Consider the following 57671-nt stretch of genomic DNA (forward strand, 5'->3'; position numbering starts at 1 on the left):
CTGATACCAAATGGTATCTCTCACCCAGTTCGGTGTGTTCAAAACATCACGTGGATTGATGTATGGAAAACAGAAGAAGTTACTTAAATTACTTAGCTCAACTTCCGCCTTCTTAGGATCAGATAAGTCCGCACAACGCTTCTCACCAAACAAGATCTTCTCACCATCCTTGCCATAAAGAATGAATCCATATCGGCTACGACGTTTAGGTGGCTTAAAAGCAGCAAACCAATGGTCATGATGCTCAGTCTCACCTTCGTGAATCATAGGGACTTCGTTACCCCCAACCCAACCGTGAGCATCACTGCCACCAAGGTTACCGCCATCTAGACCGCCTTCAGCCCAGTGGTAAGGGTCACCTATCCATAGAGCAACTCGTTCAATTTCGCCTTTCGCGCTACGCAATCTCAGATGCAAAGTCTCATTATCGTAGGCGTAACTGTCCGCACTCTTTGCCGAGTGTGTAAGCGCACTTTTTGTAATCATTATGTATTCCTAGCTTTTATTCTTTTACTGCACCGCTGACGAGGCCGGTTGTAATGTGTTTTTGTGTTGCAACAAACAATAAGGTGATTGGCACGGCTACCAATAGAGAACCTGCTGCAAAGAGGGTGAAGTTTTCTGCCGAGTTAGAAGAGATCCAACTAAAGATTCCGATCGCCAGAGTCATCTTCTCTTCACTTCTTAGGATTAGAGTTGGCAATATAAAGTCCATCCAAGGACCTGTGAACGACACCAAGCCAACAAACACCAAGATAGGCTTAGCGAGCGGAAGGATTATCTCCAAGAAGATGGTCATATGCCCCGCACCATCAATCTTTGCCGCTTCATCAAGCGATGTTGGAATCGCATCGAAGTAGCCCTTAACAAGCCAGATCATGAAAGGTAGAGAGCCTGTAACATAGACAAACAACAACCCAGCATAGGTATCAATCAGCCCCATTTTGGAAAGCAGAATGTAGATCGCCGTCATCGAAAGGAAAGCTGGAAACATCTGCAGCACCAAGATACTCATCATGATGTTTCGCTTACCGTTGAAACGATATCGAGAGAAGATAAACGCCGATAGAGTCACCACAACCAACGAGATAATCATGTTGGCAGTCGCCAAGAAGAAGGTATTTTTGTACCACTCAAAATACGGCGTATCGTTGAACAGCGCTCGGTAGTGGTCCAAGGTAAATTCAATACCCGTAAACGAAGAGCTGAAAAGGTTGTTACCTACCTTGAACGATGCCAGCACAGTCCAAATAACCGGCCCCAGAACCAAAAGCGCATTTGCTGTTAAGAACAGATAAACAACGGCTGTACCAACCTTGCCAATAAACTTATCCATGTTACATACCTACATCGTCTTTAAATGAGTTCATACGACGGAATTGCCAAATCGCAATCACCGACAAGAACAAGAAGATCACAATCGAGATAACCGACGCGATTTGATACTGCTGGAAGTCGAGAGTGAGTTTGTAGATCCAAGTAATCAAGATATCGGTATGCCCTGCAAAGCGATATTCAGGGTTGATTGGTCCACCCTCGGTCAGTAGGAAAATCGCTCCGAAGTTGTTGAAGTTATGGGCAAACGTCATCACTAAAGATGGCGCAACTTGGTGAAGTACCATAGGTAAGGTGATCTCCCAGAACTGCTGGAATTTGCTCGCACCGTCCACTTCACTCGCTTCGTATAGATCTTCAGGGATATTGGTCAACGCGCCTGCAATCAACAGCATGAAGTAAGGAGCACCGACCCAAACGCTCACCGCAATTACGGTAATCTTGGCAATGAAGGGATCCGATAAGAAAGCGACCGAATCAAAACCCCAGCTGTTCAGTGCTGCATTAACTGGGCCAATGCCGTTAAGTAACAAACGGAACATCAATAGAGTGACAAAAGCTGGAATTGCGTAAGGAAGAATAAACACAAAGCGCCATGCCTTTTTCGCTTTGATCTTCTTATTCTGCAACGCCAACGCCAGCAAGAAGCCAAAACCACAGGTACAGACCGTTGCGAAGAATGCCCACATTACCGTCCACGACGCGACGCCGAAGAATGTGCTCGACCAGATTTTCAGTTCAAACAGAGCAAAGAAGTTCTTAAATCCAACCCAATCGACCAAGTTCTTCGGTGGGATATGGTGTGGTGCTGAATAGTTAGTAAACGACACCATAACCGTAATAATGATCGGCATGATGATAAACGCGATACTCGCAATAAACGCAGGCGACAACATAATGAACGCAAACTTGCGATCGTAGATGTCTTTCAGTTGTTCACTCAGAGACAGTTTTGACGTCTGAGTATGCTTCGCATCACGTACATTTGATACGTACAAACAGATAAACAGGAATGAGTAGAGCAGCGCAATCACACCCTCGACCAACATAAAGATCGAGTTATCACCCTGTGTGATGGTAAAGCCTTTACGCACTTGAGCGACATCACCTAGGGTCACAAGGCCTTTAAGCGACTCCATCAGCTCAGGGAAGAGCAGTAGTGTAACCAGTTGGATGGCTAGAAAAATCCCGCCTTTCAACCAGTGCCCCTTTAAAATCTGTGTGCTCCCCATAATCAGGAGAGCAGCAGGCAACCTAGGGGCTGCCTTAGTCTCAGATAACAACATAGGTCCTCTTCTACTCTTGTAGTTCAATCTGTTCAGTAATAATTGAACGAGCGCGGTCAAGAACGGCTTTTGGTGACTTGTCATTTACCCATAAGTCGGTAATCGCGCTAGCCATTGGCGACCAAATGAAGCCCATCTCTGGCAATGAAGGCATCGCATCAGAGTAGAAACCTTGAGTAATGATGGCGTAAGTCGCTTCATCCGCATTAACGATGATCTCTTCCATCACAGCTTGAACAGGTGGAATCGACTGAGTCATTTGGTAGCGCTTCTTAAGCATGGCTTCTGTCGATAGGTAATCAGCAAACAGTTGCGCCGCTCTAGGGTATTCGGTGTAAGAAGAGACCACCGCAAGTCGAACGGTTGAGAAAGTACGTGGCTGCTGACCTTCCAGCTTTGGCATTGGTACTACACCAAAATTTACGCCCGAATCTTTATAACCTTGAATCGCCCACGGGCCATCAATGATTGCACCCACTTTGCCTTCACCAAAGAGGCCTCGACGAACTTGCGGGTTACGCATATCAATTGGGTTTGAACTGTTGGCTACGCGTAGGCTCTTCATTGCCTCGAGCCCTTTTTGCGCTTCTTCTGAGTCAATACCTATATCTTTAGCGTCGGTGCCGTTGTTACCAAACTCATAAGCGCCGTATAAGGTCACAAACATACGAGACTCATAGTAGTTTTGGATATCCCAAAGCAACGCATACTTGTGTTCTTGCTTGTTATTAAATGATTTCGAAAATTCAATAATCTCCTCAAAACTCTCTGGAGCTTTCGGAAGCAAATCTTTGTTGTAGAAGAGAGCAGTGGTGGCAAAGCTGACCGGAAAACCATAGCTCACACCTTCAGACTTAGAAGCGCTGATGGCATTTTGCATAAAGGTACTATCGATTCGCTCGGCAGAAACAAGGTTCTCCATCGCACCACCAGCAACCACCAAACGCCCTAATAAGTCGTGCTCAATCTCTGCCACGTCAGCCACTCGAGCTGACCCGCCATCCTGAATTAGGCGAGAAGCGGAATCGATAGGTGCGAGTCCACGAAACGAAAAGTCGACATCGTAGCCGAACTCTTTATTGAAAGAGTCTGCTGCATACTCCATGTATTCAACGGTTGTTTTATCCGTCCAAATGAGCAGATCAGCACCTTTCTCTGGTGTTATCTCTTCAGCGCTAGCCAACCCAGACATCAATAGCGAGGCCAATAGCGTTGTTCTAAATAGCTTTTCTTTCATACTCACACCGCACAAGTTAAATTTAGTAGTCCATAAGATACTACTAGGTTATATCTCACCTTAAACAAGTCAATACGATTTGTTCAAAATAGAAACACCTTTGTGATTTAGATCACCATAAATACGTAATTGCTAACCATGCGCATGATTATATACAACACCAGTCCGTATCAGGCTTTACAGCAAGAAATAAGCTCATCCTGATAGCTATATCGATGAAAACAATACTATTCGTGATGATGATCAATAAAATTCACGCATGAGAGTGAGCGGGATCACATAACCAATTTCTATGGGAAGAAAATTTAAAATAAATAAAGAACAATAATTAGGCGTTCAACGTGAACTACTAAATTCATGGCCAGAATTATCGAAATAAATCCAATGCCGGAATAATAAGGAAATACTGTGAAACGAACATTATTGTCTGTAGTGATAGCCAACACTTTGCTTGTGAGTACCACTGCTTTTGCTAGCGATCGAGGCTTTGCTCCTGAAGACACCTTTTTTGATGACGCTTTGAAATTTGGTGGGCATGTTGGATCGTCAATTGAATACGAATACAAAACGACGACTGACTGGGCTAAATGGGGCGCAACTGAATCAACAGAGCAGACTCGTACGCATGAAGTGGTAAGCCTGTTCTACCGAAACTCTAAGTGGAACTTCTCGACCCTTTACGCTTTCAAGCTAGAAGATCGTAAAAAAGAGCAATCGGGATACAGCGAAACGGAAGATGGATACATTCACCTGCTGTCTATCGACAAAGGCTTCAACTTTGGTTCAGGTTGGGGAGTAGGTTCTGTTTATGACATCGAATACTCGCGCAGTCAGATCTACAGCACATCTGGTACAAACGGTTTACGACATACTACCGTTGAACACAGCTTTAGACCTTACCTTACCTACTGGAGTAATGACTTCGGTGCTGGTTTCTACTCTAACCTCGAGTATCTACTGAATGATGAAGATAAGAGCGAGTGGGGCAAAATCAAAGAAGAAGGTTACAGCCTACTGTTCAAACCATACAAGCGCTTAGGTAACTGGGAGTTGGGTGTTGAGTTCTTCTACCAAATTAAAGAGAACGAAAACAACGGCAAGAAAGTCAGTGACTTCACTGAGAAGTATGTAGAACCGATTGTTCAATACAGCTTTGATGATGCTGGCACCATGTATGTTCGAGCTCGTATCGGTGAAAATGAAACCAACGGTATCGGCAGCAACGACGACTACTTCAAAGACATTCGCAAAGCGACTATCGGCTACGAACAAGCCGTAGGTGAAGACTGGTTGATGAAAGCTGAATACGAATGGGCGAAAGATACTGAAACGTCGAATGCTGCGCAATACGCTGGTGACGAAAAAGTAGTTGAACAGAACACACTATTCTTACAAGCTCTATATCGCTTCTAACTAATTGATAGGTCGAATAATATGCTCAAAGTTTCAGAAATAGCTCAGGTCGTTGGTGGAGAAATCGTTGGTGATGACACGATAGAAATATCGCTGATTCGTCCGGTTTCAAGCGATGAAAAAGGTGGGCTTGCGATTGTATTCGCCAAATCAGATCTAAAAGGCATTTCTGAAACTTTAGCAGACGTCATTATTGGGCCGCGAGCGATTCTGCAATCTTCGGCAAAGACAAAAATCATTATTGATGAACTCGATGCCGATAAGCTTAACCAGCTGATGCGCTTTTATAAGGTGCATAAGTACCAACTGTTTGATCAAGGCAACACCTCTGATATCCCAGATGTTTACATTGGTAAGCACTGCCAAATCGGAGAGAACTGCCACTTTATGCCTGGTGTAAAGATTATGAACGGCGTCACTATTGGCGACAACGTGGCAATTCATGCCAATAACGTGATCAAAGAGGGCACCATCATTGGCAACAATGTCACGATTGATTCAAACAACTCAATTGGCAACTACAGCTTTGAATACATGACAGGTAAGCAGACTCGATACCAGCGTGTAGAGAGCATTGGCCGCGTTATTATCGAAGACGACGTTGAGATTGGATGCAACAACACCATCGACCGAGGCACGCTAGGCAATACCGTGATTGGTCGAGGCACTAAAATCGATAACCTAGTTCAAATTGGCCATGATTGTAAGATTGGCCAACACTGCCTACTTGTATCGCAAACAGGCTTCGCTGGGCACACCACCCTGGAAGACAACGTGATTGTTCATGGGCAAGCGGGCACCGCAGGCCATCTAACCATCGGCAAGAACTCAGTGATCAAAGCGAAATCTGGCGTGAGCCACTCTTTCCCAGCCAATAGCGATATCTTCGGATACCCGGCAAAGGATGCTCGTAGCTATTACAAAAACCTAGCAACACTCAATAAGCTGACCAACAAGAAATTAAACCAAGATAAAACGGAAACCCCAACAGAATCGAAAGGGTTTATCGCACGTTTGTTCAGCTTGTAACGCTAATGGGAATAGAGATGACGGACAGAGCAATGAATATGGTTGATGCCTACATAAGGTCAAACACCAAAGAGTTGTATATCGAGCTTGAACCCGGTGCCTCCTTGAACATACCGGTGCAACAACAAGCTTGTTTGTCCTCATACATCGATGAAAGAGTCTATTTTGGTATTCGCCCTGACTTTGTCTATTTAGCTAGCGATAACGAAGAGCTTAATACCATCAATGGTCAACTCATCGATTATAAAAAGACCAATAATAGCTTTGAAATTTTATTAAAGATTGGTCAAAAAGAAATACTGTTCAGAACTAAAAAATTAATTAGCCAAAGTGATATCGGGAAATCTTTTCGTATTAATTTCGATACCTATTTTGGTCATATTTTCGATTATGAAACCAATCGAAATTTAACAATATAACGCGAATAAGATTAAGGAATTTGACGATGAAACGTACTTTGCTGCTTACTGCCCTGCTCTCATCAGCACTGATGGGGTGTGCTAGCACATCTGACAGCACAGAAGGTGCACAAGCTGTTGCGACTGGCCCTTTTGCTGACTGTAACCTACCAAGTGTTGAAGAGCGTGGTCCGATTAAGCCATCACTCTATGTTGTTGGTACCTTCCCAGATGGCCAGTGGATGCACATGGAAAACCGTCAAATGTCCCACAAAGGCAACGGTATCTACCAAGTCGTGAGCGAAGAGAAAGCCGGTAATGTCAGCTTACAGTTTGCCACCATGAGCTGGAATCCACAGTTTACTGCTGCGGGCAAAGAGATGGTTGCAGGTTACGAGAAAGAGCTCAAACGAGGCGGCTTTGCAAAGAACACCACTGTCGCCATTCCTGAAGACGGCAAATATCTGTGGAGTATCGAAGTTGGTCAGGATAAAAAGCCAGTTCGAGCGCTACTAAAAGCTTGTAAGTAATCACAAATAGATGGGAGCGAATAACTAATGTTCGCTCTCTCATTCTGTTGATTGAGCAAGTCGCTGTCAGCCGAAAACGCCTTTCTGAATCAACATTTTTTAATTAATAACATCAGGTGAACCGTCAAATTAACTCACTTGATTATGTAATCCTATGCGGAGTATCAAATGGCAACAGTTAGCCTACGCAAAGTAGAAAAAGAGTACGACAATGGCTTCAAAGCTGTGCATGGCATTGACCTAGACATTCATGAAGGTGAGTTCATGGTATTTGTCGGTCCGTCGGGCTGCGCAAAGTCGACCACACTGCGCATGATCGCAGGTCTTGAGAGCATCTCTGGTGGTGATATTCGCATCGGCAGCAAAGTCGTCAACGATCTCCCACCAAAAGACCGTGGCATCGCGATGGTGTTCCAAAACTACGCCCTTTACCCGCACAAAACCGTATTCGACAACATGGCTTTTGGCCTCAAAATGCAAAAGCGACCAAAAGACGAGATCAAAAAGCGCGTTGAAGAAGCCGCTGATAAGCTTGAGATCACGGACTTGCTTTACCGCAAACCCAAAGAGATGTCAGGTGGTCAGCGTCAGCGTGTTGCAGTAGGTCGTGCCATTGTACGTAAGCCCGATGTCTTTCTATTCGATGAGCCGTTATCTAACTTAGACGCTAAGCTACGTGTTTCGATGCGCGTTAAGATTGCCCAGTTGCACCAATCTTTGAAAGAGGAAGGCAACCCAGCAACCATGATCTACGTAACGCACGATCAAACCGAGGCGTTAACGTTGGGCGATCGCATCTGCGTGCTTAACCAAGGCAACATAATGCAAGTAGATACACCAGCCAATCTATACAACTACCCTGAAAACAAATTTGTTGCTGGCTTTATTGGTTCTCCGGCGATGAACCTTATCAATACTAAGCTCTGCCAGCTAGGCGATGATGTTTACGTTGAGCTCGCTCCGGGGGCACGCATTATCATTCCAAAAGATAAGCAGCAGAAGCTTCTTAATCACATTGATAAACCGGTATGCCTAGGCATTCGCCCTGAACACATTAACCTTGCCAACGATGACGAAGCGATTAATGTGCACGACGGTGAGCTAACGGTTGTAGAAAACTTGGGTAATGAGAAATACCTGTACTTCAGAATCGGCGAAAATGAAGTGGTTGCTCGAGTGAATAACCAAACCATATCCACATCAGATATCGGTAAGAATATTCGTTTTAACTTTGACTCCGCGTTCTGTCATATTTTCGATGCGGAAACAGAAAAGAACCTAACGCTATAAATATCTAATCGCTGAACGAAAGCTGCCTCTTATTTGATGTGTTGGGGTGGCTTATATTTTTCGAAAAAATTTAAAACCTAATAATTAAGTCTAATTCAGAGAATATCTGGATCGGCTTTGTGCACCCCAAATTTATCTAACAAGTGAAACAGGACGATAAAATGAAGAACAAAATAGTACTTCTTTCAGTATTGCTCGCTTCTCTACCTGCCGCTGCAGATTGGAACCAAGCGTACTTCCGCGGCACAGCCAATGATTGGCAAAGCGAATCCATGGTGAAGGTCAAACCTAACCATTGGCAAATTGTTAAGAAATTCAATACTGGCGACGGCAATAACCCACCAAGCTTTAAAGTCGACCGCTTTGGTGATTGGTCAGAGAACTACCCGATTAATAACTATGTTGTCGATCCAAATAAAACCTATGAGATCAACTTTTACGACGACACCAACACGGTTATTGTTCATGAAAAACTGCCGTTCGATATGCGTGATGAAACCATGTATTTCGTGTTTCTTGACCGCTTCCATGACGGCGACTCAAGCAACAATACATCGACAGGCGCCAACATGTATTCAGCAGACAAGTCGGATTTCAAAAAGTACTTTGGTGGCGACTTAAAAGGCTTAACAGCAAAGCTCGATTACCTGCACGACATGGGGATCACTGCAATTTGGATCACTCCACCAGCTGACAACATTAACGTGCCTGACAGCCGCGGCGGTGCGGGTTATCACGGTTACTGGGGACGTGACTTCTTTAAAGTAGACGAGCACTTAGGCACGGTCGATGACTTTAAAGCATTGAAGAAGAAGATGGACAGCTACGGCATGAAGCTGGTACTGGACTACGCACCTAACCACTCCAACCCAGATGATGAAGGCGAATACGGCGCTCTGTACAAAAATGGCGTTCGTCTTGCCGATTACAACAACGACAGCAGTGGCTATTACCACCGTAACGGTGCAATTGCGGCTAACGGACAAGATTGGGAGTGGAACGATGCGTGGGCTGTTCGCAACAAGACCCTATTTAACTTAACCGACTTCGACCAAAGAAAAGGCGGTCCGGCACGTCAATACCTAATTGACGGTGCTAAATTCTGGGTCGACCTAGGCGTGGATGCTATCCGTATTGATGCGGTGAAGCATATGGATAAAGAGTTCATCCAAGACTTTACCGGTCAAATCAACGCATACGCGAAACAGAGCCAAGGAAAAGACTTCTACTTCTTTGGTGAGTGGATGGATTCTGGTGCTGACGCAACAGGCTCAAACTTCGCATCTATCGATTTCGCAAACACCTCAGGCTCTGCGCTGCTTGATTTCGGGTTAAGAAACACCATCGAGAACGCTCTGCTTGGCCATCATGGCACTGGTATGTACGCCATTAACAACTACATGAAGCTGAGAGATCAGAAGTTCACAAGTAGTGATTGGCAAGTGATCTTCTTGGATAACCATGACGCACCACGCCTTTCAACTGTGCTACGTTCTGACGCTACTAACTTTGGTCCAGGCAAAGACAAATGGGGCGGTCGACAAAGCATCCCATTCGCACAAGATCGTGTAGAACTAGGTTTGGCTCTTATCATGACTTCTCGTGGTATTCCATGTATCTACTACGGTACAGAGCACTACGCAGCGAACTTTACGACCAACGGCTTTGGTCAGCAAGGTAACGACCCATACAACCGTGAAATGATGCCGAGCTTCGACAAGACAACACCGGCATACCAGATGATCAAAAAGCTCAGCAAACTACGTAAAGAGAGCTTCGCGATCCAACAAGGTTCTTACATTGAACGTTGGATAAGTAACGATGTGCTTGTTTATGAGCGTAACGCAGGAGACGACGTTGTCGTGGTAGCGATGAACCTAGGTAACTCGACCTCAGTGAATGCCATTAACCTTGGTTTGGCAAACGGCACATACGACAACGTGCTAGGTGGCGACCAAGTTGTCGTAGCTAACGGCAGCGCGACGTTCAACCTTGACCAAAATGAAGTGATTGTCCTCCACACCAAGAACTGATCTTTAATTGGTGATTTGACATCTTAGAGAACATAAAACCACTCAAATCCCGCACCTATGTGCGGGATTTTTTATAGGGTCAATCTTGGCTGGATAAAGTCAATAAAAGCAGAGATGCGTTTAGAGACAGAGGAAGACTTGTAATACACCGCATTGATTGTTTCACGCCCTGTGTTGGTCAGCTTCTCCTGCTCTAATACAGGGATGAGTCGTCCTGCTGCAATGTCCTGTTGAATCATAAAGCCAGACAAGCAGGCAATCCCATTGCCTGCAAGAACGAGCTGGCGCACCGTTTCTCCATTGCTGGCTGTGATGGTTGGCTCGACATAATTTTGGTTTGGGAGCGGCCAGTGATTAAGCACCTTGGCGCCAGTAAAGCCGACAGTATGATGACTAGAAAGCTCTTCGAACTTTTGAGGGATTCCGCGCTTAGCGAGATACTCAGGGGAAGCCACCATGTAAAGCAAACTCTTACCCAATGGACGAGCATGGAGCGTCGAATCGGTTAATTGACCAATTCTTATTGCCACATCGGTTCGCTTCTCGATCAAGTCAACAAACCCCTCGTTTGAGGTCAGTTCAAGCTCAATGTCAGGATAAGCGCTATTGAATTCACTGACTAGAGGGACAAGTTGATGAAACACAAACGGGCTGGCTGCGTCTACTCGTAGTCGACCTTTGGGAAGTTCACCACGCGAAACAATCTCCTCTTCTGCCTCATGAATGATCCTTAAACCGGCTCGAATCGAGTCGACGAACTGCCTGCCCTCTTCGGTTAGCTCTACGCGTCGCGTCGTACGATTGAACAGGGAAACACCCAGCTGACTCTCTACCTTACTGATACTTCGGGAGACTCTCGCTACTTGAATATCAAGCGCCTGCGCAGCTGCTGAAAACCCACCGCTATCGACCACGGTGAGCATAATCTCTAAATCATCCGAACGTGTTATCACCCGATCCCCCTAAGTAATAGATAGTGCAACTATTGCATTTATAACAAAAGTAATTTGTTAATCACACTGTTTTTAGCAAAAGCGATTTCTCACATAATCCCTGCCAACGAAACGAGTCACAACCGACTCCCACTTTTATGTGTTACCCATTTTAAGAGAAATAATTATGCCTTTAGCTTTACTTGCATTGACGCTCAGCGCCTTTGCCATAGGAACCACAGAGTTTGTTATCGTTGGCTTAATACCAACTATGGCAACCGATCTCAACGTATCCCTACCTTCTGCAGGCCTGTTAGTTAGCCTCTACGCACTGGGTGTTGCCGTTGGTGCGCCAGTACTGACTGCACTTACCGGTAAGTGGAATCGAAAACTGGTACTGCTCACCATCATGTCGCTGTTTGTGGTGGGCAACTTACTGGCTTGGCAAGCACCTGGCTACAACACTCTTATTGCCGCACGTATATTAACGGGCTTGGCTCATGGTGTGTTCTTCTCTATTGGCTCAACCATCGCTACGGGATTGGTGGCCAAAGAGAAAGCGGCAAGTGCGATCGCAATTATGTTTACCGGTCTAACGGTAGCACTCGTGACTGGCGTACCACTGGGCACTTATATTGGTCAAACATTTGGCTGGCAAGCGACCTTCTTGATCGTGGCTCTACTGGGCTTAATTGCTCTGATCGGCAGTGCGTTATTGGTGCCTAACAACCTTAAACAGCCACCAGCAACGAAGCTTTCTGCTCAATTGAAAGTGCTGACTCAACCAAGATTGTTACTGGTTTATGCAATTACAGCACTGGGATACGGCGGCACATTTACCGCGTTTACGTTCCTTGCTCCGATCCTAGAAAATGTGTCTGGTTTCGACTCAAGCGCCATCAGCCTAATCATGTTGGTCTACGGTGTTTCAGTCGCGATAGGTAACATCTGGGGTGGTAAGATGGCTGACAAAATGGGGCCAATCAAAGCGCTAACGGTTATCTTTTCTGGCCTTGCTGCGGTACTGGTTGTGTTTAACTTCACGGCGGTTAATCCATACGCATCGGTGGCAACAATTTTGGTTTGGGGTGCTTTTGCCTTCGGTAATGTCCCGGGGTTGCAAGTTTACGTGGTTAAACTGGCAGAGAAATACACGCCAGATGCAGTCGACGTAGCATCAGGCTTAAACATCGCAGCGTTCAACGTTGGCATCGCGCTTGGCTCTTGGGGCGGAGGTATCATTGTTGCGGAGTCTGGCTTAATGAACACGCCTTGGATTGGCGCAGTGATTGTCTTAGTGGCATTAGCCCTAACTCGATTTAGTGGTCTATTAGACAAGAGACAAACTCAGCAACCTATCCCATCTAGCGTTTAGTTTTATAGAAGAGTTAGAAAAAACAAAGCCCGAATCTAAGTTCGGGCTTTGTCTGTTTGATGGTGCTGTTAGTCGTTATCAATCGTTCTCAAAACTCGGCATGGGTTACCGACTGCGACAACATTGTCTGGAATATCTTTGGTCACCACACTGCCTGCGCCAATCACACTGTTCTTGCCAATGTTCACGCCCGGGCAAATGATCACACCAGCACCAATCCAAGCATTGTCACCAATCGAGATTGGCGTACCGAACTCAACGCCTTCATCAACACGGCTCTTCACATCCAATGGGTGACCTGCCGTAAGCACTTGTACATTAGGGGCGAACAGCACATTGTCGCCAATCGTCACTTCTGCTACATCTAAAACGACGCAGTTAAAGTTGGCGTAAAAATTCTTACCTAGCTTAATGTTTGAGCCGTAATCACATCGAAATGGTGGCTCTAAATATGCACCTTCAGAATCCGGGATCAGCGTATCAATGGCAGAACGCCACTCTTCACTGTCTGGAATACTGTTGTTGAGCTTTTGTAGAACCTTACGACACTCTATTCGTTCTGCGTACAGCTCTTCATCCCATGCTAAGTAAGGCTCTCCAGCCAACATCTTCTGTTTTTCTGTTTTCATGTTCTTTATCTACTTACCAAAAACTTTTCGCCGATTATAGAGGCTTGTACTGACACAATAATCAACGCCGCGCACACTTTTGCGATTCAATTTTGCCAATAAAAATAACTAACCGACGACCAATAATTAGACTGAATCTTCCCTATAACCTAATAACAAAATGTAATGGTAGGCTAAACAATCGATAATTATCAATTTATGAAATGCACGCTATTCTAGTGATAATAGATCATGGAATAGAGGCGATAATGAAAGCAATTACCTACCAAAAATCGAGTGATACATTCTCAGTGTCAGAACTCCCAACACCCAATTTAGAAAGTGAATTTGATGTCTTGGTTAAGGTTGTGGCTGTCGCACTCAACCCCGTAGATGCAAAAATCAACTTTTGGCATGAAATGGTGCCAAACATGGACGATCAATTTGTTGGTGGCTTAGACGTTTCAGGTGAAATCATCGCGATCGGCAGCAAGGTAGAAAATTGGCAAGTGGGTGACAAAGTGTTGTATCACGGCAATATGCGACGCGCTCATGGTGGTTTTGCAGAACTCGCCATTCAAGACGCTCGCACTTTGGTTCCACATCCAAATACCTCCCCAGAAATAGCCGCCTCTCTGCCATGTGCTGCGTGGACGGCCTACCGCGCTTTGGTGGATAAACTTCATGCCAGCAACAAAGAGAGTTTACTCATCACTGGTGGTTCAGGTGGTGTAGGCAGCTTTGCGATTCAAATTGCCAAAACACTTGGTGTAAAAACCATTATTACGACTTGCTCACAAGCCAATCATGCGGCGGTTCGCCAGCTTGGTGCGACTCACACCATCGATTACCGCAGCTCAGATGTCGTTGCAGAGGTAATGAAGATTACTCAAGACCAAGGTGTGGATATTGCGCTGGATTGCGTCGGTGGCGAGAACGACAAATTTGCCGCTGATGTATTGACTTATGAAGGCGAAATGGTGGAGTTAGTGCAAGTGGTAACGCCAGAACGCTACGACAATGCTTTCCTTAAAGGATTAAGCTTTCACCAACTTAGCCTAGGCTCAGGTCATGTGAATGGTACTAAAGGCATGAAAACCTTAATCGACGCAGGCAACGCCGTTAATGCTTTGGTTGAATCTGGTGACGTTGTCGTTCCTAACCTCAAAGTGATTACTCTCGAAGAGATTGGTCATGCGCTACTAGATATGAGAAACCAGCGCACAGTTGGCAAAGTCATCGCCAAGCTGGCTCACTAATCTCAACACTCAACCGAACATCCCCAGCCTAGAAGTGATTCACTCCAGAACCTTCTAGGCATTCCTTTAAATCGAGTTTCTTAGCGACTGAGTACCGAGTCTCGAATGACAAGGCTACCCGTAGTTTTGATGGCATCTGCTTGCGCTAAGTCACCGACGATTTTCAAGACAGCTTTTTGCGTCATCTGCTCTAGTGGAACGCTCACAGAGGTTAAGCTAGGCGTTAAAAACTCACCCACTTTGCTGTTATCAAAGCCCACGATAGAGATGTCTTGAGGTAGCTTGTAGCCCTTCTCTAGAAAGGCTTTCATCGCTCCGATCGCCATATCATCATTTTCCGAAACTACTGCGGTAAAAGCGACATCCTTGGCCAACAGTTCCTGCGCTGAAGTATAACCACTCTCCATTGTCCAATCACCTTGTACGACTCTCAATTCGTCATAAGCAATCTTGTGTTTCAACAAGGTATCGCGATACGCGGCGAAGCGCTGTACGTCTGTCGATGACCCTGACTTTCCTCGGATCACAGCGATCTGCTGATGGCCTTGCTCAATGATATGTTCCATCATCACGCAAGCACTTTGGTAGTGGTCTGTGGTAATTGCATGTTCAGGTGAAGATGGCATTTCACGGTTGAGCACAAGAATAGGAGTGTCAGTGCTCTCGATGATCTGCGCAATCTCGCTTTCACTCAAGCATTGCGGATAAATGATTATCCCGGCGCACTTCATATCGAGTAGAAAGTTAATGGCTTTGCGCTCGTCCTCAGCACTGTGTTTACCATCGGTGATCACCAACTGATGATTGGATTTTTCGCTATAGGAAGCCGCGTGATACATCAAAGATGAGAAGTAAGGGCCATTAAAAAGCTCGTTGGTAATGACAAAACCGATAAAGTTAGTCTTCTTAGTCGCCAATTGTTGAGCCAATAAGTTTGGTCGATAGCCTGTCTCCTGAATCGCATCAAAGACCTTCTTGGCAACGTCAGGCCTTACGATGTTCTTGCCGTTCAGCACGCGAGAGACCGTCGATTTCGAGACGCCAGCGCGGTTCGCAACATCAAGCATGGTTACCATTCACTTACCCTTCTATAAAAAATTAGCCGACCTAAGCCAGCTAATTGTATTGCTTAGTGAAACGGCAACGCTCTCACTGCCGTTTAATTGCAGGCATTCTAAATAGAGGCACCGTTAGATGCAATCACGCCTTTATACCACTCAAAAGACTTCTTGCGCTTACGCTCTAGTGTTCCTGACTGGTCGTTGTGTTTGTCTACGTAAATGAAACCGTAGCGCTTTTTCATCTCACCTGTGGTGAACGACACCAAATCGATACAGCCCCAAGGGGTGTAGCCCATTAGATCAACGCCATCGATCGCAACGGCTTTTTTCATCTCTTTGATGTGATCGCCAAGGTAGGCAATACGATAGTCATCATTAATGCTGCCATCTTCTTCGATGGTATCAACCGCGCCAAAACCATTCTCAACGATGAACAATGGCACTTCATAGCGCTCATAAAGAGATGCTAAGCAGTAACGCAGGCCTGTTGGGTCAATCGGCCAGCCCCAATCGCTCGACTTGATGAACGGGTTCTCTACCGAGTTTTCATGTCCACCGTCCATCGCTTCTTCAGTAGATTGGTGAGAAGAGGAATCCAAGGTATTCGACATGTAGTAACTAAAGCCTAAGTAATCGGCCTTCCCCTCTTTTAGGATCTTCTCATCTTCAGGCTGCATTTCGATATTAAAGCCTTTGATAGCCCAATCACGCTTGGCGTAACTTGGGTAGTGACCACGAACCATGACATCAGAGAAGAAGTAACGATCGCGCATCGCTTGCTGCGCCACCATGATGTCTTCTGGCTTTGAAGAGCGAGGGTAGAAAGGCACCATCGCACACATCGCACCGATCTGAAGATCTGGGTTGATCTCATGACCTTTCTTTACCACCAATGCGCTCGCAACAAACTGATGGTGCACCGCTTGGTACATGGCTTCTTGCGGCTTTTCGCACTGTGGGAACTTCACGCCAGAGCATAACCATCCGAAGATGTCCGCCGAGGTGTTCATCTGGTTATTGATCTCGTTAAACGTCATCCAGTACTTCACTTTATGCTGGTAACGCTCCATCACCGTGGTTGAGTACTTAACGAAGAAATCAATCACTTTACGGTTCATCCAGCCACCGTATTCTTTCGCTAGATGGTAAGGCATTTCAAAGTGGCTCAGCGTCACTACTGGCTGGATATCGTATTTCAATAGCTCATCAAACAGGTCATCGTAAAATTTTAAGCCCGCTTCACACGGTTCGGCTTCATCGCCATTCGGGAAAATACGCGTCCACGCGATGCTGGTACGGAAACACTTAAAGCCCATTTCAGCAAATAACTTAATGTCTTCTTTGTAGCGATGGTAGAAATCCACAGCAACTTGGTTAGGGTAGTTTTCACCATCGATTACACCATCGGTGATTCGACGTTGTACACCGTGCGCGCCTGCTGTTAATACATCGACAACGCTCACACCTTTACCATTCGCATCCCAGCCGCCTTCTAGCTGATGCGCAGCAACCGCACCACCCCATAAAAAATCGTTTGGAAATTCGTTATTCATACCATCACTCACTACAAGTTATTCGTCAGAAAATAGATAGGTTTAAGGTAACAAACTTAAAAGCTGCAACTCTGAAACCGATTTCAAGATGACAAAAAGATACACCTTGAAACCGGTTTCAACAATAAGTTTTTGCGGTTTATTTGATCATAGAGATCAAGTTTATGAGCCAAGTGATCGGTATATCTTTGATATTAAGGAGAATAGAAGTGCTGACAAGGGAATAAAAATTTTATGAAATGAAGAAATGCCGGACTAAGGGCTTAGTCCGGCAACTGACGACTACTTTTTCCAAGCAAATGGTTCAAATGCCTTGTCCACCGGCGTTTCTGCTAGGTGATTAACGTAGTTGCTGATCACTTTTTGCGACAAGCCAAGAATCACTTCTAAAACCTGTTTCTGTCCGTAGCCAGCACTGTAAAACGCTTCAACTTCCTCTTTAGAAACATTACCTCGCCCTCTCACCACACTTAGCGTGAAGTCTTTTAGAGCTTGCAGCTTCTCAGTTGGTAGGGCTTCATCGTTTCGCAGCGCTTCAGTGATCGCAGGATCTACCTTCATTGAGTGTGCGATCGCAGTATGCGCCGGAACACAATAGTGACATTCATGTTCAACGTTTATGGTTTGCCACACAACGGTGAGCTCTTCTGCGTCGAAGGAGCTATTCGTGAACTGCTGATGCAGCTCTTTGTACGCATTAAGTATTTCTGGAGACTCAGCCATCACTGAGTAAAGGCCGGGGATCATCCCCATCTGTTTCTGTGCGCCTTCAAGAATTGCTTTACTGCCTTCTGGTGCTGTTTCAATAGTATGAAATTTAAAATTGCTCATCGTCTTTATCCTGTTTTGTTCTACAAAGACAACCAAGCATAGGCTCAGTTGACATCAATAAAACCATATTAGAACGAACGTTCAAAAATTAAAACAACGAAGTTCAACAGTTTTTATTCATTTTTGATCTAAGTGAGAAGATTAACTGAAATGAAAACAATAAGAGCCACGATATTGACTCGTGACTCTCTATAAAATGACAGCATAAAACTATGATTTTAAATAGAATAATCGCTATTTAATGTTCTAAATAGTACTGATCATGCGCTTGCTTGTATTGAGTGTTCTGCTCTCCAGGATAGAACTGAACCAGCTTAAGATCATCAACAGATAGGTGGATCCAACCTTCTTTTAGACGAACCCAGTTATTATCTTGGATTTGATAAACGCTTGGAAAAGTACCCCAGCCCGATTCGGATACTTGTAATTCACTAAAACGCAAAACCTGTACAATCGGCTGGCTGTCCATATTTGGAGACTCATATACAGAAACCGCTGGCATGGTTTGTTGAGGCGTAAATTGATAGCAACTTATCGATTCAAGTGAACGATCAAACCATTGGTATTTTTTCGCTTCAACGTAATTTACAACACCACAATCGTTGAACTGAGTTGCCCATACCTGCCCATCCTGGAAGCCCAAGTACCCAATCGGCTCATCAACCACTTCGTTGGTCATCTGGCAACCGACCAACAGAGATAAACCTAAGAGACTAAAAAGAGTTTTGCGCATAAAGGTATCCGAATTGATATTTTATCAACTGAGAATAGCCCGTTTTAGACCGTAAGTTCTAGTCGATTACCATCCGGGTCAAGAACGCAACTCTCATAATAACCATCGCCGGTTCTTCTTGGGCCATCTAATCGCTCATAACCGTCTTCAACCAAGCGTTGGGTTAGATCGTCGACCGCTTGTTCTGAGCCCAATGAAATTGCCACATGAATAAACCCAGTGAACTGATCGTAGATATCATCTTTCGATTCAGGTACTGAATCCATCTCCATGATCTCCAATCGGCTACCGCTATCGAAAGACAAGAAGTAAGACGAAAAGCCCTTGGTCGGATTGTGATACTTCTCGTTAGAAGTTGCGCCGAAGTAATCTTGATAGAAGCGTTTAAGCACTTCTAGTTGTTTCGTCCAAATCGCAATGTGTTCGATTTTCATGGCATCTGTTCCTAATCATTCAATCAACGACAAATAGATTAGGGTAAGAAACCGGAACATTAAACAGAACAAAATAAGGCTGCTTTGTTCCTAGATTAGCATCGCCAACTTTGAAGATGAGCTAAACAACATTTTTGTAACACTAGCTTGTGTATTGAAACTATTTGCTCCATAGTCGCTTTTTTGAACGGTCAGGTCATACGCCATGTTAAGCTTCGCTAAACTACTGATACTCGCCTCTATTTGGGGTGGTTCCTTTCTCTTTATGCGGATAGCCGCCACACCACTTGGCCCCGCTATGCTGATTGAAGCCCGCGTACTTTTTGCCGCGCTAACACTGCTGATCGTTTCGATTTATCTAAAGAAAACACTCAAGTTTACTGAGCATACCCGGCACTTCTTTATACTTGGACTGTTCAATACGGCGTTGCCTTTTCTGCTATTCGCCTACGCAGCACAAACGCTGAATGCCTCAACGTTGTCGATTCTTAACTCTACAGCGCCTATCTGGGCGGCCATCATCGGCGCGGTGTGGACTAAAACTCCACTCGAAAAGCGTGTGGTTGCAGGCCTTGGGCTTGGTGTTACAGGTGTGGGAGTTCTGGTTGGCTGGGATGCAGTCAATATTGGCAGCGAAGCAATCATTCCAATTGGGGCGGCAGTATGTGCAGCGCTCAGTTATGGCATCGCCTCTAACTACACCAAAACCGCACCAAAGGTGGAAGCGTTCAGCAACGCACATGGCAGCATGTGGGCATCTGTACTGTTAGTTCTGCCATTTGTTTTCTTTATTCCTGTAAGAGAAGCACCAGACTTAACCATCACCACATCGGTGATCTTATTGGGCGCAGTCTGCACCGGCTTGGCTTACCTACTCTACTTCAACCTAATTAATGAACTGGGGCCATCACCTGCACTTTCGGTGACCTTTTTGATCCCCGTATTTGGTATCTTGTGGGGACACTTATTCCTAGATGAGCACATCGGTATCAATACCATCTTTGGCTCTATCTTTGTCATCATAGGCACCATGCTCGTTACTGGTTTATCACCCTACGCGATGCTTCAAGCAGCCAAGAGACGAAGAGCCAAACAGCCTTCATAGGCTTTAGGCCCTAATTCATATCAATACCAAAACGGCCTCTGTATTAGAGGCCGCTTTTGTTGAATCACAGTTTGAATAACGGTTAAGAAAATCACCGCTATCCCTTCAGAGTAAGCCCTAGCATTCCGTTCTCAACGCACTTTGGCATGAAGTTTTAGTGGATTTCGTTTCGATATTCTCTTTAACGTAACGGCTTAATCGCAGCCACGCAAAACCACCCGCAAGCACATTCGCGCATGATGCTGCAACAACCGCGTATATCATCTCTCCCGTAGAAGCACCGATCCATAATGCTGGAATGTAGAAGATGAAAAGACGTGCAAACGACACATTTAACGCCTGTTTAGGTAAGCCGAGCGCATTGAACACCGACGCCACCAACATACACAATCCCAGTGGTCCGAAGCTAAATGGGATGAACAGCAAACTAACTTCAAACCAGTGCTGAATAGTCGCTTCATCCGATAGTGTAGATGCAAGTAAGCCACTACTCATAGCTAAAACAGCCGCAATCACCAAGTGGAAAGTCAATAAGAACAGCGCCGATGTCTTCAGTAATTCTGGAATTCGATGATGCTGTTTAGCACCAAGGTAACGGCCAATCATGGGAGGAATCGACATAGTTAGTGCCAACGACATCACCAAAACAAAGCTCTCAACGCGTGACAATAGACTCCAAAACGCCATTTCACTGGTTCCCATGTGAGCAATCAACCACATTGTGAAAAAAGCGCTCACTGACGGCAAAATCTGATTCATGGTGGTTGGAATCACGGTTCTCACCAACTCAGAAGCATCTTGTTTGATCTGTTCGATGCTCGCATCAGACAAGCCAAACCAACCACGACCTTGCACTTTGATAAGCATGTAAAGCGAACAGGTCAGGTAGCCTATAGTTGAAGCGACCGCTGCACCAACAATCCCCATATCGAGCCAGAAGATCAAAATCGGATCGAGAATCAAGTTAATAATACTCGCACCAAGAAACATGCTGCCTGTGGTTTTGGTATCGCCATTAGCTCTGTAGATGCAGGTCATCAAGTAGAGCAGCGCAACGCTCAGTGCACTCATTAACCAAACTGGCCAATACTGATTGAACACGGCGAGCAACAATTGATACTGCTGCGGTGGCACATCAGCAATAAACGAATGGAATACCCAATCACTAAATAAGATCAGGACAAAACAGAGCAGAGCGATGGTGACCATACCCGCACCGACCGACAGTGTCGCCATAGAGCTAGCTTTGCGGCTGTTTTTTGCACCAACCGCCTGTGAGATGATCGAGGTGGCCGCAACTCCCATTCCAACTTGTACTCCAGTAAACGCAGCCTGAAATGGCAGTGTGATACCGTGCACCGCGAGTTCATTGACACCTAGCATCCCAATAAAAATAGAGTCCACTAGTTGAACCATCATGATCGCAAAAACTCCCACCGTTAACGGCAAGGTTTTCTCAATCACAATGCGCAGAGTGGTTGGCAGGCTTAGCGGCATAGTTGGGCTCTTTGTTCTGTTTTCTCAGCATGCAGTATACGGAGCACACAGAGAAAGATAACCGCCAACATTCCTGAATGAGTTTCAACGTTTTGTATATAATCCCTGCACCATTCGTGATCCGTGCATTATTTAACCACTTTTGCTCTGTAACCGTGTGACACGACAAAAACTTTGCGCAGATGATCTTTGTTATAAGAATCTCTCCAGCTATTTTTTGAAGGGTTAATAATGCAAAAAATAATTCTTATCACAGGAGCAACCGATGGGATTGGCTTGGAGACCGCAAGAGTATTGGCTCAACAAGGACACCACCTACTCATTCACGGTAGAAACCGTGCCAAATTAGAGCGCGTTGCTGCCAGCTTACGTCGCCTCTCTAAGCAGGCTAACATTGAACATTATCTTGCTGACTTATCGGTATTGGCCGAGGTTGAACAGTTTGCTCAGCAAGTGATCCGTGATCATCGTAAGCTCGATGTTCTGATCAATAATGCGGGCGTATACCGCGTCCCTGAAGTAACCACCAAAGATAATCTAGATACACGTTTTGTAGTAAATACCATCTCCCCCTACCGACTTACTCGCTTGTTGCTCCCCCTTTTCGATGCCACAGGTCGCATCATCAATTTATCTTCAGCAGCACAAGCCCCAGTCGACCTTAATGCCTTAAGTAGCCCTAATGCGGGTGATATTCACGGACCCATTTATGCACAGAGCAAGCTCGCTCTTAATATGTGGTCAATGGAATTGGCTCAATCGCTGGCAGGACATGGGCCATCAATTATTGCGGTCAATCCCGCTTCATTTTTAGGCAGTAAACTGGTTAAAGAGGCCTACGGCTTAGATGGTAACGACTTAGCCATTGGTGCAGACATCCTATGCCGCGCGGCATTATCAGACGAGTTTGCTGACGCATCGGGCCAATACTTTGATAATGACTCAGGGTTATTTAAGCCTCCCCACGCCGATGCTCTCGATGACCATAAAAACCAACAACTGGTAGAAACATTAGATCGCCTCATAGAGGCGAAAGCCTAATCGAAAACAGCGGTACGAATTGTGCCGCTATCTTCCCTCCTTTTTATCGCTTCCCCCAGCCATAAGCCGCTACCCGGTATCAGACAAAACAAAAGTTCAATTCGAGCACAACGGCAACGTAGTCTTCATCCATTGTGTCTGATATGGTGTCGCAAGAATTTCTGTCACGGATATGAGCATGACTATGAACAGACTCACAATATTAGACGGTGGTATGGGCAGGGAGCTCAAAGAGATTGGCGCTCCTTTTTCACAGCCACTTTGGAGTGCTCAAGCACTTATCGAAGCCCCACAATTTGTGACCCAAGCCCACCAGCACTTTATCGATGCCGGTGCTGAGCTGATTATCACCAACAGCTATGCGTGTGTTCCCTTCCACCTCGGTGAACAACGCTTTTCTGAACAAGGTTTTGAACTCGCAGAGTTATCTGGAAAACTAGCGCAGTCAGTCGCTCAGTTTGCGGATCACACAGTGACGGTTGCGGGTGCTATTCCGCCACCTTTTGGCAGCTACCGACCGGATCTATTCAAGTCCGAGCAAGCAAAGCCTATCGTGCAAACTTTGTATGACGCACAAGCACCGTACGTAGATTTGTGGATGGTCGAAACGTTATGCAGTTTAGAGGAATTTAGCGCAATTCATGACGTGTTAAAAGAATCAGACAAGCCTTGCTACTACGCGTTCAGCCTGAGCGACGAAACGGGTTCTGCAGCAAGGCTGCGATCAGGGCAAGCCGTGACCGATGCTATCAAGTTGGCGGTTCAATCCGACGCAGCAGCAGTGTTGTTTAACTGTTCCGTTCCGGAAGTGATGGAGCAAGCAATCAAAGATGCCAAACAGGTATTGATTGAGTTAGGCAGCACAATTGAGGTTGGTGTATATGCAAACAACTTTGCACCGATCAGCAGCGAACATGAGGCGAATGATACGCTGCAGTGTATGCGAGAACTGTCTCCAGCAGACTACCTAGTTTATGCAAAACGTTGGTACGAACTGGGCGCAACCATCATTGGCGGTTGCTGTGGTATTGGTCCTAAACACATTAAAGCGCTCAGCGACTGGAAATTAACGCTGACTGAACAATAAAGTTATCAATCACTGCCTTGCCGTTTGCCTGTAAGGCGGTGATACCTCCTCTCCTCGTTCCTATTACTGTTTCCTCCGTCTCTTAGTCGCTCATTGCTATCACAACTCTATTTGGTCCCTGTTATAAACAAGAACGCTAGCGAGGACACGCTTTATATCGCATTTGCTTGCTCTTCTGACGCCTCAAAAGCTATGATATAACATAACATCTTATGGATATATACAGCTCTCATAATGGAAATGTTTAATGACAAAGCCCGTCGATACTGAAGCTCAGATCAAACATGTCGAAAACAACTTTAAAGCGCGTGGTAAGCAGCTAACCGCGACAAGACGCTTAGTACTTCGTGCTCTGATTGGGTCAGGAAAAGCACTCTCTGCCTATGACATTGTTGACTACTGCCGAGATCATTTGGATAAGACGATTCAGGCCATGTCCGTATATCGTATTCTTGAGTTTTTAGAGAAGGAGCACTTGGCTCATAAGCTCAAGGTGTCCAATAAATACATTGCTTGCTCGCATATCCTTTGTGAGCATGAACACGGCATCCCTCAGTTTTTCATCTGCTCTAAGTGTGACAAGATCAGTGAACAAACCATCGATCCTAAACTGATCATGGATTTACAATCCAATGCGCGAGAAGAAGGCTTTACCGTGATTAGTCCACAACTAGAGATAAATTGTGTTTGTGATGATTGCCTGAAACAAGAAAAGACGTGCTGTGGAAGTGCGTAAATGAAAAAGCTGGGCAGGTGTGCCCAGCTCAAATAAAGGGTGTATTAGCACGACTTATTAGAAATTGTATTCAGCAATTTTGGACGGTGTACCGATATCATGCTTTGGTGCGACAGCTTTCATCGGTTCCATTTTCAGCTGGCCTTTATGAAAACAGAACTCAACCAACTCTGCTGAAGACATCTTCATTTTGTAGCCCACTTCCAAACGTTGGAACATACCATTGCACTCAAAATCTTCAAATTTCACTTCAAAACCGACCACCTGATGTTGGTGTTGGCCGTCATTAAAGTAAATGTTGTGCTGCGCGTAATCGGCTGTTTTTAGTAAGTCCAAAACCAAGTTTAATGAATCTGCTGTAAAGACAAGCATGACAATCTCTCTCTAAATTATTATCCCAATACGGTGTTATTGATTATTTAATTATTAACACTCGGGCGCACTATAGCCGACGGCCTTTAACAATTAAGTAACCATGCGTAAGGGTTTGTAATCTGTAAAACTTTCATTGATTTAATTTATGCATTACCTATGAGATAATTGTGGGTATTGGGACGTGTTGATCTTTCTAGCAAAACTTAGCCACGAAAGGTCAACATACCCTAGCCTATTCGCATTATGTTTTTCTTTTAGGATCCCACTCAATGTTTAAAAGGGTGTTGCAAACACTATTCCCTTCTTTAAAGGGGCAACCATCAAAAACCTCTCAAGAATCAGCAAACAATGTTGAAAGCCAATCTCAACTGCAGCAGTCAGAGGTCGCTCAAACAGCAACGTCTCAGCACACGTTAAGAGCCGATAAACCTCTCAGCCCGCATGACGCGGATTTTCTGAATTATCTATTTGGGGAATCTCGATTGAATACGGAGTCAGATCCATTCAGTGATTTCATTGCAGCACGTATTGAAAAACTACTTCTATCGCCAAAGGCGCTGCTCAATGAACTACCAGTCATGCCTGCTTCGATCACGACCTTAATGAGTGAGCTAAAAAGTGAAGATTTCAATGTTGAAACTCTATTGAAAGTCATCGATAAAGAGCCAAGCATGGCAGCTGATATGATCAAACTGGCAAACAGCGCACGCTATCGCCGCTCTGAAAAAGAGGTTACGGATCTAAAAACCGCATTCATGAATATGGGCTCACAAGGTCTGATCGAGGGTGTAATTAACGCCTATCTGAAAGAGTTCTCCCCAACACTGAATATCTACTGGCGACAATTTGGTGAGAAGATTTGGGATCACAGCCTGCAAACGGCCTGCTACTCGAGAGAACTACTCAAAGACAGCACTTCGAACGAAGACGAGTCAACGGCCTACTTTGTCGGGCTTATTCGTAACTTAGGCAAAATGATCATCTTCCAAGTGATGATAGAAGCATTCAGTCATGTTGACCCGAGTGTTCCGCCGAACTCCACCGCCTTTAAGCGATTGATCAACAGCTATTCCATCAAGCTGACCTACACACTTGCCAAGTTCTGGGAGCTACCGGAATCGGTACTTTTAGCTATCGCTTATCAGGAATCACAGAAGTTTTCAGCAACGCCATTAGCCATTGCCGTGCTAGAAGCCAACTACCTGAGCGAACTGCAATCTCTGTTGCGATCAGAAATCATCGATCTTGAGACTTTTGAGAAGCGCAGTGAGCAACGCTTAACACAGCCAAAATCATTAGCGATTGTCGAAACAATCAGAGCCAAAGCAGCTGAACTTAACGTTGCGTAACAGGCACTCATAGAAACGGGCAGTTACGTAAAAACAATAAAGGGGCTCCAATGAGCCCCTTTATGATTTCTGTAGATAGCCGATTGTCTTTAGCCTTGCGCGACTTCCAATACAATCTTACCGACATGGTTTTTCTTCAAGAACTCTTGTTGTGCTTGATGAATATCAGCCAATGGGAAAGACTGAGCCACGATCGGGCGAATCTGTTGTTTTTCGATGCGATTAATCAGATTTTGGAACACTTCAGGCTCAAGCACTGTGCAACCAAAGAAGCTTAGGTCTTTAAGATAAAGTGTGCGCACATCTAGCTCTACCATCGCACCGCCGATTGCGCCTGAGACGGCATAGCGACTGCCTGGTTTTAACACTTCCAAGAACTGTGGCCACTGTTCACCCGCCACCAAATCAATCACCACATTCACACTGTTTACGCCAAGCGTCTCAATAAGGTTCGCGTCTCGAGGAATCACTTCATCTGCACCGAGATCTAACAGTTGTTGATTCTTGCTCGGACTGGTTATCGCAATCACATGCGCGCCACGCGCTTTGGCCAACTGAATCGCGGCAGAGCCTACACCACCAGAAGCACCCGAGATCAACACGCGATCACCTTCAGCGACTTGAGCACGAGTGAGCATATTCTCTGCGGTTGAATAGGAGCAAGGAAATGAAGCGAGCTCAATGTCAGACAGTTCACTTTGAACCGCGTAAGCATGTTTAGATGCAACCTTAGTGTATTCAGCAAAGCCACCGTCGCACTCAGAACCAAAGTACCAAGGCTGAGGGAGTTCTCGACCGTACACTTCTGTTAGACATGGTTCGATCATCACACGCTCACCAATACGAGACTCATCAACTTGCTCACCCACTGCAACGATAACACCGCACACATCTGCACCTTGAATTCGTGGGAATTTCAAAGACTCACCAGACCAACTGGCATCATCAGAATCATCGCTCTTCGAGTACCACCCAATACGCGTATTAATATCGGTATTGTTAACACCCGCCGCCATCACCTTAATCAGTACTTCGTTAGGTGCGGGCGTTGGAACCGCAACATCCTCTCGGTATTGCAGCATCTCTTCTCCGCCATGGCCTAACATCTCAACGGCTTTCATCGTTGCTGGTACATCAAAACTCATAATGAATCCTCAATTAACAGCGTTTTAGCTGTGCTTTTCGCAGAAGCGACGGCTGCTTGGCCGAGTACAGGCCATGCACTTGAAACGCCTTCATGCAATAGAAATAGTGGGGTAGATAACGCTTCGTTGTGACTCAACTGCCCTAGCAGCGCTCGCACTTCATGTTTGTGGTCGAGTACGGCTTGGTTGATCAACTCATTGTCAGGAAACGCAGCGATCGCGTTCATCGACAAGCAGCCGTGAGGAGCATACTCCTCCATCCAAGCTTGCAGCTGTGAAAACACATGCTCGATACCCTGCTGCGGGTTCTGAGGCGCTTCATTAAGCAGCAGGTGCAAATAGCGTTGGTGACGATGTTCAAGTGCCCCAACAATCATTGCTTCTTTGGAAGGGTAATGCTTGTACAGGGTTCTTAAGCTAACACCACACGCGGTTTTCAGCTGTGCGACGCTAGGCTCAGCGAAACCGTGTTGGCTAAATGCAACCTCAAGTGCGGCGGCAATCTGTTCTTTCAACATAGAGCAGTCTCAATACATTTCTCAGGGAGTAAAAATAAACACTCACAAGGGTAGAATGTTTGTTCGACTTATAGGGTAGAGCGATCATTCTACCCTTGTCAATCATTGTTGATTTCCATTCGCCAACTACGGTGCCTAGCTCGTCCTCACCACCACCTTTAAACCCTTTAAAAATCATAGATTTAGCGTTTAAAATTTAAGAATTCAAACTCGTTGTCATAACTTGATGCAGATAGGTGGCTAACACGGCGGTTAACCCGCAAACCGTCAAGCCCATACCAAGATCCTGTCCGATGCCAACAAGACTCAACCCCGCACCAATCAACAAGTAGTAGAGCAGCCCAAACAGCGCACCCGCGCTACCAATTTGTGCACGATAGTTGATCAAGGCTTTGCTCAACACATTAGGAATCGCAATCCCAAATGACATAACCACTAGCATCATAGGCAATAGAAACATCACTTGGTGTTGAGTCACCCATACACCAATACCACCGACTAACAGCAGTAGCGCTGCAAGTCTCAACAGTTGTTGTGACGTGTTTCCGCGTGCCAGAAGTGCTTTGTTTAGGTAGCTCCCAATGAGCGTGCCAAGGCCAAGCACTATGCCGCTATAACCGAACTGCTCATTGCTCATCCCCAACTGAGCAAAAGTAAATGCGCCCAATTGGTAATATGAAAAAAGGGCAACGTTGTAAGCACTCACTAGCAGTGCAGATAGCAATATTTGGCGATCTTTAAGCATGCTTAAAGCAAGCGATTTAAGAGCAACGTTGGTATCAGGCTGCTTTGTTTCGCTTAGTTTGGTTTCAGACAGCTTAGTTTCAGGCAACGTAACGAGGCTATGTAACAACGCGGCTAACGCCATCAGCAGCAATGCTAAGAAGACCCACTTATGACCCCCCAATGCACTTAACTGGCTTCCCAACAACATGCCCAAGACAGGGCTGATGGATATGCCAATCCCCATATAGGCGAAGACCTTGCTTAACTCTTCACCGGTAAAGCAGTCTCTCAGCATGGTTTGCGTGACTACAGACCCCACCGCGATTCCAAAAGCACTCAATGCTCGCGCCATCATCAGCACAGTGAAACTCGTAGTAGAGATAGCGATACTCGCCGCAATCACAAATAGCATTAGGCCGAGTAACATGGTGATGCGTCTTCCTAAGCGGTCAGCCAATACACCCCATACCACCACACCAAGTGCAAATGCGCCGAAATAGACAGAGAGGGTTTGAGCCGCTTGCGAATAACTGACGGCATAAGCGTCAGCAATAGACGTCAACGCTGGGCTATAAATGGTTTCTGCGACCTGTGGAAGCATCAATAGCAGTACCATTTGCCACAATGACGGTTTTGTTTTCATGGTTGTTTCTCCGAATCAATCAACTTGACGCGCAGTGTAGAGCAACCTACCCTTGACCCATTAACAACATTAAAACCAAAAACATCAAGATTCGGACAAATGGCACTGATCACTCCCAACACTCATTTTGATGCTGACTCCATCGAGGCAAAGGTGGTCGGAATTGCAGCTGATGTCGGACAACACGATTCTGGGCTTCATCAGCACCAAAAAGGGCAGCTACTTTATGCACCTCACGGCTGTATTACGCTGACCTTAGAGCAAGCCATTTGTATTCTTCCGCCAACTAAGGCTGTGTGGATACCTCCAGGTACAGTGCATCGCGCACAAATGACTAATGTGGTTGCTTACCGTTCTATTTACTTCGACGTGGGTGAGTTTAGTTGCCCTGACACCATTACAACCGTGGATGTCGATGAGCTCCTCAAGGCGCTCATCAATCGAATGGCATTGTGGGATTGGGATATTGAACCTGAGCGAACCAGCAAGACAACAGAGCTGTTTTGGGAAGAGTTTTACAATGCGCAGACTCAATCTTTAGTGCTGCCGCTACCACAAGATCGTCGGTTGACTAGGTTTCACCAGCAAGCGCCAAAGCCTGAGTTCTTACCGCCAAGCCTAACCGAACTTGCTGACCAGTCAGGTGCGAGCACCAAAACGATGAGTCGCATTTTTAAAACTGAAACGGGCATGAGCTACCAAGATTGGCGTCAGCAGTGGCGGTTAATGAAAGCGATAGAACTGCTCGCCACCCCACTGCCCGTATCTGAAGTCGCATACGAACTCAACTTCTCGTCTGATAGCGCCTTCATTGCCTTTTTCAAACAGCAGACAGGCAAAACACCCTTGGCGTTTAATCGATAAGCAACTATCGAGTCTGTTCAATAATGAGCTCTCTGAGCCATTTGTGGCTTGGTTCAGAGTCGTAATAACGGTGCCACAGTAAGAATAGACCACCCGGCACCAGCTCCATCGGTATCTGTTTCATCACCAATTCACCGCTCTCGATATAGTCTCTTACCGAGTTATAGGGATAACACATCAATAGATCGCTTTGCTTACAAAGCTTTACTGCACTCGATATATCAGAGACGTTAGCCGCCTTGTTAATCTTAAGCTGCTTCGCTTGCAGTATTTCTAGCAATAACCAATCCCCGACACCGCCTGTCACCAGCTGAATGTGTCGATATTTTAGAAACGTCTTAAGATTCCAATCTTCCTTCAATGCGGGGTGATCTTGGCGCATAAGACAAACCGAATAGTCTTGCATCAGCTCAGCGTAATTGAGTTCAGGAGGAATACTGTGAACATGAGTGCTGGCACGTTCGTCTAACTCAAAAATACCAATACCAAAATCCACCTCACGCTTTAACAAACGCTTGTAAGTTTCGCCATTCCAAGTGGTGCTATTGATGGTAATGTTCGGAGCCTGAGCGAGCGCATTAGGCATGAACTTAGGATAGATGGCGGTATAGGCCGTTTCGACCAAGTCGATATTAAAGATGCGTTCACTGCCGAGAGGGTCAAAGTCTTCCGGAACAGAGAGCTGCTCGACTTGAAGCAATATTTGGTGGATCTTCGGGGCAATTTCGAGTGCTTTGGGCGTCGGAAACAGGCCTTTCGACTCACGTTCAAATAACGGGTCATCAAACAGAGTCCGTAATTTTGTCAGCTGTTTGCTCACCGCTGATTGGCTCAAAAACATTCGCTGTGCGGTCTTGCTTACACTGCGCTCTTCAAGTAAAACGTGCAAACAGAGCAAAAGATTCATATCGCATTTCAGTAATCGCTTCACATCAACCATGATATTCCTCAGATTCACATCAAAAATGATTTTATGTCACTTTCAATCATATCATGAAGTTGGTAATTTAGACCCATATAACCTATGAGTTAACTACTCAAGAATAATAGAACTAAGGAATACTCATGAACTTTCTAGCACTCCCTAAGATTGATCTTCACTGCCACCTAGACGGAAGCGTTCGTCCAGACACTATCATTGATCTTGCGAAGCAATACGGCATCGAGCTTCCTGCAGACCGTGATGCAGTCGTTGAATCTCTTACTGTGCCAGAAGACTGTAAGAACCTAGATGAGTACCTAGCGTGTTTCTCTCTGCCGCTTAAAGTAATGCAAACTGAAGAAGCGATTGAGCGTATCTCTTTCGAGCTTTACGAAGACGCTGCTCTTGAGAACGTGAAATACCTTGAAGTGCGTTTTGCACCTATTCTTCATGTAAACAAAGGTCTATCACTTGATACGATCATCGCAAGCGCGGTAAAAGGCATGAAGCGTGCGGAAGAGAAGTACGACATCAAAGGTAACTACATCCTTTCTGTTCTTCGTATGTTCCCGAAAGACTCTATCAAAGACGTGATCGATGCAGGTCAAGCTTACCTAGGTAAAGGCGTTGTCGCATTTGATATCGCAGGCGGTGAGAAGCCAGGTTTCTGTGCAGAATTCCCAGAATACACAAAATACGCTATCGAAAAAGGCTACCGTGTGACAGTACACGCAGGTGAGCAATGGCACGGTCAAAACGTTTACGATGCAGTGACGCTACTAGACGCAGAGCGTATCGGCCACGGTGTTCACATCCAAGGCAACGAAGACGCGTACAACATCGTGAAAGAGAAGCAGGTTGCACTAGAGACTTGCCCAACAAGTAACGTACAAACGAAATGTATTCACAAATTCAGCGACCACCCAATCTCTGAATTCCAGAAAGACGGTATCGTGGTAACGATAAACACGGATAACCGCACAGTATCGAACACAACCATGACTAACGAAGTTAAGCGTGTATGTGAAACGTTCGACCTAACCAAAGAAGATTACGCTCAAATCTACAAATACTCTGTAGAAAACGCGTTTGCTTCAGATGAAGTAAAACAGCACCTAATGAGCTTCGCAGACCAAATCTAATTAGGTTTGAGTAACGCAAGATAAATCAGGAAGAGAAAGGCGAAAGCTTTTCTCTTTTTTATTACCTATTTGTCGTTACCCTATGTTCAATATTGACTAATAAGTAGTACAGAGATGAAAACAGAACTTGAAAAAATGTTGTCAGGCGAGATCTTCGATGGCGCCGATCAAGAAATCGACCAAATGCGTACTCATGCGTTGCACGCTCTCTCTGATTTTAACCGAAGCACAGATGCGTCTAAGCTAGAACAGTTACAGGCCAACTTATTCGGCAAAGTAGGCAGCAGTATCGTGCGTGCTCCCTTCCATTGTGAGTTCGGTAAGACCATCGAAATCGGTGATGATACCTTCATCAATATGAATGTGGTGATGCTAGATGGTGCGAACATTAAGATCGGCAACAACGTAATGATCGGTCCAAGTGCACAGCTCTATACCGCTTCCCACTCATTGAACCATCTAAGCCGTCGTAAATGGGAAACCTTTTGCCAACCTATCACAGTCGAAGACGACGCTTGGATCGGTGGTAACTGCGTGATCAATCAAGGTGTCACCATTGGTGCCCGTTCAGTGATCGCTGCAAACTCAGTAGTCAACAGCGATGTACCACCTGATTGCCTCTATGGCGGCACACCAGCCAAGCTGATTCGCAGACTCGACGTTGATAAGCAAAGCAGCTAAACATACCAATAGAAACGGCCATCATTTCGATGGCCGTTTTAGTTAACCGAGCAAGGCAACACCATGCATCGCCACGACACTGGATGTGAGGATTCCCCTCATCCCCATGTACCCCTCGGGCAGCTGGTTTTGAGATTGAGGCCTGAGTTGGAGTTCAGAGAACCAGACTGCAATATAACCTGCCGCTAGCACAATAATCGTTAGGGTAGTGCTGCCTGCTCCTTGCAATAAAGCTGCCCATGCAATCAACAGAAAAACGTTACTCAACAGTAGCGCTTTGCGGCTCAAGCTTTGCTCTGGGTAGTCAATGGCTCTGCCCCACAGCACACCAGATAGGAAGCTCAGAATGACAACACTGTAGCTGACAAAGAGCTGATCTCCTCCCAAAAAGAAAAACTGAGCGTCTAACAGCATCAACAACAGACCGAACGCAAAAGGTATCAGGCCAAGATAACCTAGCCTTAGCATGGTGCTTCTTGTTTGTGACATATTGCCTCCCTACAGTTGCTGCTCAATGGCATTTACTAAAGTAGCACTTGAAGGTGAAGTCGAACTTCCGAATGTCCCTACCACATTGCCATCTTTATCAATCAGGTATTTGTAGAAATTCCATCGCGGAGCAACGCCTGCTTGCTTCTTGATTTCACTAAACACTGGGTTGGCGTCAGGCCCTGAGATTGAAGAGCGCGCCATCATCGGGAATGTCACGCCATAATCTAGATAACACACTTTGGCACTGTCTGCCTCGCTGCCTTTGTCTTGACGGAAGTCATTACTAGGGAACCCAACCACTGTGAAGTTCTTATCTTTGTACTCCTGATGGAGTGCTTCAAGCTGACCAAACTGAGACGTGAATCCACACTGGCTTGCTGTGTTGACAACAAGTAAGGTCTTGCCACGAAACTCCTCGCACAAGTTAACCTCATCCGTAGAGTTCAAGAGACGTTGTGAGCCTTTTAGTATATCTGGGCATGATGACGCGTTAGCCACAAATGGTAGCGTGCTAAGACACAGTGTGGCCAAGCTAAGTTGATATTTATTCATCCGTGTATCTCAGTTAGTAACAATATTGGTTTTACTAGTTAAGGTCGGTTTTTGATCACTTTCCACCGTGATTTCCCAACATGCTGTTTCACCTTATGTGTTAGAATTTTGAACCACAGGCAGTGCGCTGAGTCTCTGATTTAGTTAACTATAATTTAGTCATGATGAGTGTTTTGGGTTCTGAGAATGAAGAAGTATGAATTAGTTGTTCAAGATATTGTTAGTAAGATCTGCCAGAACAGCATCAACCATAAACTCCCTGCAGAACGAGAACTCTCTGAGATCTATGGGTTGTCTCGATTTACGATTCGTAAGGCTTTGGCTAAGCTCGAAGCGATCGGCATGGTCAAATCTAAAGTGGGGTCAGGTTACTTCGTTAATACCGCACTTATCGGCACACCGCTTGTTTACAACTCAATTACTGAGAACAGCTTCGAAGAGATCTCCTACAAAAAACTTCAGCTTAATAAAGCCCTCCCTGATCAACATGAACAGCAGATATTTTCACTCACAGACGATGAGTACATCTGGAAAATTAGACGCCTACGATTGATCAACAATAAAGTGGTGCAAGTAGAAGAAGCAAGAATACCCGTTCGTATATTCCCCGAGATGAACGCCGATATCATCGAAAGCTCCATTCAAAAGCATGCCTTATCTATCGGGCTTGAAATCGACAGCTACCTCACCACCTACCAAGCAGTAAATGTTTCGAAAGATGATGCTGAATTACTTGGTTGTAAGAAAAACGCTGCGGCAATGAATATTACCAATCGAGGTTTTTTAACGTTGGGAGAGCTATTTATTGTTAGCGATATCATCGACATAAACTACCAATGTACCTATCACACACCATTTAATAGCGAAAGCATGAACTACAGAGATAAGAAATAACCTTTATAATATCTAACTCTTTAATTGAATTAATTATTATTAAATTTGTAAAAATAAAAACGATAATAATCGTTAATATACACTGATCAACATTACACATAGGATGAATAATGCAATTAGCGTCAGTAATTCACAAGGCAAATACCAGTCATCACTACTAATAATCTCAGTTTTACTTTACATAAAAAAATAGCCACTGAACGTGGCTATTTGATTTAAGGGTGATTTCTATGGTGTATGAATTGCACCATCTGGGAGTCGGCTCTGTGTCCACTCGTGAGGACGGTACATCACTGGGAACTCCTGTGCCATTTCACGATCCATTTCGACACCGATACCAGCGATCTCTGAGGCATATAGGTAACCATCAACGGGTTCTGCTGCGTTCGGGAATACTTTATGAGTGTTAGCGTTGTACTCCACATGCTCTTGAATAGCAGCATTATGTAAGTGCACATTTAAGTGAGTGTTTACTGCTGCGCCAATTGGCGTCATGTCTGGCGGACAATGCCATGCGATACGCACACCGAAGGTCTGACATAGATGCCCCAATTTCAGAGCTGGTGTAATTCCACCAATCTGTGAAACGTGACAACGGATGAAGTCAATGCGGCGATTAGCAATCAGAGATTTCCACTCTTCAGGATTGTTAAACAGCTCCCCCAAGCCCAATGATACCGAGCTTTGGCTACGAATGTTATCTAGCCACTCCGTTTGGTTTGGCGGCAAAATGTCTTCTATAAAATAAGGCTTGTATTGCTCAACCTCTTTGGCAAACTGAATAGCTTGATTTGGGAATAGGCGCTCGTGCACATCATGTAAGATGTGGAATTTATTGCCATATTTCTCTCTCAACGACTTAAACATGGTTAAGGTATTGTCCATGTACTGATCTTGGTCGTAATACGAACCTTCAGTCGGGTTTTGAGTCGCATGTAGCTCCGTCGGTACACCACCATAGAAGCCTAATTGACAACGTATATGACGATAGCCTTTATCTAAAAATGAATCGACTAGATCATAAATACCTTCCATCGTATCGCTGGTCGCATGTGTATACACTGGAATAGCATCGCGAGCCTTACCACCAAATAGTTGATGCAGCGGCATACCAGCAAGTTTTGCTTTGATATCCCACAACGCCATATCAACGCCAGATATCGCATTATTAATAACAGGACCATTACGCCAATATGCATTGACCATCATCATTTGCCATAAGTCTTCAATATTATTGGCATTTTTTCCAATGAGAATAGGTTTTAAATATTCGTCAACCATGGTTTTTACAGCCAATGGTCTTTGTTGGAATGTCGCACAACCAAAGCCAGTCACACCCTCATTCGTTTCAACGATTACGGTAATGAGGTTATGTCTATCCGGTTTTGTAATAACGCATTGGACGTCAGATATAATAGTTTCTTTCACAATTAAATAACCTAAACTTAGTCAACTCCCATTATCTAACCGCGTTAAAAACCACATTTCAAGCGCTAAATTTTGGTCAAAAATAATTGGTACGTTAAGTGATTTTTTTTCACAAACAAAACATACCAATTGCCGAAAAATGGTAAAAAAATAAATTATTAGAAATTTAATTGTGATTGGGATCTCTTTTTATCCCATTGGATTAAAAACGCTTATCGCTATGATTGCTCGAGTTAAATATCTCCCAGTAACAGGTGTTGTATGCAAATTGTTGAAAAGAATGATGCTGTTATTAATAACTCAAAGTCATCACCCAAAAAGAAAAGTTTTAATGAAAATATACAGTTATTAGTCTCTGCTCTTGGCGGTGAAGATAACATTGTGAGTATCACTCACTGTATGACTCGATTGAGATTCAAATTGGCAGATGAGTCTTTGGCTGATGAAGATGCTGTCAAAGCGATTTCAGACGTAAAAGGCATGGTAAGCCAACAGGGGCAAACTCAAGTGATCATCGGCGTAGAAGTTGAAAAATGGTTTAACGCGCTGTCAGGCACACAACAATCTGACGACTCTGTCGCTGACGAACTCGAAAAAGGCAAACTGTTCCAAGGCGTGATGCGTATCGTCGCTGGTATCTTTGGTCCGGTTGTTCCTGCTATCGCGGGTGCCGGTATGCTGATGGGTCTGTTATCAGGGCTTATCGCGACCAATGTTATCTCTGAAACCTCAGATACGGTGTACTTCTTCCGCTCTATCTCTGTGGCTGTATTCTTCTTTCTACCTATGCTGGTCTCTTTCTCTGCAGCTAAGGTGTTTAAAGTTAATGAGTACATCGCACTAGCAGTTTCTTCAGCCATGCTGGCGCCACTGCTGGTTGAGAAGGCAACACTACTTAAAGACGCTGGCGCTGCGCCAGAGCTAACAGTACTTGGTGTTGTTCCTATTGAACTACTGAACTACGGCGGCGCTATCGTACCCGCTATTTTAGCGATTTGGTTGCTGTCTAAGGTGACCCCTCTCGTTGATCGACTAGTACCCTCTTCAGCGAAACCGGTATTTACCCCTCTACTTGCGTTTACCGTAACTTCAACAATCACCCTATCTTTTGTTGGTCCTGCAGGTATCTGGCTAAGTAACGGTGCTGGTTGGGTGATGAGCTCACTGCTTGAGATCTCGCCTACGCTAACAGGCTTTATCTTTGGTCTAACTCGCCCGATCACGATTGTGTTTGGTATCCACCACAGCATGACTCCAATCAGCCTCAACAACTTCGCTTTGTACGGTAAGGATCTGCTAATGCCAATCATGTGTCTGGGTAACATGGCGATTGCGGGCGCAACCATGGCTATCTGGCACAAACAACGTAAGTATGTTTCTAAAGAGCAGTCTTCAATTACTGCGGGTTCAAGTGTCACAGCTATCTTGGGTATCACAGAGCCGGCTCTGTTTGGCGTTCTAACCAAGTACACCAAAGCAATGATGACTGCGAGTCTAGCAGCGGGCGTCTTCGGTGCTATCTCTGTAACGATTGACACTCACCTAACGAGCTACATTCTATCTTCGGTATTCAGCTTGCCTGCTTACCTAGCTAGCGGTACTCAGAACTTTGTTCAAGCACTAATGGGCGTAGTAGGTGTATTCGCACTTTCTTATGTTCTGACCATGCTACTTGTAAAGCTCGACAATAAGTAAATCCCCCTGCCTCACCACTGTGGGGTTAAACGAGCCAAGCGTGATCGTCGCTCCTGATGATCACGCTTTACTTTTCTAACCTTCATTCTAAGTTTTTCTTTCTAAGGTTTACTCTATGACCCATATCGCAATCATCGGCGAATGCATGATTGAGCTAAATGGTGCGCCCTTTGGCAACATGCTCCAAAGCTATGGCGGAGACACACTGAACGCCGCGATATATTTGAACCGCAGCCTCAAACAAGATGTGGCTTTTTCTAACGTTCGTACAAGCTACGTAACCGCGCTTGGCACCGATTCAATCAGCCAAGAAATGACCCGTCGTTGGCAAAATGAAGGGATATCAACAGACTTGGTACTAAGCGACCCAAAACGTTCTCCAGGGCTCTACCTAATTCAATTGGACGATGAGGGCGAGCGCACCTTTCTGTATTGGCGCAATGACTCCGCGGCACGCTATATGGTTCAACACCCTGAATTTACGGATGTAATGACTCAGCTTAATAATGCTGACATGGTCTTTTTCAGCGGCATTTCTCTGGCTATTTTGCCTGACGCAGACCGAATTGAACTGCTAGCCAAAATAGACAAGTTGCATAACAACGGCGTTAAGACTGCATTTGATAGCAATTTCCGCCCGAAGCTTTGGCAAAGCATCTCTGCAACCAAAGAAGCGTACTTACTTGCTTATCAAGCGACCGACATTGCACTCGTTACCTTCGATGACGAACAGTTGATTTGGCAAGACAAAACGCCGCAAGACACAATTGCTAGACTGCATAAACTCGGCGTACAAATCGTAGTCGTTAAGATGGGGTCTGAGGGCTGCTTGATCAGCGAAAATCCAAACCAAGATCCTGTCGCTATCCCAACAAAACCGGTGACCAGCGTGGTTGATACGACCTCTGCGGGAGACTCTTTTAATGGTGGATTCCTTGCATGTTACCTAACGGGCGGAAGCGTTGCACAAGCATGTCAACATGGTAACGCGCTGGCTGGGTTAGTCATCCAGCATCATGGAGCAATCATCCCACAATCTGTCACAGATACTCTTTCTACTCTTATCGAGAAATAAACTCATGCCAACTATTAACGATCAATTAAAAGCACTAAAAGTAATTCCAGTTATCGCCATCGACAACGCGCAAGATATTATTCCACTTGGCAAAGTGTTAGCAGAAAACGGCCTACCTGCGGCTGAAATCACGTTCCGCTCTGACGCGGCGGTTGAAGCCATTCGCCTACTTCGCGAAGCACAACCTGACATGCTGATCGGCGCAGGGACTATCATCAATGGTGAGCAAGCTTTAGCGGCCAAAGAGGCGGGCGCAACCTTTGTCGTATCACCTGGCTTTAACCCAAATACTGCAAAAGCTTGCCAAGCAATTGGTATCGACATTATCCCTGGGGTGAACAACCCAAGCACAGTCGAGGCTGCTCTAGAAATGGGGTTAACAACACTCAAATTCTTCCCTGCAGAGGCTTCTGGTGGCATTAGTATGGTCAAGTCATTGGTTGGTCCATACGGTAATATCCGACTTATGCCAACGGGCGGAATTACACCAAGTAACATCGACAACTATTTAGCGGTGCCAGAAGTACTTGCTTGCGGAGGGACATGGATGGTGGATAAAAAGTTGGTAGAGAACCAGCGATGGGACGAGATTGCTCGCTTAACCCGCGAAATTGTTGAACAAGTAAAACGCTAAACAAAGAGAGGCCAGACCCTGTGAGGTTCTGGCCTTGTTACCTTTGCTCGGCTCTCGATACCTTACCAACAGTCACTTCAATTAGTACCGCTATCAGCTGTTTAGATAAGGGGCCACCAGCTGTCGGATGTTAACATTGGCGCCAATTCTCGCAGCCAGCAGATACATGCCTCCAATCTTTCTGTGTAAGAACAGGGCGTCAGCTGGAGGCGTGTGCCAATACTCTTGCTCCATACTCAAAATCGTTCCAGCCTCTCGCAGTCGCTTGGCGAGATCACTGCTCTTAAAGTCATACTCACCTTCAACCAACATAGGCTCACAGGCCATTTTCACGAGGTTCAATACCGCTTGTCGTTGGCTATCAACAATGGTGTCACTAAAGAAGCCAATGTCTTCCAAAGCCCGATTAAGACCTATTTCATCGCCTTCAATCACAGAGCGAAACACCTGACGATAACCGTTACTGAATTTGTCGCTATATTCTCGCGTCGCTCCAAAATCAAGCAGGCCGATCTGGTTGGTTTTTTCGTTGTAGAGATAGTTAGCGAAGTTAGGGTCGGTTTGCACCATCTTGAGTTCAAACAGCTCCTTAAACAGCAGTTCAAGCAAGCTATTCATAACAAAATCGCGCGTTTCCTGTGACGCATGCTCTACCGACTCGACCGATTGCCCTTCAATAAACTCCATCGCAAGCACTGCATCAGAAGAGCTCGGTAGATGAACTTTCGGTACAACAAAATGAGCATCGGCTTGCAGCGCTTGATGGTAACGTATCGCGAATTGTGCCTCTCGTTGATAGTCGGCTTCATCATGCAGCTGCTTCTTCGCTTCTTCCAACAAGCCCTTATAATCCACTGATTCTGGAATCAATCCGACAACTTTGAGCAAGGTGCCAACGTTATCAACGTCGCTATCAATACTCTTGCGAATACCGGGATATTGCACCTTCACCGCCAACTTATCACCCGCGTCACTGTACGCTTGATGCACCTGTCCAATTGAGGCGCTCGCGATAGGCTTGAAGTTAAAAGCGATGTATTCCGACTTCCAATCAGATCCTAGTGAATTTTCAAGAACCTGATTCAGTTGTTTGGAAGGAAGCGGGTCCGCATCCGAGCGCAGCCTACTTAATATGTCCGCAAGTTCCGGTTCAAGAACATCACCGGCATCCATCGACAGCATTTGGCCAAGCTTCATTGCCGCTCCTCGAAGATGCGCAAGTTGCTCGGTAAGACGACCGATATTCTGTGGTGTCAGCAATAAGTCGCGTGCTTTCGGCCGATTACCTTGCACTATTTGCTTTGTCCCTTCAGTTAATACGTTTCCAGCAACACGAGTCGCCAGCGACGCAAACTTACCGAAACGTGAAATTCTGTGGGTTGGGACATTCCTTTCTTTTGCCGACATAAAGACTCCGTCAAAGTTAACTGCTCAGTATACGAACAGAAAAGTACTTTGGATGATTGCAAATACGATTATTTACATGAGTTGCGTATCCCCCAAAAAGTCAAACTCATACATAGGGAGATTTTATAAAACACCCTACCAAATCAAAGAGTCACTTGCAGTAATTAATAGGTTTAATGACATAGGCTTAGCGCTCATTAATGAAAGGTAGCTTTACTTTCAAACACACTCTGAAAGCTGATATTAAAGTCATTTACTTGATCAAGCCAAGCGCCATAAGGCTTTGAAAATTAACAAATCTATCGATTATCTTTCTAATTCAAACAGTAGAAACGTGATATTCAGTCACGGACTTAAATTCTCTCTCAAATCCCTTTGCAAAGGTCGGAGATCTGACCTAACTTCAATTATGTGCAAAGTAGCATAACAGTCGGTAACCTTGGAGTACGACTGGGAGATTGGAGTGTTATATGGATTTAACGAACAAGGCCGCTCGCATTTTTATACCCGCCATTTTCATCATTGTCTTCTCAAGTGGCATTGCTTACTACCTGTCTTACGAAAAGCAAATTAAAAACCAAATCGTAAGTAAATGGTGTGTACAGCTTGAATTTGTCGTTAAGCAGATGGGAGAAGAACTTAGGGATCAAAAAGCCTTCTTGAATAACATCGCGGAAAGAGAGAGTTTTATAAAACGTGCCGACTTGAATCGAACAGTCTACGACGCGTTTGCATCGATCGATACACAGCTTAGTAGCACACGGTTTGATTACAACACCAACAATTCCTACTCATTTGCCATCATCGATTCGCACTCCAACCTGATTGCGAGCTCAGTGCAAACTTTAGAACATCAATCGAACCAGCTGTTTCTCGATACGGGTCGCACCTATCTCACTGATCCAAACAACTCAGAAAAGCTCTCGATTATCGATGGCAAGCTATACGCTGTTACCGCTCACACTTTGGAAGGCTACCAGGACCGCATTGCGGTGCTCATATTGCCAATTTCTGTATTCGACGGCTTCAAAGCGACATTGAAGGAACAGCTCCCCTTTGGGTTCTCTTTTGACTATCGCTTTCTAACAGGCCAAGAACGAAGCATATTTTCGCCGCACGAAGCGGAACCGTTAGTGGTTGCGCTCACTAACTATCACGCCTTCGATAACCATGCGATGAAAATGGAAGTGGACTTCTCTGACGGCGTCGCTTTCAAACACATGGATCCGTTCATCTCAGCGTCCCTGCATGTTTTCCCTGAAAACTACCAAAGCCAACTCAACCAAGCCAAGATTTCGATAGGTGGTGTTACCTTAGCGATTACCTTGTTCTTAATTAGTGGTGGTTACTTTTTGTTTTACCGACAAGTGCTGCAACCACTGCAGGCTTATACTCGAGAGCTAAACTCATTTAAACCAAGCGACCAAGCTCAGGCGAATAAAGACGAACAAATAGACCCAAGCTACCAATCGGTGTTTGAACGCGTCAAAACCTTAGTAGAAACCGATGCGCTTACTGGCCTTGATAATCGCACCTTCTTCATGCAAAACCTAAAGAAGTTGCTCTCTGAACAACACCACGGTACCAGCTACCTTGTCTATATCGACCTCGATAAATTCAAGGCGGTGAATGATAATTATGGGCACGATGCGGGTGATGAGCTCTTAGTGCGCTTTGCATCCTCGACTCAACAAATTCTGCAGCGCTCACGCGGACGTCTATTCGAGTCTTATCTATTTGCTCGACTCAGTGGCGATGAGTTCGCGATATACACCTACGGTATAACACGCCTTTCCGATATTTTGAGTGTCCTTGAAAGCATTGAAGCGCAGTTCGAATCCAACTTTTTCCTTGGGGATCAACGCTATCGCGTAGGTATCAGTCTAGGTGTGGTCGAAATCAATAAGCATAATGAGAATCTCACTACTGACTCTCTAATGATCCAAGCTGATAGAGCCATGTATGTGGCGAAAGAGTCTGAGGCGCGCCACTACTTTTATAATTCCGATCTCGAAGAGGTGGTTGCCAAAGAACTATTGATTGAGCAAACCCTTATAAAGGCACTCAACGAAGACGGGTTCAGCTTTTCATTCATGCCTATCATCAACGCCGCCTCAAAAACGCTACGAGGTTTTGAGCTGTTGTTGCGCTGCCCTGAGCTAGCGAAACAGAATATCGGCCCAGATGAGTTCATCCCTTGTGCTGAACGTACGGGCATTATCCGCGATATCGATATGTGGGTGATCAGCAATGGTTTAATGGCCGCCAAAAGACTCATCGACAGAGGAAACCGTTCACTCAAGTTTGCCATTAACATCTCCAGTTTAGAGTTAATGTCTCCGGGCTTTCCTGCCGACGTCAATCGTATGTTAATCAGTACAGGTGTGCCTGCAGAGAATATCGAATTTGAAGTGACTGAAACGGCGTTTGTCCCGGACGAAACCACCGAGTTGGACGTGCTATTTGATTTGAAGAAGCTTGGGGTGGACTTAGCCATCGATGATTTCGGTACTGGCTTTACCTCTTTCAATCAACTAATTCGTTATCCTTTCGATACCCTAAAGATCGACAAATCCTTTGTTGATCAGATCTTTAATAACAACCCATCCAAGCATGAGATGGTAAACGTGCTGTACCGCCTCGCGAAAAACTACTCGCTTAAGGTGGTTGCTGAGGGTGTCGAAACCAAAGAGCAAGAAACCTTCCTCACTCGACTTGGCTGTAATTACCTGCAAGGTTATTACTACGGAACGCCTGTCACAGAGGACGATGTGTTGGCGCTGATTGCCAAGTACCAAAACCGGCAAGAGACAAACAATCAGTAACCTAAACAAGGCGAAACGGGCTCAACACCAACGAAAAGACCACGCTCAAATGCGTGGTCTTTTATTCAAATCGAAACAGTTATTTCAGCTCGATGCTTCAGTAGGCTATTTCGCAGGCTCGTCCGTTTTGACAGTATTTGTGATACCTTCGAGTTGTAGAACCGGCGCAGCATCAATGTCTTCTGCATTCATCATTGAAGAGATACGCTGCATAGAGGAAAGAAGCAAACTCTGCTCCCATGGCTCTAAGTTCTGGAATTTATTAACAAAGTTATCTTGAAGTGGCGGTGGCGCGCTGTTTAGCAGATCTTGACCTTTTTCGGTTAGATTCGCATGAACTTTACGTCTATCCGATACACTACGCACACGCTGCACATAACCATTCTGCTCAAGACGGTCGATGATGGTAGTCGTCGTCGCCTGACTCACATTGGTGTGATTCGACAACTCTTTGATCGTCACATTGCCCATCTCTTGGATTGCTCTCATTAAAATCAATTGAGGGCCAGTCAAACCATACTCTTTACTCAACTTCTTCGAGTGTAAATCGATAGCGCGAATAATTTGGCGAATAGCGACCAGGATTTCGTCATGTTTGTCCAAGATGCAGACCTTTGTTCTTGTTAGAGTGTGAATGATTGTAGTGCATTTATTTGAACCGGCACTGCAAAGCGTTGAGAGCCTTTCAAATTACGCGATAAATTGAGAAATTACCTCATTATTTTTTCCGCATTGTACTGATGTTCGCGCTATTCTCAATCTTTTATGATGAGAGACTTCGAGATAGACCAAGCGTTTTTTAAATTATCTTTGAAGGTACACCCCCAAGGCGCATAAATATAAAAAGTTTCCCGATATTCGCCTTCAAATTCCCGATATTGATATTGTTGACCTGCGGCTTAGATGAGAATGCCTCCTATTAAGGAGTCAATCATGTATCTAACGGATAAGATGAGTGCTAAACAGGCCCTCACTTCAATCATCAAAAGCGAAAAAAAGCGAATCGTCTATACCACCATCAGCGCCATACTCAGCGTTGTTGCCGAGGTAATCACTTGGGTATCGCTCTACTTTGCACTCAATTCCGTGTTTAGCACGCAACAGCCGTCAATCCATTTTGCTTTAATGGGCGTTGCCATTTGCGCTCGCTATTTTCTGTACTCGGTATCCGTTTGGCAGGCGCATTTGGCCGCATATCACATCATTCAAAACTTGAGACAAAAGCTGATTGTCGCCCTATCTCAAATGCCCACAGATCAACTTGTTCAATATCACCGTGGCGATCTAGAAAAGCGATTGAATGAAGATTGCCAAAGCCTTGAACCACTGATTGCTCACCACACCACAGACATCATTACAGGCATCTTGCTGCCTATCGCTTTAATTGGCTGCATGTTTACCATCGACTGGCAGCTGGGGCTTATAGCGCTGATCCCGCTCCCTTTGGCAGTCATTGCTCAAACTATGATGATGCGTGGCTTCCCTGCTCGACAAAAGAAATACAACCAAGTTGTCGCCAATATGCACAAGGCACAACTGGAGTTTCTTCGCAGCATTGGTGTAATGAAGTTGTTTGGTGTCGATGCTGATTCCTATCGTCAGATGAGCACTAACATGACTAAGCATCATAAAATGGTGAGAACGTACACCAAACAGATGGTTGGTGCATGGGTGACGTTTATCACCTTAGCCCAAGCCTCTTTGGTGCTAGTCATTCCATTCGCGGTCTACAAAATGACCCAAGGCGTGCTAACACCTGTCGATCTCACCATGATTGTCATTTTATGTGCTGGCGTGCTTAAGCCTTGGCTAGATTTGACGCAGGTATTTGCCCAAACACAGCACTCATTCCAGTCTGTAGAACGCCTATTACCATTGTTTTCCAGCGCCCAAAACTCGCCATCTGAACTGCTCTCAGAGCCAGTCACCCAGTTGCGTTGTCATCAGCTCAGCGTCATGCGTGGCTCATATCAAGTTATGGATTCACTCAATGTGACCTTTCGTCGCGGCGACTGTGTCCTTCTCCAAGGCGCGTCTGGATCAGGAAAAAGTAGCCTGCTGGCAACCCTGTATGGCGAACTCACTGCGCATCAAGGAGATTGGTTCCTCGATGGTCAAGCTGTCTCTGCTATGTCTGAGAAGCAGCGAAGCGAATACATTGCTGTCGTCGACCAGCACCCTGTTTTTTTCAATGCTTCCATTCGCGAGAACTTAACGCTAGGCAATTCACAGGCGGAAGACTCAGAGATCATGCAAGTCCTTGAACAACTTGCTCTCGCCAAGCTTGTCCGCGAACTTCCAAACCAATTGGATTGCGCCATGAACGCCTCAGAGCAAGATTTCAGTGGCGGCGAAAAACAGAGGTTCGCGATTGCCCGCGCCCTACTTGCAGCCCCAAGCATCTTAGTATTAGACGAAGCCACCTCGCACCTCGATAAATCAACTGAAAAGCTCGTGTTAGAGGCGATTAGCCAATATTCATCGCAACAAATTCAGTTTGTTATCAGTCACGGCAATCAAGCTTTGTCGATGGCTAATCGCGCTTTCTCCCTAAACAACGGTCAGCTTATCGAACAAGAGGAGACAGTCTGTGCGTAATCTGTTTGTTTTACTAGAACATGCCCACTCGAATACCAAAACCTTTCTCGTCGGTATTGGCGGTAAAGTCTTATGTGAACTCTTACCCTTGGCGATATGGGCGATTTTGTTTAGCGCTCTACTCGGTGGCTCTGCGTGGGCCTTAGAAGCAATGCTCGCTGTCGTCATCGCGACCATCCTGTGTCAATGGATGCTTGGGCAATCGGCAAAGCAGAGCTTTTTAGGCGCCTATGACATTACCCATCAGTTGAGAAAGACCCTGCTGCAAGACGTTCGCTGCCAACCGCTTGGCAACATCGTCGGCAAAGGGCTAGGAGAGCGCATCAAGCTCATGACTCGCGACCTTAAGGCCTTCGAAGATACATTCAGCCACTTAATCGCTGATCTTGTCGCGTCTTTGATGATTCCCATAGCAATGTTGAGTCTCTTGTTCTTCAACTCCATTTATCTAGGTATGACCATGCTTTTCGTCATGAGTGGCGCCTACATAGTGCTGATGAAATTTGAGCGTGCTTTTTCACAGCACTCCCAGCAGCACTTAGATCAGAACGTGGCCTGTACCAACAAAATTCTTGAATACATCGCTTGTTTACCGACATTGAAGCGATTTGGACGTTGTGATGTTCTGGCCGATCCACTGCATAAAGAGATCACTGCGTTACGTGAAGCAGGGTTAGGTGTCGAATGGGCAGGTGGCGTTGGGGTCGTATTGGCAAACCTCGTATTAGAGCTTTCCATACCACTGATTGCAGCCATTGGAGTCTATTTGGTGAGCCTTGACCAACTTTCTCTTTCTCAATGGTTGGTGTCGGTCATCGCCTCAATAGCATGTATCCGTCCGTTCGTAAGAATGACCATGTTCTCAACCTTGCTCCGCTATATGAGCAAATCAACGGACCGACTTTACAACCTCAGCCAAGAAGATCAGCAACCGGTCAATGGCCTTGCGCCAAGAAATTACGATATCCAGTTCAAAAATACAGGACTCTCTATCAATGGTAAGTACCTCTTAAAAGACATCAACCTCTATGTACCACACGGTCAACATATTGCGTTAGTCGGAGCAAGTGGCGCAGGCAAAACCACACTACTCAACCTGCTAGCCGCTTTTCATATACCGACGCGAGGTTGCATCAAAATTGGCGGTCATACCGTGGAAGCGACAGGCACGGCGCACTGGTACAACAGCATTGCTTATGTCACCCAAGACATACAACTTTTCGCAGGAACACTCGAAGATAACTTATTGATAGCCAAGCAAGACGCGAGCAGAGACCAATTACAAAGCGCCATAAAAACCGCCGGACTTGATGAACTGATTTCGCGATTACCTCTCGGTTTACACACCGAAATCAGCGAAAACGGTGGTGACCTATCAGGGGGTGAACGTCAGCGTCTGTCTCTGGCAAGAGCCTTGCTGCATGACGCTCCTGTCGTTCTTCTTGATGAATTCACCTCAGCTCTGGACCAACGTAAACAGTGCCAAGTTCTTCAAAGCATTCAACATTGCTTTGCATCGAAAACCACCATCACGGTTGCACACCGTTTGGACACCGTGACTGAAGCTGATTGTATTTATTTACTCAATGATGGAGCGATTGAGGCCTTCGGGTCACATTCTGAACTCATCATGGAATCTCCCCAATACCAAGGTCTTTGGGAAGCTCAACAAAATAATTAGAAAAATAGCACCGTGAGTAGTGCTTAACTTTTTAAGATTCAAGGAACAAAATATGCACAACAATTCTCCAAAACTCAGCATCGTTGCCGGTGTTGTTCTCGCGATATTAGGGAGCACTCAATCCTTTGCTGACGAGACATCGCAAGCTATGGAAGTCGTCGTGGTTGAAGCGACGAAATTTGATACGCCACTTTCTCAGGTTAATAACTCGGTAATCATAAAAACTGGGGAAGAGCTCGAAAAAGCGGGCATCTATCAAGTTCAAGATTTGGAGAGAGTTTTTCCTGGGCTTCTGATTCAAACTCGCGGTAATAGAACCTATGCCAACACCACAGTTCGTGGCATCAGTTCACCTGATTATTACTCCCCTACAGTCAGTGTCTATGTCGACGGCGTACTGCAAGACAGTGCATTCGTTACTCAACCTCTGATCAATGTAGAAAGAGTCGAGCTTTTACGTGGACCTCAAGGCACGCTATATGGTGGTAATGCCCAAGGTGGTGTTATCAATATCGTGACTCGCAAAGAGAATGAAACCACTGAACTCAAAACCTCAGCAGTTTATTCCAACCTAAGCCAGCAGATCGATGCCGCAGCTGCGACACGTTTATCTGATAGCGTTTCGGCCGATATTGCAGCAAGTTATGTTTATGACGAAGGCAATATCAAGCACGTTTCGAGCGGAAAAGAGGATGTCAATGACGCGGACGAGAGTGCGTTGAGGGTTCGTTTCCACTACCTGCCTAACGACTCTAAGCTGACTGCTTCACTCTCCATTGCTGCCGACAAACTCGACAGTCACGAAGAGTGGTACCTCACCCAAGACGAATTCGATTCAAAAACCAAAGATGCGCCGATTCCTAATCTCAAACGCGATGTTTATACCTATGCCTTCAATCTCGGTTACGATTTTGGCCGCTCCCAATTAACCAGCATTACTGCCTATCAGACTCGTGAAATCGACCGTGAATACGTCTATGGCAACTATCAAGAAGATCAAGACAAATTAAGCCAAGAGCTGCGTCTTAACTTGCAACATAGTGATAAGTTGCACTCGGTAATCGGTGGGTATTTTGAAACTCGCAACCTTGATGTGACCGCCAATGGCGCCAATAATAAGCTCGACTACGATACCTACGCTTTGTTCGGCCAAACAAATTACCAATTCGCTTCTCAGTGGGATCTCACCCTTGGTGCACGAGCGTCTCACCTTAATGTTTCATCGGACTTTAGTGGCAACCCAGCTTGGTTTATCGATCCTTACAATAATGATCTGTCAGAATCGACCATTTCTCCAAAAGCAGCAATTGGCTGGCAGGCAAACCAACAAACTCGAATTTACGCCTCTGTTACCAGCGGTTATCGTCCAGCAGGCTACAATGTTGTGCCTCTCAGTAATGCTGACGCCAAAGGTTATGACGCTGAAAAGTCGCTTAACGGTGAGTTAGGCTGGCGTACTAGTTTTGCCGATCAAAAAGTGGCGTTTAGCGGTACGATTTACTGGATCAAAACCGAAGACATCCACTTATACACCGGCACTCCGGGCAATCAAACCTTAAACAACATGGGTGAAGCACTCAGCAAAGGGGTTGAGGCGGAGTTGGCCTTCTACCCAACGGATGATCTGACCATCACAGCTGCGGGAACCTATGGTCGTTCAACATTCGAATCGAACAACAGCTCTTTTGAAGGCAATACGCTCCCTTACGCACCAGATACCACAGCGACACTTGGCATCGATTACTACTTACCAATTTCCGCGATTGAAGGTGATATTTCGATTAATTCTCAAGCTCGCTATAACTCGAAAATTTACTTCAACGAAGCCAACTCACTATCTCAGAGTGCTTATACCTTGGTCGACCTATCGATCAATTATCAGTACAACCCTCATCTGTCGGTTTCACTCTTTAGCAATAATATTACGGACAAAGAGTACACCACTTATGCATTTACTTATGGCCAAACATACAGCAACTACGGAACGGGTCGTGAAGTCGGTGTTAAAGCGAAATACGAGTGGTAATCGCACCTATGGTGAATACTCAACTCATTAAACTCAAACCACTGCTCGCCATTTTGGCGAGCGTGTACACCATTCAAAGCCTAGTCAGTATGTTTACCTTACAAGGGTTGCCTGCGGTGATGAGAAGTGAAGGCGTTGAAACATCACAAATTGGCCTGTTTTACCTTGCGATGTTGCCATGGGTTGCCAAGTTTTTATGGTCACCTTTGATTGAATATCATCGCAAACAGGGTAACTCGTTTAAGAATCACACCATCATTATTTTTGGCTCTCAACTGGTACTGACAGCAGCTCTGATCATGCTGTGTAATGTCGGTATCATCGAGCATCAAGTCTCGCTCTTTTTCGGTGTGTTGTTTATGAGTTTGTTCTCTAGCTTCGCAGACATCGCTACCGACGGGCTGGCTATTGACCAACTCAAATCAAACAAGCGTTATCTAGGCAACGTCATGCAAGTAGGAGGAGCCTATCTGGGTGCCGCCATTGGTGGTGGACTCTTTATCTACTTAACAGGCGTAGTCGAGTGGCGATTTGCGCTCATTAGCCTGGCAATATTCACGCTGATTTTGAGCTTGCCCACACTCATGTTGTTAACGCAAAAACAGCACGCTAAAGCCGAGCATATTCGCCATATTCCATCACTAAAATCGGCTTTTTCGATGCCACAAGTAAGGCTCGGGTTATTGCTGGTCGCAGTGTCCCAATTGGGAACACGAGGCGTGTTAGCCATGATGATGCCGTTTTTAATCGATAAAGGCATTGAGCTTGAAAGCCTTGGCCTTTTGGTCGCAGGAGGAGGTGTCGTAACTGGTTTAATAGGCGTCGCTTTAGGTGGTTATCTGCTCAAAAAGATCAAGGCCATTAAAGTACTGACTATTATGCTCATCGCGGAAGTGGTGATATTCAGTGGCTACTTGAGTTTTGAGCTTGAAGTGGTCGACTTAAGCACCAGCATTGCAGCTCTCTATGTGCTCAACGGCATTATTACATCGGCTAAATTCGTATCCCTGTATACATTGATGATGAACCTCGCTTCCGGCCAACAAGCGGGCGTTAATTTTTCACTGTTTCAGTCGATGGATATGTTTATCGCAATCGTGATGGCGATAGTGTGTGGATCGATAATCAGCATGACAGGTTATCCAGTGCACTTTCTATCCATGATTGCACTCAGCTTAGTCGCTGTTTGCTTAGTCCCAGTCCTTATTCCAGATACCAAGGTTCCTTGCCCTTCGAAGTAATCAAACGTTAAAGAAGCTTTACTGTTAGTGAAGCTTCTCACTCACATGTCACGCTTTAGATGAATAATTGGTGTAAATGATATTTATTATCACTTATATTAATTGCACATTAAGCAAGCCCATGCGAGAACGACGAAGGCAAGAAGAATGAGTAACATCGTGAACAGTTTAAGCCGAACAGGTAACGTTGATGGCCGTTTTGATGTGGTCGCTTTGGACGACGGCGTCAATGCCTACATTGTCAATTGCACCGCTGAAAGCGATATTCGCTTTAACGATCCTGCTGATGCAGGCTTCTACATTAGCTTTACCGGGGTCAATCATGCCTACAGCCCAAAATACCCAAATTACCCAGCCGCTGCGTTCGCTTTTCGCTGTATTGCTTCTTTGCTACCAGAACCGGAACCTGTAAACCCAATTGAGTTGCAACAAGGCGGTAAAATCGAAAATATACGTATCCACTTCCCCTTGCATCACAGCTTGACCAAAAACCTTTTGCCTGAGAATCAGGGCTCTTCATTTAAGCGGTTCGAACTCTACGAGACTGGTTGGCAAATGTCGCTTTCTGGTGACCTACACAAGGTTTCTCATGCTATCTGGGACAATGATTTCCAGGGTGTCGCACGCGCGGTATGGTTAAGAGGGAAAGTTTTAGAGTTATTGGCGCTGTTGATGGTGCACAAAGAGCCCAAGTCACTAGCGGAACAAGCGTGCGATCTTATAACGACTCAACCGCATATAGATTGGAATATACCTTGTCTTTCTAAAGAGCTCGCAACCAATGAGTGTTACCTAAAACAGTCTTTCAAAAAACAGTTCAATATGGGCGTCGCAAGTTGGATTCAAACACACCGTATTGGGCTCGCAAAAGAGCGTTTGAGTCGCACTGATGAGTCCATCACTCAGATTGCCATGGACTTGGGCTATCAAAGTGGCAGCTATTTTTCGAAGGTGTTTAAGCAACATACGGGACTCGCTCCCAATGCCTATCGAAGACAAGCCCTATACAACGCTCAATAGACACATAAAAAGCCAGTCACCCATTGAGCGACTGGCTTGTCTCATCATTGTTGAACCCTATTTAAGCGGCGCTGTTTTGTTGGAATTCACCCGTCAGCGCACTGTAGAACTCACTGTTGTCGAGAACACCCACTAGCTGTTTGTTCTCCACCAGCAAGATTGGGTAATCACTCTGCTGTTTGAGTTTGATTGCATCACGCATACCAATTTCAGGACTGGCAACAACTAAGGTTGACGGCTCAAGATCAAGCTCATCCGAATCTGACGCCTGCCATGTATGAAGGTTAAGATCATTCTCTCCCTTAATGGTGAGCGCCCCTTCAACTTGTTCTACCCACACATCTTTGCTCGCACACACTTTCCAGCTATCGTCTTGCTGCTCTAGCGACTCAAGAGGCTGCATTAAAGATCGCCCTTTAAGCACGTTCAATGGATTCGTATGAGCAACAAAGTCCTTCACGTACTCAGTTCTCGGCTTGAGTACGATCTCTTCTGGTTTACCATGTTGAATCAGTTTGCCTGACTCCATGATCGCAATGTTGTTGCCGATTTTAAGGGCTTCATCGAGATCATGACTGACGAACAAAATAGTCTTGTTGAGCTTGTTCTGCAGGGTAATCAGCTCGTCTTGCAACTGAGCACGAATCAACGGATCGAGCGCAGAGAAAGGCTCATCCATCAGCAGAATATCAGTATCCATCGCGAATGCTCGCGCCAGACCAACACGCTGCTGCATCCCCCCTGATAGCTCATGCGGGAACTTGGTTTCCCACTCTGCAAGGCCAACCATTTCTAGCTGCTCACGCGCTTTCGCTCGACGGGCATCTTTCGCCATGCCTTGCATCTCTAGCCCGAACGCCACGTTATCTAAAACGGTAAGCCATGGCATAAGAGCAAACTTTTGAAACACCATAGACACACGATGAGTCCGAAGGTGGCGTAACGTCGCTTCATCACACTGGGCAAGATCGACCTGTTTATCCCCATCTTTCACTTCAAGTGAGCCACGGCTGATTGGATTCAAGCCATTCACCGCGCGCAGCAGTGACGACTTTCCAGAGCCGGACAATCCCATCAGCACACAAATCTCACCCTCTTGAATATTCAAGGACACGTTGTCGACCCCAACTACCTGGCCTGTCTCATCGATGATCTCTTGACGAGACTTACCTTGGTCGAGCTTCTCAAGTGCTAATTGGGTATTGTCACCGAACACAACATCGAGGTTTTTAATGGTAATCGCATCCATTTTTTGCTTGTCATGACTCATGCTTAAGCCTCCTTCTGGTTCGGTGTTTTACACAATCGGTCAAGGATGATCGCTACGAGAACAATCGCTAAACCCGCTTCAAAGCCTTGAGAGATGTTCACTGTGTTCAACGCACGAACGACCGGTTTTCCAAGGCCATCTGCACCAACAAGAGCGGCAATCACCACCATAGACAGCGACAACATGATGCACTGAGTAACACCCGCCATAATGCTTGGCAGAGCAGCTGGCAGTTCAACTTTCATCAATAACTTCATACGGCTCGCACCAAATGCCTTGCCCGCTTCAATTAGCTCTTCTGGCACCTTAGTTACTCCTAGGTAGGTCAAGCGAATTGGCGCGGCTATGGCAAAGATGATGGTTGAGATAAGCCCCGGCACAATCCCTAATCCAAACAGAACTAAGGTTGGGATCAAATAAACAAAGGTTGGCACGGTTTGCATCAAATCGAGGATCGGTCTTAATACGGTATAGAGCCATGGACGATGCGCCGCCATGATGCCCACTGGAACGCCAATTAATACGGAAATCGTTGTCGCAGCGAAGACGAGGACAAAGGTTTCCAGCATTTCTTGCCAGTAGCCAAGATTAAGAATGGTCAGCAGCGCCGCCACGACAAACACCACCAGTGAGAGCTTACGATGCAGGTACCACGCGAGAGCCGCGGTAATTAAAATCGGTAGAGCCGGTGGCATCCACTTAAACACATCAACCAGAAACAGAATAACCGTCTCTAGAAAAATAGAGATGGCATCAAACAGCCCTGCCGCATTGATGGTTAGCCAGTCGACGCCCGCTTCCATCCATTGACCCACTGGGATTTTGTTGTCGGTAATAAAATTCACAATATTGCCTTTTCTATGGTGAGCTGCGAACACAACTCACCATTTCCTTCTAATTACGCTTTAACTTGCTTTAGGTATGCTGACACAGCGTCTTGAGCTGAATCGCCCTTGAGTGTTTTCACGTTCTTAAGCCACGCTTCCACTTGCTGTGGGTTGCTGTTAAGCCACTGCTGAGCTGCTTTGTTTGGTTGAACGTTTTGGTTAAGAATCGCTTCCATCAGCTCGTTTTCCATCTCTAGAGTGAACTCTAGGTTTTGCAGGAGCTGACCGACGTTTGAACACTCAGACAGGTAATTTGCGCGTACGTTAGTGTAAACATTAGCGCCACCGTAATTTGGACCGAAGAAGTCGTCGCCGCCGTCTAAGTACTCCATCTCAACATTGCTGTTCATTGGATGCGGCGCCCAACCCAAGTAGACGATCCATTGGTTGCGACGAGCCGCACGAGACACTTGTGAAACCATGCCCGCTTCACTTGATTCAACCAGACTGAAGTCTTTCAGACCGAAAGCATCTGAGTCGATCATCGATTGAATCAGACGGTTTCCATCGTTGCCCGGCTCAATGCCGTAGATGCGGTCTTTGAATTTGTCTGCGTGCTTAGCGAGATCAGCAAAGCTCTTCACACCAGCATCGTAAACATACTTAGGAACCGCCAGCGTATACTTCGCACCTTCTAGATTAGCGCGCACAGTTTCCACGGTTCCCGCTTCACGGTACTTAGCAATATCGCCTTCCATAGTTGGCATCCAGTTACCAAGGAAAACATCAATGTCACCGTTAGCCATTGAGGAGTAAGTCACAGGCACAGAAAGCAGGTCTGTTTTGGTCTGATAACCCAATCCTTTTAGCAGCTCAGTGGTGACAGCCGTCGTTGCGGTAATATCGGTCCAGCCGACATCGGCAAAGCGCACGTTCTCACACTGTTGAGGTTCAACTGCTGCATAGGCGTTAAATGCCAGTAGGCTAACCGCGCTAGCGGCCACTGTCTTTTTGGTCACGGTACGGATAATTGTCATAGTGATTCCTTTTATTCTTCCTTTTCACCACGTCGATGTGGCTTCTGACTCATGCTTTTTTGCTCGGTCTTTATTCACGACCGATGCTCGATTTGTAATTAGGTATCGCTGGCTAAGGCTCTTAACGGTTCGTTTTCGCGTTGAGTCTCTTGCCAGTGAGGTGCAATCCAAACGGGCACATCTGCTGCAGTCAATGGCGATTTACCCAATATGAAATCCGCAGCCCGCTCTGCCACCATAATGGTTGGCGCATTCAAGTTACCGTTGGGAATGGTTGGGAATACCGACGAATCGACCACACGTAGGTTAGCGACACCGCGCACTCGACACTCTTCGTCCAGAACCGCCATTGGGTCGTCATCTGCGCCCATTTTGCAGCCGCAAGACGGGTGATACGCGCTCTCGACATTCTGTTTTACCCATTCATCGATCGCTTCATCAGAGGTGACATCTGCCCCCGGCTGGATCTCTTCTCCACGGAACTTATCCATCGCAGGTTGAGAGAGGATTTCACGCGTCAGACGAATACAGTCACGCCAGTCTTGACGGTCTTGCTCTGTCGAAATGTAGTTAAAAATGATTTCAGGCTTGGCATGTGGGTCTGCCGACGTGATCGCGACAGTGCCGCGACTCTCTGGTTTGTTAGGACCAACGTGGACTTGGAAGCCATGACCATCAAAAGCTGCTTGGCCATCGTAACGCATTGCTGCTGGCAGAAAGTGATATTGAATATTCGGCCACTTAAGACCTTTTCGAGAGCGGATAAAGGCGCAAGATTCGAAGTGATTGGTAGCCCCAAGCCCTTTGCGCGTTAAGATCCACTCAGCACCAATCATGCCTTTGCTGACTAAACCGAGTTTGCTGTTGAGCGTGATCGGTTCTTTGCAGTGATACTGGAAATAAACTTCAAGGTGGTCTTGCAGATTTTCACCGACACCGCTGAGCTCATGCTTAAGCTCTACGCCCGCTTTTTCAAGCACGGCTTTGGGACCAACTCCAGATAGCTGAAGTAACTGAACAGAGCCGATAGAACCCGCCGAAGAGATCACCTCTTTTGCAGCCGAAGCGGTTTGAATCTTGCCGGACTTTTCGAACTCAACGCCCGTCGCTTTCAATTGGCCAGACTCTTGCTCTAGCAATACCTTACGAACCACCACGCCTTTGATAAGGGTGAGATTGGAACGCTTTAGTGCTCGACGTAGATACGCGTTCGATGTTGAGGCACGGACACCTTTATCCACCGTCATGTGCATCGCGCCAAAGCCTTCTTGCTGGTAGCCGTTGTAGTCTTTGGTTTCTGGGTAACCCGCATCTTTGCCTGCATCGATAAAGGCTTGATAGAGCGGGTTCAATGCCATGTCGTTACCATTACAGGTTCCAACCGGGCCATCGCCACCACGATAAACATCACTACCTTGATTCCAAGATTCAGCACGACGGAAGTAAGGCAGACACGCTTGGTAGTTCCAACCCGCTGCGCCCTGCTCTTCCCACTCGTCAAAATCGCAAGCGTGGCCACGCACGTAAACCATGCCGTTAATCGATGAACTGCCACCCAACACCTTGCCGCGTGGGCAGTGTAACTGGCGGCCATCAAGCCCAGACTCTTGCTGAGTTTCAAATTGCCAAGCGTACTTTTCGGTGTTCATCGGGTAAGAAAGAGCCGTCGGCATCTGGATAAAAATACTCTTATCCGTACCACCAGCCTCCAGCAATAACACGCTATGTTGACCGCTTTCTGTGAGCCGATCGGCCAACACGCAGCCGGCCGAACCCGCGCCGACGATAATATAATCGTAGC

At 45.8% G+C, this 57671-nt stretch carries 52 protein-coding genes (2 of these 52 only partly in view); 26 read left to right on the plus strand and 26 right to left on the minus strand.

Translation table 11 applies throughout. The annotated features are described in order from the left end of the window. The 4 genes in view from AC6R05_RS22225 to AC6R05_RS22240 are tightly spaced (at most 16 nt apart) and all read right to left on the minus strand, a layout consistent with a single transcriptional unit that may run on beyond the window. Positions 1–486: the start of a glycoside hydrolase family 13 protein gene (locus tag AC6R05_RS22225; protein WP_500648659.1), read on the minus strand. The gene continues 1290 nt to the left of window position 1, outside the view; 486 of the gene's 1776 nt are visible here — the first part of the coding sequence; the start codon lies at positions 484–486; its stop codon lies beyond the left edge, outside the window. Positions 487–502: 16 nt separating this feature from the next. Then, entirely contained in the window at positions 503–1336 is an 834-nt protein-coding gene (locus AC6R05_RS22230; RefSeq protein ID WP_032550624.1) for a sugar ABC transporter permease, read from the minus strand. Between the two features lies 1 nt (position 1337). Then, complete coding sequence (locus AC6R05_RS22235; protein ID WP_500648660.1) at positions 1338–2621, minus strand: carbohydrate ABC transporter permease; 1284 nt, start codon at positions 2619–2621, stop codon at positions 1338–1340. Between the two features lie 10 nt (positions 2622–2631). Further along, positions 2632–3858 carry a sugar ABC transporter substrate-binding protein gene (locus AC6R05_RS22240; protein ID WP_032550627.1) on the minus strand — a complete coding sequence of 409 codons (1227 nt, stop codon included), beginning with the start codon at positions 3856–3858 and terminating at the stop codon, positions 2632–2634. 408 nt (positions 3859–4266) lie between these two features. Here AC6R05_RS22240 and AC6R05_RS22245 point away from each other — a divergent pair, with 408 nt between their 5' ends. The 6 genes from AC6R05_RS22245 to AC6R05_RS22270 all read left to right on the plus strand — a co-directional run bounded on the left by AC6R05_RS22245 (position 4267) and on the right by AC6R05_RS22270 (position 10551). Beyond that, on the plus strand, positions 4267–5271 hold the full coding sequence (locus AC6R05_RS22245; RefSeq protein ID WP_285465779.1) for a porin: 1005 nt from the start codon (positions 4267–4269) through the stop codon (positions 5269–5271). Positions 5272–5292: 21 nt separating this feature from the next. Further along, positions 5293–6300, plus strand: a complete 1008-nt coding sequence (lpxD, locus tag AC6R05_RS22250) for a UDP-3-O-(3-hydroxymyristoyl)glucosamine N-acyltransferase (protein ID WP_500648661.1) — start codon at positions 5293–5295, stop codon at positions 6298–6300. 17 nt (positions 6301–6317) lie between these two features. Beyond that, positions 6318–6719, plus strand: coding sequence for a hypothetical protein (locus tag AC6R05_RS22255; RefSeq protein WP_500648662.1), 402 nt, complete (start codon positions 6318–6320; stop codon positions 6717–6719). 26 nt (positions 6720–6745) lie between these two features. Beyond that, positions 6746–7228: an early set domain-containing protein gene (locus tag AC6R05_RS22260; RefSeq protein ID WP_500648663.1), complete on the plus strand. Its 483-nt coding sequence runs from the start codon at positions 6746–6748 to the stop codon at positions 7226–7228. A 168-nt stretch (positions 7229–7396) separates the two neighbouring features. Beyond that, positions 7397–8518 carry an ABC transporter ATP-binding protein gene (locus AC6R05_RS22265; protein WP_500648664.1) on the plus strand — a complete coding sequence of 374 codons (1122 nt, stop codon included), beginning with the start codon at positions 7397–7399 and terminating at the stop codon, positions 8516–8518. A gap of 161 nt (positions 8519–8679) precedes the next feature. Continuing rightward, on the plus strand, positions 8680–10551 hold the full coding sequence (locus AC6R05_RS22270) for an alpha-amylase family glycosyl hydrolase (RefSeq protein WP_500648665.1): 1872 nt from the start codon (positions 8680–8682) through the stop codon (positions 10549–10551). Positions 10552–10622: 71 nt separating this feature from the next. Here the strand turns inward: AC6R05_RS22270 and AC6R05_RS22275 are convergent, their stop codons facing one another. Next, positions 10623–11504, minus strand: a complete 882-nt coding sequence (locus tag AC6R05_RS22275; RefSeq protein WP_500648666.1) for a LysR substrate-binding domain-containing protein — start codon at positions 11502–11504, stop codon at positions 10623–10625. Between the two features lie 166 nt (positions 11505–11670). On the opposite strand from AC6R05_RS22275, the gene AC6R05_RS22280 reads away from it, so the two are divergent. Continuing rightward, entirely contained in the window at positions 11671–12858 is a 1188-nt protein-coding gene (locus AC6R05_RS22280; protein WP_500648667.1) for an MFS transporter, read from the plus strand. 68 nt (positions 12859–12926) lie between these two features. Here AC6R05_RS22280 and AC6R05_RS22285 read toward each other — a convergent pair whose 3' ends face one another. Then, entirely contained in the window at positions 12927–13487 is a 561-nt protein-coding gene (locus tag AC6R05_RS22285) for a sugar O-acetyltransferase (RefSeq protein WP_500648668.1), read from the minus strand. A 248-nt stretch (positions 13488–13735) separates the two neighbouring features. Between AC6R05_RS22285 and AC6R05_RS22290 the strand changes: the two genes are divergently transcribed. Next, complete coding sequence (locus AC6R05_RS22290; RefSeq protein ID WP_500648669.1) at positions 13736–14725, plus strand: zinc-binding dehydrogenase; 990 nt, start codon at positions 13736–13738, stop codon at positions 14723–14725. Positions 14726–14805: 80 nt separating this feature from the next. On the opposite strand, the gene AC6R05_RS22295 is transcribed toward AC6R05_RS22290, so the two are convergent. The 5 genes from AC6R05_RS22295 to AC6R05_RS22315 form a co-directional block, all read right to left on the minus strand. Then, a complete protein-coding gene (locus AC6R05_RS22295; RefSeq protein WP_500648670.1) occupies positions 14806–15801 on the minus strand; it encodes a LacI family DNA-binding transcriptional regulator in 996 nt (331 codons plus the stop codon). Between the two features lie 98 nt (positions 15802–15899). Continuing rightward, entirely contained in the window at positions 15900–17339 is a 1440-nt protein-coding gene (locus AC6R05_RS22300; protein ID WP_500648671.1) for a 6-phospho-beta-glucosidase, read from the minus strand. A gap of 282 nt (positions 17340–17621) precedes the next feature. Beyond that, a complete protein-coding gene (locus tag AC6R05_RS22305) occupies positions 17622–18170 on the minus strand; it encodes a carboxymuconolactone decarboxylase family protein (protein WP_032553849.1) in 549 nt (182 codons plus the stop codon). A 238-nt stretch (positions 18171–18408) separates the two neighbouring features. Next, positions 18409–18903: a hypothetical protein gene (locus tag AC6R05_RS22310; RefSeq protein ID WP_500648672.1), complete on the minus strand. Its 495-nt coding sequence runs from the start codon at positions 18901–18903 to the stop codon at positions 18409–18411. A 44-nt stretch (positions 18904–18947) separates the two neighbouring features. Next, complete coding sequence (locus AC6R05_RS22315; RefSeq protein ID WP_032553847.1) at positions 18948–19337, minus strand: VOC family protein; 390 nt, start codon at positions 19335–19337, stop codon at positions 18948–18950. A gap of 265 nt (positions 19338–19602) precedes the next feature. Between AC6R05_RS22315 and AC6R05_RS22320 the strand changes: the two genes are divergently transcribed. Then, a complete protein-coding gene (locus AC6R05_RS22320; RefSeq protein ID WP_263641661.1) occupies positions 19603–20442 on the plus strand; it encodes a DMT family transporter in 840 nt (279 codons plus the stop codon). Between the two features lie 117 nt (positions 20443–20559). Here the strand turns inward: AC6R05_RS22320 and AC6R05_RS22325 are convergent, their stop codons facing one another. Next, complete coding sequence (locus AC6R05_RS22325; protein WP_500648673.1) at positions 20560–21939, minus strand: MATE family efflux transporter; 1380 nt, start codon at positions 21937–21939, stop codon at positions 20560–20562. 231 nt (positions 21940–22170) lie between these two features. Between AC6R05_RS22325 and AC6R05_RS22330 the strand changes: the two genes are divergently transcribed. The 3 genes from AC6R05_RS22330 to AC6R05_RS22340 all read left to right on the plus strand — a co-directional run bounded on the left by AC6R05_RS22330 (position 22171) and on the right by AC6R05_RS22340 (position 24803). Next, positions 22171–22980 (plus strand): SDR family NAD(P)-dependent oxidoreductase, encoded by an 810-nt coding sequence (locus AC6R05_RS22330; protein ID WP_150869854.1) that lies wholly within the window; start codon positions 22171–22173, stop codon positions 22978–22980. A gap of 184 nt (positions 22981–23164) precedes the next feature. Beyond that, entirely contained in the window at positions 23165–24067 is a 903-nt protein-coding gene (locus AC6R05_RS22335) for a homocysteine S-methyltransferase family protein (protein WP_500648674.1), read from the plus strand. Positions 24068–24314: 247 nt separating this feature from the next. After that, positions 24315–24803, plus strand: a complete 489-nt coding sequence (locus AC6R05_RS22340; RefSeq protein WP_500648675.1) for a Fur family transcriptional regulator — start codon at positions 24315–24317, stop codon at positions 24801–24803. Positions 24804–24860: 57 nt separating this feature from the next. On the opposite strand, the gene AC6R05_RS22345 is transcribed toward AC6R05_RS22340, so the two are convergent. Then, positions 24861–25175: a hypothetical protein gene (locus AC6R05_RS22345; protein ID WP_500648676.1), complete on the minus strand. Its 315-nt coding sequence runs from the start codon at positions 25173–25175 to the stop codon at positions 24861–24863. Between the two features lie 272 nt (positions 25176–25447). On the opposite strand from AC6R05_RS22345, the gene AC6R05_RS22350 reads away from it, so the two are divergent. Then, positions 25448–26527: an HDOD domain-containing protein gene (locus AC6R05_RS22350; protein ID WP_500648677.1), complete on the plus strand. Its 1080-nt coding sequence runs from the start codon at positions 25448–25450 to the stop codon at positions 26525–26527. Between the two features lie 89 nt (positions 26528–26616). Here the strand turns inward: AC6R05_RS22350 and AC6R05_RS22355 are convergent, their stop codons facing one another. The 3 genes from AC6R05_RS22355 to AC6R05_RS22365 all read right to left on the minus strand — a co-directional run bounded on the left by AC6R05_RS22355 (position 26617) and on the right by AC6R05_RS22365 (position 29559). After that, positions 26617–27672: an alcohol dehydrogenase family protein gene (locus tag AC6R05_RS22355; RefSeq protein WP_500648678.1), complete on the minus strand. Its 1056-nt coding sequence runs from the start codon at positions 27670–27672 to the stop codon at positions 26617–26619. Then, on the minus strand, positions 27669–28190 hold the full coding sequence (locus AC6R05_RS22360) for a TetR/AcrR family transcriptional regulator (protein ID WP_500648679.1): 522 nt from the start codon (positions 28188–28190) through the stop codon (positions 27669–27671). The genes AC6R05_RS22355 and AC6R05_RS22360 overlap by 4 nt, the downstream gene beginning before the upstream one ends. 196 nt (positions 28191–28386) lie before the next feature. Beyond that, on the minus strand, positions 28387–29559 hold the full coding sequence (locus tag AC6R05_RS22365; protein ID WP_500648680.1) for a multidrug effflux MFS transporter: 1173 nt from the start codon (positions 29557–29559) through the stop codon (positions 28387–28389). Between the two features lie 99 nt (positions 29560–29658). On the opposite strand from AC6R05_RS22365, the gene AC6R05_RS22370 reads away from it, so the two are divergent. Next, entirely contained in the window at positions 29659–30423 is a 765-nt protein-coding gene (locus AC6R05_RS22370) for an AraC family transcriptional regulator (RefSeq protein ID WP_500648681.1), read from the plus strand. 4 nt (positions 30424–30427) lie between these two features. Here AC6R05_RS22370 and AC6R05_RS22375 read toward each other — a convergent pair whose 3' ends face one another. Next, on the minus strand, positions 30428–31363 hold the full coding sequence (locus AC6R05_RS22375; RefSeq protein ID WP_500648682.1) for a LysR family transcriptional regulator: 936 nt from the start codon (positions 31361–31363) through the stop codon (positions 30428–30430). Between the two features lie 125 nt (positions 31364–31488). Here AC6R05_RS22375 and add point away from each other — a divergent pair, with 125 nt between their 5' ends. Further along, positions 31489–32487 carry an adenosine deaminase gene (gene add / locus AC6R05_RS22380; RefSeq protein ID WP_285402688.1) on the plus strand — a complete coding sequence of 333 codons (999 nt, stop codon included), beginning with the start codon at positions 31489–31491 and terminating at the stop codon, positions 32485–32487. 114 nt (positions 32488–32601) lie between these two features. Beyond that, on the plus strand, positions 32602–33168 hold the full coding sequence (locus AC6R05_RS22385; protein WP_500648683.1) for a sugar O-acetyltransferase: 567 nt from the start codon (positions 32602–32604) through the stop codon (positions 33166–33168). A 42-nt stretch (positions 33169–33210) separates the two neighbouring features. Here AC6R05_RS22385 and AC6R05_RS22390 read toward each other — a convergent pair whose 3' ends face one another. Then, entirely contained in the window at positions 33211–33657 is a 447-nt protein-coding gene (locus AC6R05_RS22390; protein WP_500648684.1) for a DUF3429 domain-containing protein, read from the minus strand. Between the two features lie 9 nt (positions 33658–33666). Continuing rightward, positions 33667–34212, minus strand: coding sequence for a glutathione peroxidase (locus AC6R05_RS22395; RefSeq protein WP_050487512.1), 546 nt, complete (start codon positions 34210–34212; stop codon positions 33667–33669). A 186-nt stretch (positions 34213–34398) separates the two neighbouring features. On the opposite strand from AC6R05_RS22395, the gene AC6R05_RS22400 reads away from it, so the two are divergent. Continuing rightward, a complete protein-coding gene (locus AC6R05_RS22400) occupies positions 34399–35106 on the plus strand; it encodes a GntR family transcriptional regulator (protein WP_500648685.1) in 708 nt (235 codons plus the stop codon). Positions 35107–35334: 228 nt separating this feature from the next. Here the strand turns inward: AC6R05_RS22400 and AC6R05_RS22405 are convergent, their stop codons facing one another. Continuing rightward, positions 35335–36534 (minus strand): enolase C-terminal domain-like protein, encoded by a 1200-nt coding sequence (locus AC6R05_RS22405; RefSeq protein WP_500648686.1) that lies wholly within the window; start codon positions 36532–36534, stop codon positions 35335–35337. A 261-nt stretch (positions 36535–36795) separates the two neighbouring features. Between AC6R05_RS22405 and AC6R05_RS22410 the strand changes: the two genes are divergently transcribed. The 3 genes from AC6R05_RS22410 to AC6R05_RS22420 all read left to right on the plus strand — a co-directional run bounded on the left by AC6R05_RS22410 (position 36796) and on the right by AC6R05_RS22420 (position 39938). Further along, the gene (locus AC6R05_RS22410; RefSeq protein WP_500648687.1) at positions 36796–38229 is read left to right on the plus strand and encodes a PTS transporter subunit EIIC; all 1434 of its coding nucleotides are present in this window, start codon (positions 36796–36798) and stop codon (positions 38227–38229) included. A gap of 115 nt (positions 38230–38344) precedes the next feature. Beyond that, the gene (locus AC6R05_RS22415; RefSeq protein ID WP_500648688.1) at positions 38345–39304 is read left to right on the plus strand and encodes a sugar kinase; all 960 of its coding nucleotides are present in this window, start codon (positions 38345–38347) and stop codon (positions 39302–39304) included. Positions 39305–39308: 4 nt separating this feature from the next. After that, positions 39309–39938 (plus strand): bifunctional 4-hydroxy-2-oxoglutarate aldolase/2-dehydro-3-deoxy-phosphogluconate aldolase, encoded by a 630-nt coding sequence (locus AC6R05_RS22420; RefSeq protein WP_500648689.1) that lies wholly within the window; start codon positions 39309–39311, stop codon positions 39936–39938. A 93-nt stretch (positions 39939–40031) separates the two neighbouring features. Here AC6R05_RS22420 and AC6R05_RS22425 read toward each other — a convergent pair whose 3' ends face one another. Then, entirely contained in the window at positions 40032–41345 is a 1314-nt protein-coding gene (locus AC6R05_RS22425) for an ABC1 kinase family protein (protein WP_500648690.1), read from the minus strand. A gap of 470 nt (positions 41346–41815) precedes the next feature. On the opposite strand from AC6R05_RS22425, the gene AC6R05_RS22430 reads away from it, so the two are divergent. Then, on the plus strand, positions 41816–44170 hold the full coding sequence (locus AC6R05_RS22430; RefSeq protein WP_500648691.1) for a putative bifunctional diguanylate cyclase/phosphodiesterase: 2355 nt from the start codon (positions 41816–41818) through the stop codon (positions 44168–44170). A 105-nt stretch (positions 44171–44275) separates the two neighbouring features. On the opposite strand, the gene AC6R05_RS22435 is transcribed toward AC6R05_RS22430, so the two are convergent. Next, positions 44276–44773 (minus strand): MarR family winged helix-turn-helix transcriptional regulator, encoded by a 498-nt coding sequence (locus tag AC6R05_RS22435; protein ID WP_152469991.1) that lies wholly within the window; start codon positions 44771–44773, stop codon positions 44276–44278. Between the two features lie 330 nt (positions 44774–45103). Between AC6R05_RS22435 and AC6R05_RS22440 the strand changes: the two genes are divergently transcribed. The 5 genes from AC6R05_RS22440 to AC6R05_RS22460 all read left to right on the plus strand — a co-directional run bounded on the left by AC6R05_RS22440 (position 45104) and on the right by AC6R05_RS22460 (position 52736). Further along, positions 45104–46768, plus strand: a complete 1665-nt coding sequence (locus AC6R05_RS22440) for an ABC transporter ATP-binding protein (RefSeq protein WP_500648692.1) — start codon at positions 45104–45106, stop codon at positions 46766–46768. After that, on the plus strand, positions 46761–48449 hold the full coding sequence (locus AC6R05_RS22445; RefSeq protein WP_500648693.1) for an ABC transporter ATP-binding protein: 1689 nt from the start codon (positions 46761–46763) through the stop codon (positions 48447–48449). Before AC6R05_RS22440 ends, AC6R05_RS22445 begins: the two co-directional genes overlap by 8 nt. 52 nt (positions 48450–48501) lie before the next feature. Next, positions 48502–50475 (plus strand): TonB-dependent receptor, encoded by a 1974-nt coding sequence (locus AC6R05_RS22450; RefSeq protein WP_500648694.1) that lies wholly within the window; start codon positions 48502–48504, stop codon positions 50473–50475. Further along, positions 50469–51716 carry an MFS transporter gene (locus AC6R05_RS22455; protein WP_500648695.1) on the plus strand — a complete coding sequence of 416 codons (1248 nt, stop codon included), beginning with the start codon at positions 50469–50471 and terminating at the stop codon, positions 51714–51716. Before AC6R05_RS22450 ends, AC6R05_RS22455 begins: the two co-directional genes overlap by 7 nt. 147 nt (positions 51717–51863) lie before the next feature. After that, positions 51864–52736, plus strand: coding sequence for a helix-turn-helix transcriptional regulator (locus AC6R05_RS22460; protein WP_500648696.1), 873 nt, complete (start codon positions 51864–51866; stop codon positions 52734–52736). 61 nt (positions 52737–52797) lie between these two features. Here the strand turns inward: AC6R05_RS22460 and choV are convergent, their stop codons facing one another. The 4 genes from choV to betA all read right to left on the minus strand — a co-directional run. Beyond that, the gene (gene choV, locus AC6R05_RS22465) at positions 52798–54006 is read right to left on the minus strand and encodes a choline ABC transporter ATP-binding protein (RefSeq protein WP_500648697.1); all 1209 of its coding nucleotides are present in this window, start codon (positions 54004–54006) and stop codon (positions 52798–52800) included. A 2-nt stretch (positions 54007–54008) separates the two neighbouring features. Then, positions 54009–54851 (minus strand): choline ABC transporter permease subunit, encoded by an 843-nt coding sequence (gene choW, locus AC6R05_RS22470; RefSeq protein ID WP_500648698.1) that lies wholly within the window; start codon positions 54849–54851, stop codon positions 54009–54011. Positions 54852–54904: 53 nt separating this feature from the next. Then, the gene (locus tag AC6R05_RS22475) at positions 54905–55870 is read right to left on the minus strand and encodes a choline ABC transporter substrate-binding protein (protein ID WP_500648699.1); all 966 of its coding nucleotides are present in this window, start codon (positions 55868–55870) and stop codon (positions 54905–54907) included. Positions 55871–55968: 98 nt separating this feature from the next. Next, a protein-coding gene (gene betA / locus AC6R05_RS22480) for a choline dehydrogenase (protein ID WP_500648700.1) crosses the window boundary here: on the minus strand, positions 55969–57671 show its 3' portion. It continues 10 nt past the right edge of the window; the window shows 1703 of its 1713 coding nt (coding positions 11–1713); its start codon lies off the right edge, out of view; the stop codon is at positions 55969–55971.

It is taken from the genome of Vibrio sp. R11-SG3-ISO9 (assembly GCF_059834255.1).

Excerpts from the sequence above, each read along its gene's own strand:
- AC6R05_RS22230 (WP_032550624.1), bottom strand. The coding sequence starts at position 1,336 with ATGGATAAGTTTATTGGCAAGGTTGGTACAGCCGTTGTTTATCTGTTC.
- AC6R05_RS22235 (WP_500648660.1), bottom strand. The coding sequence starts at position 2,621 with ATGTTGTTATCTGAGACTAAGGCAGCCCCTAGGTTGCCTGCTGCTCTC.
- AC6R05_RS22240 (WP_032550627.1), bottom strand. The coding sequence starts at position 3,858 with ATGAAAGAAAAGCTATTTAGAACAACGCTATTGGCCTCGCTATTGATG.
- lpxD (WP_500648661.1), top strand. The coding sequence starts at position 5,293 with ATGCTCAAAGTTTCAGAAATAGCTCAGGTCGTTGGTGGAGAAATCGTT.
- AC6R05_RS22255 (WP_500648662.1), top strand. The coding sequence starts at position 6,318 with ATGACGGACAGAGCAATGAATATGGTTGATGCCTACATAAGGTCAAAC.
- AC6R05_RS22260 (WP_500648663.1), top strand. The coding sequence starts at position 6,746 with ATGAAACGTACTTTGCTGCTTACTGCCCTGCTCTCATCAGCACTGATG.
- AC6R05_RS22265 (WP_500648664.1), top strand. The coding sequence starts at position 7,397 with ATGGCAACAGTTAGCCTACGCAAAGTAGAAAAAGAGTACGACAATGGC.
- AC6R05_RS22270 (WP_500648665.1), top strand. The coding sequence starts at position 8,680 with ATGAAGAACAAAATAGTACTTCTTTCAGTATTGCTCGCTTCTCTACCT.
- AC6R05_RS22280 (WP_500648667.1), top strand. The coding sequence starts at position 11,671 with ATGCCTTTAGCTTTACTTGCATTGACGCTCAGCGCCTTTGCCATAGGA.
- AC6R05_RS22285 (WP_500648668.1), bottom strand. The coding sequence starts at position 13,487 with ATGAAAACAGAAAAACAGAAGATGTTGGCTGGAGAGCCTTACTTAGCA.
- AC6R05_RS22290 (WP_500648669.1), top strand. The coding sequence starts at position 13,736 with ATGAAAGCAATTACCTACCAAAAATCGAGTGATACATTCTCAGTGTCA.
- AC6R05_RS22295 (WP_500648670.1), bottom strand. The coding sequence starts at position 15,801 with ATGGTAACCATGCTTGATGTTGCGAACCGCGCTGGCGTCTCGAAATCG.
- AC6R05_RS22300 (WP_500648671.1), bottom strand. The coding sequence starts at position 17,339 with ATGAATAACGAATTTCCAAACGATTTTTTATGGGGTGGTGCGGTTGCT.
- AC6R05_RS22305 (WP_032553849.1), bottom strand. The coding sequence starts at position 18,170 with ATGAGCAATTTTAAATTTCATACTATTGAAACAGCACCAGAAGGCAGT.
- AC6R05_RS22310 (WP_500648672.1), bottom strand. The coding sequence starts at position 18,903 with ATGCGCAAAACTCTTTTTAGTCTCTTAGGTTTATCTCTGTTGGTCGGT.
- AC6R05_RS22315 (WP_032553847.1), bottom strand. The coding sequence starts at position 19,337 with ATGAAAATCGAACACATTGCGATTTGGACGAAACAACTAGAAGTGCTT.
- AC6R05_RS22320 (WP_263641661.1), top strand. The coding sequence starts at position 19,603 with ATGCGGATAGCCGCCACACCACTTGGCCCCGCTATGCTGATTGAAGCC.
- AC6R05_RS22325 (WP_500648673.1), bottom strand. The coding sequence starts at position 21,939 with ATGCCGCTAAGCCTGCCAACCACTCTGCGCATTGTGATTGAGAAAACC.
- AC6R05_RS22330 (WP_150869854.1), top strand. The coding sequence starts at position 22,171 with ATGCAAAAAATAATTCTTATCACAGGAGCAACCGATGGGATTGGCTTG.
- AC6R05_RS22335 (WP_500648674.1), top strand. The coding sequence starts at position 23,165 with ATGAACAGACTCACAATATTAGACGGTGGTATGGGCAGGGAGCTCAAA.
- AC6R05_RS22340 (WP_500648675.1), top strand. The coding sequence starts at position 24,315 with ATGACAAAGCCCGTCGATACTGAAGCTCAGATCAAACATGTCGAAAAC.
- AC6R05_RS22345 (WP_500648676.1), bottom strand. The coding sequence starts at position 25,175 with ATGCTTGTCTTTACAGCAGATTCATTAAACTTGGTTTTGGACTTACTA.
- AC6R05_RS22350 (WP_500648677.1), top strand. The coding sequence starts at position 25,448 with ATGTTTAAAAGGGTGTTGCAAACACTATTCCCTTCTTTAAAGGGGCAA.
- AC6R05_RS22355 (WP_500648678.1), bottom strand. The coding sequence starts at position 27,672 with ATGAGTTTTGATGTACCAGCAACGATGAAAGCCGTTGAGATGTTAGGC.
- AC6R05_RS22360 (WP_500648679.1), bottom strand. The coding sequence starts at position 28,190 with ATGTTGAAAGAACAGATTGCCGCCGCACTTGAGGTTGCATTTAGCCAA.
- AC6R05_RS22365 (WP_500648680.1), bottom strand. The coding sequence starts at position 29,559 with ATGAAAACAAAACCGTCATTGTGGCAAATGGTACTGCTATTGATGCTT.
- AC6R05_RS22370 (WP_500648681.1), top strand. The coding sequence starts at position 29,659 with ATGGCACTGATCACTCCCAACACTCATTTTGATGCTGACTCCATCGAG.
- AC6R05_RS22375 (WP_500648682.1), bottom strand. The coding sequence starts at position 31,363 with ATGGTTGATGTGAAGCGATTACTGAAATGCGATATGAATCTTTTGCTC.
- add (WP_285402688.1), top strand. The coding sequence starts at position 31,489 with ATGAACTTTCTAGCACTCCCTAAGATTGATCTTCACTGCCACCTAGAC.
- AC6R05_RS22385 (WP_500648683.1), top strand. The coding sequence starts at position 32,602 with ATGAAAACAGAACTTGAAAAAATGTTGTCAGGCGAGATCTTCGATGGC.
- AC6R05_RS22390 (WP_500648684.1), bottom strand. The coding sequence starts at position 33,657 with ATGTCACAAACAAGAAGCACCATGCTAAGGCTAGGTTATCTTGGCCTG.
- AC6R05_RS22395 (WP_050487512.1), bottom strand. The coding sequence starts at position 34,212 with ATGAATAAATATCAACTTAGCTTGGCCACACTGTGTCTTAGCACGCTA.
- AC6R05_RS22400 (WP_500648685.1), top strand. The coding sequence starts at position 34,399 with ATGAAGAAGTATGAATTAGTTGTTCAAGATATTGTTAGTAAGATCTGC.
- AC6R05_RS22410 (WP_500648687.1), top strand. The coding sequence starts at position 36,796 with ATGCAAATTGTTGAAAAGAATGATGCTGTTATTAATAACTCAAAGTCA.
- AC6R05_RS22415 (WP_500648688.1), top strand. The coding sequence starts at position 38,345 with ATGACCCATATCGCAATCATCGGCGAATGCATGATTGAGCTAAATGGT.
- AC6R05_RS22420 (WP_500648689.1), top strand. The coding sequence starts at position 39,309 with ATGCCAACTATTAACGATCAATTAAAAGCACTAAAAGTAATTCCAGTT.
- AC6R05_RS22425 (WP_500648690.1), bottom strand. The coding sequence starts at position 41,345 with ATGTCGGCAAAAGAAAGGAATGTCCCAACCCACAGAATTTCACGTTTC.
- AC6R05_RS22430 (WP_500648691.1), top strand. The coding sequence starts at position 41,816 with ATGGATTTAACGAACAAGGCCGCTCGCATTTTTATACCCGCCATTTTC.
- AC6R05_RS22440 (WP_500648692.1), top strand. The coding sequence starts at position 45,104 with ATGTATCTAACGGATAAGATGAGTGCTAAACAGGCCCTCACTTCAATC.
- AC6R05_RS22450 (WP_500648694.1), top strand. The coding sequence starts at position 48,502 with ATGCACAACAATTCTCCAAAACTCAGCATCGTTGCCGGTGTTGTTCTC.
- AC6R05_RS22460 (WP_500648696.1), top strand. The coding sequence starts at position 51,864 with ATGAGTAACATCGTGAACAGTTTAAGCCGAACAGGTAACGTTGATGGC.
- choV (WP_500648697.1), bottom strand. The coding sequence starts at position 54,006 with ATGAGTCATGACAAGCAAAAAATGGATGCGATTACCATTAAAAACCTC.
- AC6R05_RS22475 (WP_500648699.1), bottom strand. The coding sequence starts at position 55,870 with ATGACAATTATCCGTACCGTGACCAAAAAGACAGTGGCCGCTAGCGCG.